Source organism: Arthrobacter sedimenti (assembly GCF_042652025.1).
Taxonomy (GTDB): domain Bacteria; phylum Actinomycetota; class Actinomycetes; order Actinomycetales; family Micrococcaceae; genus Arthrobacter; species Arthrobacter sedimenti.
This window is the reverse complement of record NZ_JBHSDQ010000005.1, coordinates 111,794-166,304: the sequence shown is the minus strand read 5'-3', so window position 1 is coordinate 166,304 and position 54,511 is coordinate 111,794. Positions and strand designations below refer to the sequence as shown.

Here is a 54,511-nt window from a genome sequence, read left to right as displayed (position 1 = left end):
TGCGGCCGTCACCGCCCGCCTCACCGGGGCGGCCCTGATCCTCGCCCTTCCCGCGGTGTCCGCACTGAAGGGCCGCTGGCACCAGTTGGTGGACAACTGGCTCACCATTGTGCTGTTCGGGCTCGTCGGCGTGGCTGCCTGCCAGTTGTTCTACTTCAATGCGGTAGCCCGCCTGTCTGTTGGCGTCGCGCTCCTGCTGGAGTATCTGGCCCCAGTCATCATCGTCCTCTGGCTCTGGGCCGCCAGCCGCCGCCGTCCGCGGGTGCTGACCGCCGGCGGGACGCTGCTGTCCCTGGCCGGACTGGTGCTGGTCCTGGACCTTACCGGCGCCGTGAAGGTGGACCTGGTCGGCGTCCTCTGGGGCATGGCTGCCGCAGTATGCCTGGCCATCTACTTCTTCATCACGGCCAGGGAAAACGACACCCTGCCGCCCATCGTGTTGGCGTCCGGGGGACTCATGGTGGGTGCCGCGGTCATGTGGCTTGCCGCCGCCACCGGCCTGCTGCCCATGGCCTTCACCACCGCGGACACCAATCTGGGACCCTGGACCACGCCGTGGTGGGTGTCGCTTGCGGGGCTGGTGGTGCTGGCCACCGTCCTGGCCTACACCTCGGGCATCATGGCGGCCAGGGCGCTCGGCTCCAAGGTGGCATCCTTCGTGTCCCTCACCGAGGTCCTTTTTGCTGTGCTGTGGGCGTGGCTGCTGCTCGGTGAACTTCCCGGATCTGTCCAGCTCCTGGGCGGTGTCCTGATCGTGGGCGGGGTCATCCTGGTCCGTCTCGACGAGCTGCGTGCCGTGGCGTCCGAAGCCGCCAAGGGCGCGCAGGTGCCGGCCTCACCGCTGGAACACGCGAACGACGTCGAACCCGTCCCCTAGCAGTGCGGATCCTGCAGAGCCCATCGCCCAAAAAAGGGCAGGGACACCGTTTGGTGTCCCTGCCCTCCCGCCAGCGGCGGTAAGCCTAGTGCGAGGCCTGGCTCTGCTCTTCAGCGTTGCGCTTGGCCTGTGAGCCGGCTTCCTTCAGCGCCTCGGCAACCTTGGTGAGCATGGCGGTGTGGGTACCGGACCACTCGTTGCGGAACTTGGTTGCGTCCGGGCCTTCCCAGTTGGTGCTGCTCAGAACCTTGGTGAGAGTGGACTTCTGCGTCTCGATCTCGGACGCTCCTGCCTGAAGCTTGCTGCCGAGCTGGCGAAGCTGCTCAACGTCTGCACCCCAAATAGCCATCAGTTTCTCCTTGTTAGGTCGTGGATCCGAACCAGATCGGCATCCCCAGCGGCCCCCCGGCTCATCCGGAAGATCCATTGCCTAAAACCTATCCCGGCCTCCAAACAGTGGCGATGGGCAGCCCTGCCCATGCCGGGCTCCCCATGGACGCCGGGTGGAGACCATGAAAAAGGGGTCGATCCCAGGCGTTGGAAGAGCCTAGCATGGCGGTATGTGCCGGAATATCCGAACCCTCCACAACTTCGAGCCGCACGCCACGTCCGAGGAAGTGCACGCGGCCGCCCTTCAGTACGTCCGCAAGATCAGCGGCAGCACCAAGCCGTCGAAGGCCAACCAGGAAGCCTTCGATGAGGCGGTCCACGAGATTGCGCACATCACGCAGCACCTGCTGGATTCCCTGGTGACGCAGGCGCCGCCCAAGGACCGGGAGGAAGAGGCCGCCAAGGCCAAAGCCCGCGCCGCGGTGCGGTACGGCGCGGCCTGACCTGTCCTGAACCGGGATTGGCTACTTGCCGAAGCTGCGCAGGCGCAGCGAGTTGGCCACCACCAGGACCGAACTGGCGGCCATGGCGGCACCGGCGATCATCGGGTTGAGCAGCCCCAGTGCGGCCACCGGGATCCCCACCGCGTTGTAGAAGAACGCCCAGAAAAGGTTGGTCTTGATGGTGCCCAGGGTCTTCCGTGACAGTTCGATTGCCTGCGCCACCTGGGCGAGGTCATTGCCCATCACGGTCAGGTCCGCCGCTTCGATGGCTACGTCCGTTCCGGATCCCATGGCAATCCCCAAGTCCGCCTGCGCCAGCGCCGCGGCGTCGTTGACGCCATCTCCGGCCATGGCCACCGTGGCACCCGCGGCCTGGAGCTTCCGCACTGCCTCGACCTTCCCTTCCGGCAGGACGCCGGCGTAGACATCGCCGGGAGCAATGCCGACGGCGTCAGCCACCCGGGCGGCGACCGCGGCGTTGTCGCCGGTCAGCAGGATGGGCCGCAGGCCCAGCGTCTTCAGCCGGGTGACGGCGGCGGCGGAGCCCTCCTTGACGGTGTCCCGCAGGCTGATGATCCCGGCCGGTGCGCCGTCCACCGCCACGCAGATGGCCGTGGCGCCCCCTTCTTCAGCGGCCGCCAGCAGGGCCCGCTGGCCAGCATCCAGGACAACACCGTTCTGCCCCAGCCAGCCGCTGCGCCCTGCCATCACCTGCCTGCCCTCAACGGTTCCCGACACTCCGCCGCCCGGGGCGGAACTGAAGTTCTGCACTGACGGCAAGGTGCCGCCGTCGCTCGCTGCACGCCCGGAACCTGCCGCGGCCGCGATGGCGCGGGCCACGGGGTGCTCGGACGCGGCCTCCACTGCCCCGGCGAGCCGGAGGACGTCCTGTTCAACGAAGCCGGGGAGCGCGGAAATGGCGTCGACGGCCAGGATGCCGGTGGTCACCGTCCCCGTCTTGTCCAGCAGGATGGTGTCCACGGTGCGGGTGTCCTCCAAAACCTGCGGGCCCTTGATCAGGATCCCCAGCTGCGCGCCCCGGCCGGTGCCCGTGAGCAGGCCCACCGGGGTGGCCAGTCCCAGGGCGCACGGGCAGGCAATCACCATGACGGCGACGGCGGCCGTGAACGCCTGGCGCAAATGGCCGCCATCAGCGTCGGGGCCGGCCACCAGGAGCCAGAGCACGAAGGTCAGGACGGCAAGGCCCAGAACCACCGGCACGAAAACGGCGCTGATGCGGTCCGCGAGCCGTGCGATCGGCGCCTTGCCGGTCTGGGCCTGCGCCACCAGCCGGGCCATCTGGGCAAGGGTGGTCTCAGCGCCCACCCGGGTTGCCCGCACCAGGAGGCGGCCGGAGGTGTTGATGGTGGCACCTGTGACGCGGCTGTCCGGCCCCACCTCGACCGGGACGGACTCGCCGGTCACCAGCGAAGCGTCGACGGCGGATGCACCGTCAACCACCACGCCGTCGGTGGCGATCTTTTCGCCCGGGCGGACCACCAGGATGTCGCCCACCTGCAGCCGGTCCGCAGCGATCTTCTGTTCGCTGCCGTTGCGCAGGACGGTGGCGTCCTTGGCCCCCAGGTTCAACAGGGCCTGAAGGGCGTCCCCGGCCTTTTGCTTGGCATTCGCTTCCAGGAAACGGCCCAGGAGCAGGAAGGTGGTGACCACGGAGGCCACCTCGAAGTACAGGCCACCGGACATGCCCTCCATCCCCGGGTGTTCCGTCATCCGCGGGTCCGTCAGCAGCTGCCAGGCCGAGAACAGGTAGGCCGCAGCCACCCCCAGCGACACCAGCGTGTCCATGGTGGAGGCCAGATGCCGGGCATTGATCGCCGCCGCCCGGTGGAAGGGCCAGGCAGCCCACGTGACCACCGGCAAGGCCAGTACCGCGGCCACCCAGCCCCAGTTGGGGAACTGGAACGCGGGGACCATGCTGACCAGGAACACCGGGACGGTCAGGACTGCCGCCAGGATGAGTCGGGGGCGGAGCCGGGCGGCGACGCCGGTCACTTGCTCTGCATGCTCGCTCGTCCCTCCCCGGCGGTTCCCTCGACTCGCCAGCTCGTCCAGGGAACCCTCCCGCCGTGGGCCCTGCTTGGATGCATGCTGCCGCAAGTCCCCGCCGTCGCCGCTCGCGGGCACCGCACCTTCGGCGCTGCCTTGAGTTTCCGCATCGACGGCTGGGTAATGCTGCGGCCGGAGTGTGGCCTTGTAGCCTGCGGCGTTGACCGTATTCACCAGCTGTTCGTCGGTAATGCCCTCCGGGGCCGTGACGTAGGCCGACTCCAGGGGCAGGTTCACTGTTGCCGCAACGCCCTCAAGCTTGCCGAGCTTCTTTTCCACCCGGTTGACGCAGGAAGCACAGGTCATTCCCTGGATGTCCAGTTCGACGATCCGGGTTCCCGGCGGGCGCAGCAGTTCTTGGTGGCTCATGTCAGCTTTCAGGTGTTGGGAGGGTGTTTAGGCTTCGTTGGCGACCACCAGGTAGCCGGCCTCGGCCACGGCTTCCCCGATGTCAGTGGGTGAGAGTTCCTTGTTTGCACTGATGGTCACGGTGGAGATGCCGCCGGCGTTGAGGTCCACCTGCACGTCCTCTACGCCTTCGATGGCTTCGAGTTCCTCGCTGACAGCCGATACGCAGTGCCCGCAGGTCATGCCGGAGACGCTGATGGTTGTGGTGGTGGGGGAGGTGGTGCTCATGGCTTGCTCCTTTTGTAGGTTCCGGCGGTGGCCGGAGGTGGATTGTGGATGGTGTCAGCGAAGCAGCCGGCCGATTGCGTCGGCGGCTTCCTTGACCTTGGCGTCGATGGCTTCAGCGCGGGCATCCGGGTCCGGCTCGGAGGCTGCACCCACCACGCAGTGGCCAATATGTTCCTCGACCAGTCCGAGGCTGACTGCGTGCAGGGCCTTGGTGACGGCGGCAACCTGGGTGAGGATGTCGATGCAGTACTTGTCCTCGTCGACCATCCGGGCGATGCCCCTCACCTGGCCCTCGATCCGCTTGAGGCGCCGCAGGTAGGCATCCTTGTTGCCCGTGTACCCGTGCTGCGGGGCAATGTCCGCCTCTGCGGGAACCTGGTCAGCTGCCGCGGCCGCAACGGCTTCTTCGATAGCGCTCATGCAGTCAACGTATACCCCGGCGGGGTATAAATGCAAGTACCCCCAGGGGGTATATCTGGCCTGTAAGCCCACGCAGGCGGCCGGAGCTGCGGCGGGGCACAAAAAAGCTCCGGAGTGCGTTATTGGGGGATACGCACTCCGGAGCAGCTTTTGGGCAATTCCGTCTTCCACCTAGGTGGACCGTCCTTGCTTGTATTAGCTTACGGGCTGGTACCGGCACTGCGCCAGCATCCCGAATAACTACTTTCGCTTTACTTTAACCGGCCCTTCAATGGTGCGGATTTTCCCAAGGCTAAAAGGCTAGGGCCGGTCTTCGTGGGCCGGCCGGCGGTAGGGGACCACCAGCACCGGGCGGCTTTGGTGGTGGCTGAGCCAGGCGCCAACCGAGCCGCCAAGGGCCTCCGAGAGCCGGTGCGAAAAACCGCGTTCCGAGGTACCCACGATGATGATGGGGGCGTCGAGTTCGGCTGCTACCTGTCCCAGGGCGCGGGCCGGATCCCCTGTGAGGGTGCGGAAGGACCAGTCCACGGAGGCGCCGTCGGACGCCAATTTGTCTACTACGGCCTGAACCTGGGCCTTCAGCTCCGTTGTCAGGGCGGGCATGTCGTCATTGGCGTCCGGTTCCCGGGACGGCCGGTGGGCGGAGCGGGCCGGATCCCATTCCACCAGGTAGCTGGCTTCATCCACGTAGGCGCAGACCAAAGGTGCGGCCAGCCGAGCGGCCAGGGTGGCGGCGGTTTGAAGCACTTCCGGGTGCTGTTTAGGCATGATTCCTACCAGCAGCGGGGTGCCGTTGAAGTGTTCCCCTGTCATGCGGCCCATTGTCCGCCCGGTGAAGGGGTGCGAACAGGTACGTTCGGCCTGGAAGATTTTGAAGGTCCTCGAGTGCCTGGCGCGGAGCGCTAGGAAACGGCAGGGTATGCAGTGACCACAACGTTTTTGCCCCAAGGGTCCTCGGTGTAGCAGCTGATGAGGACCAGCCGGTTGGGCACCATGTCCCACACGGGGCTGTCCTTGAGACCGGATTTCACGAACGTCGTGATGCTCTCCACCCGGTAGCTGATGGTTCCGGCAGCGGTTTCGACATCGAAGCGGTCGCCAACGGCTGCCGCTGAACTGAGGTGGTTGAAGGGGGCATCCGCGCCTTCCCAGCTGTGGCCGATGACGTAGGTGGTGTTGTTCGAACCACTGCCCGGAATGCCGAACGGCGTCAGCCAGTAACCATCCTTGGTGGCAGGGGGTTCAATTGTCCGGCTGGACTGGGCTTCCCCATCCAGGTCCAGGGGGTGGACGGGGACGTCGAACGCTGCGGATGGATACCTGATGCGGAGGGGTTGTGCAGCTGCCGGAAGGGCCGGTCCTGCCGCAGCTATTGTCGGCTCCACGCCGGAGGTTTGGGCGGCTGCGGTTGGATCCGCTGCGGCGACTGCGGCAGGAACGCCCGTCCCGGCGATGGGAGCTCCGCCGGCCGAGGCAGGTGCCGGCGAAGTGTGGGTGGGGGACGCTGCGCCACCGGCAATGATCACAGCGGCCGCAGGACCATTCCCCACGGACAGCGGCGGTGCCGGGTGGAAAAGCGGAGCACCAACGGTGAACGACAGGAAAGTGAGGACACCGCAGAAGAGGATGGCGAGGTCGCCCCGGTTCGATGTCCGCCAGTCGCGCCGCCAAGTGTGGCGCCTGGGTGCCGCGTGCCGGCTCCGGTCTTGTCGCATGGCACTCCTCGGTGGTTAGCGGGATTGGCTGGATTGGAAGGAAGGCGTCCCGCCGGGCACTGGCGGGACGCCTTCCTTGTCAGGGGGCCACGGGTTTGTGGCGGATTGCGGTTACCCGGCGTCGTTCAACGGACGCGACCGGCGGCGGGCTGCCACGGCTGCGCCTGCCGCAGCAAGGGCTCCCACCCCTGCCAGCCAGCCCTGTCCGCCGTCGGAAGCTCCCACCGCGGTCTGGGCGTTGTAGCCCTGGTTGGTGCCCACACTGACGGGCGCGGGCGCGGCCTTCGGTGCCGCGGCAACGTGCTTGGCAGGCGCGGGCTGTACAGGGACCTGGGCCACCACAACCGGTGACTTCACCTCAGGCGCCTGCACGGTTGGGGGTTGTGCCGCGGGCGGTTCCACCGCGGGTGGGTCGACGACGGCGGGTGGCTGCACTACGGGCTGGTCAACGACGGTTGGCTTCTCGGTGGGCGGCGGCGTCACGGGAGGATCGACGGTGGGCGGCGGCGTCACGGGAGGATCGATGGTGGGCGGCGGCGTCACGGGAGGATCGACGACGACGGGCGGCTGCTCGGCAGGCGGTGTTGCCGGAGTTGTGGCAGGAGGATCCACCACAACGGGCGGGTCAATCACTTCGCCGGGCGGCAGTGTCGCACCGCACTCGTTGACGTATCGAAGCTTTCCCTCGTTGGTCCAGTTCTTTCCCTCCGGCAGTTTGGTGGTTGGAGGAATGATGTCATCAGGGTGCTGGTCGTGGCCGCCGGTCCCGTTGGCGTTGAATGACATCTGCGTGAGGGTCTTTCCGTCCCAGTGGCAGGCCACCACCTGGTCAGGGGCGGCTATGGCAGGCGCTGTGAGGCTGAGGAGGCCGAGCCCCACCACCCCCAGTGTGGCTAAGGTGCGTTTCATCTTTTTCCCCATCTGTTTGAGAAACGGGCCATGGCGGGGACGGGCCAGCGGTTGCGCCGTATGCCCCAGCAGCACGGTCAGCTTGCTTTGAGGTTTCAGGCTAGGAGGACCTGCAGGAGGCAGTCGCCAGTAGGGGGTACTCGTCTTTTCCAGCCCCTTGGTGGCCAAGTTACCTGCGGGTACCCGAAACGCTGCCGGGCCCCACCTGTTTCGATGCCGGCACCTTGTCTGCCCCTCCGACTGTGCCTAACGTTTTAAGCGTCAGGGAGGGGAAATCGTGGAGATCTTCATGTGGTGGCTGGACCTGGATCTCGCCAGCAAGGAGTGGCTGCGGCAAAACCTTCGGGCGGACGAACTGCCGCTTCCGGTGCTTCAGGGCATCGCCGAGGCGGGAGGTCCCCACCCGGGCAACCCGGCCGCCGTGCTGAACCCGGCGGACTGGGATTTCATCGAGACGCAGTCGGAGTTCGTGGACTGACCCCCACCTGCCCGGGAGGGGGAGTTGCGGGGCTGAAAACCGTTGCGTTGCTGCCCTTCCGGTGGTTGCATGGTCCGCATGGCAACGGCGGCGGAATCATTTGTCCTGGCAATCGGAACTAAAAAAGGCCTCTGGCTGGCCACGAGCAAGGACCGGCGGGACTGGTCCTTCTCCGGCCCGCATTTCCTTATGTCGGAGATTCCCAGCATCGGGATCGATACCAGGAAGGGCCGCACCCGGATCCTGGTGGGCGTGCGCAGCCCGCACTGGGGTCCCACGGTTGCCCATTCTGATGACCTCGGCGCCACCTGGACGGAGCCGGAGCAGGGTGCCATCAAGTTCCCGGAAGATACCGGCGCAGCACTTGAGCGTGTGTGGCAGATTTTCCCGGACGCCGAGTCCCGCCCGGGTGTTGTGTGGGCCGGCGCTGAACCCATCTCGCTCTGGAAGTCCACGGACGGCGGGGAGCACTTCGAGTTGAATCGAGGCCTGTGGGACCACCCGCACCGCAGTGAATGGGGGGCCGGCTACGGCGGGGCGGCAGCGCATTCCATCGTGGTGAACCCCTCGGGTGAGACCGTCCACGTCGCCATGAGCACCGGCGGCGTTTACCGCTCGGCCGACGGCGGCACCTCCTGGGAAGCCCGCAACAAGGGGATCTCGGCCTACTTCATGCCGGACCCCAATCCGGAATTCGGCCAGTGCGTGCACAAGATCGCCGCGGATGCCGCCGTCGAAGGCCGGCTCTACGCGCAGAACCACCACGGCGTGTATCGGACGGACGACAACGCGGACAGCTGGAACTCCATCGCCGAGGGGCTGCCTGCGGACTTCGGCTTCGTCATGCTGACCCATCCCCGCCGCGACGGCACCGCCTGGGTGGTACCGCTGAAGGCCGACGGCGAACGCATCCCTCCTGACGGGAGGCTCGCCGTCCACCGCACCGACGACGCCGGGAACACCTGGAAGCGCGTCAGCGGCGGGCTTCCGGAGCACGAATACAACAGCGTCCTCCGGGACGCGGCGTCGGTGGACACCGCCGAACCTGCCGGGGTGTACTTCGGCACGCGGGGCGGAACCGTCTACGCGAGTGCTGACGAGGGCGAGACGTTTATGGAGGTGGCCGCCCACCTGCCGGACGTCCTGTGCGTCCGCGCGGCAGCGGTGGCCGGTGCCTGAAATCTCGGTGCTGCTCCCGAGCGTCCTGCAGCCCCTGGCCGGGGGGCAGTCCGTCCTGACTACGCCCGCTGACGGACCGGTGACGGTGGCAAGCCTGCTCGATGCGGTGGCCTCTGACTATGCGGTGCTGGGCCGGCGGTTGCGCGATGAGACCGGCGCGCTCCGAAGGTTCGTCAACATCTATGTCGACGGCGATGAGGTACGGCGGCTGCGGGGACTGGATACCGAGGTGATGCCCGGCCAGGAGGTCCTGGTGATCCAGTCCGTCGCCGGCGGCTGACCGGCCACCCCCGCACGAACACGCGCTTTGGCTGGCGCGCTTCCTCGGCCACGGAAGTTCGAGCCAAAATCGTTGACAATTTCGTGGGCGATCCGTAGCGTCGGTCTCGTGCAGTACTGAACGGCTGCATCCATTCCTAGCGATGATGCGACAGGAAGGTACAGGGTGGCTGCGAGCCTGAGCCTCAAGGACGTCAACCTGCACTTCGGCGGGGTCAAAGTGCTGCAGGATGTCAGCTTCGACGTCGAGCCCGGCGTCATCCTGGGCCTGGTCGGGCCCAACGGCGCGGGCAAGACGTCCCTGTTTAACTGCATCAGCGGCCACTACAAGCCAAGCTCCGGCTCGATTTCGGTTGATGGAACGGAGGTTTCGGGCAGCGCTCCGTCCCGGCTGGCCCGCTTGGGCCTGGCCCGTACCTTTCAGCATCCAGCCCTGCAGTTGAACGCAACAGTCCTGCAGAACGTGCTCCTCGGCGCCCACACCCGGCTGCCCGGCGGCCCTATGTCCTGGGCGCTCCGGTTGCCCCGCACCGTCCGGGCCGAGCGGGAAGTCCGCGCCGAAGCACTGGAACTCCTTGGCAGGGGAGGTTTGGGCTGGGCGGCGGAGCTGCCGGCCGATGAACTCTCGCACGGCCTGCACAAAGGCATCGAGTTGTGGCGGGCGCTCCTTTCACGGCCCGCACTCCTCCTGCTCGACGAGCCTGCAGCTGGACTGTCCCACGGCGAAGTGGAACAGCTCATCGCAACAGTTAGGCGCCTGCGCTCGGAGCAGGACATCACCATCATCATCGTGGAACACCACATGGGACTGATCTCCGCGCTCACGGACCAGGTTGTAGTGCTGGACCACGGGCGCAAGCTGATGTCGGGCACCGCAGCCGACGCGCAGTCCGATCCACGGGTAATTGAGGCTTACATCGGGAAGGACGCCGCCGATGACGCTGCTTGAACTCAAGGACGTCACCGCATCCTACGGGCCGGTGCAGGTGCTGGACGGGGTCTCACTCAGCGTTCCGGAGGGCGGCTCGGTGGGGATTCTCGGTGCGAACGGTGCCGGCAAGACCACTACCCTGCGGTCCATCAGCGGCACGGTCAGGACCGGAGGGACCATCAGGTTCGACGGCCGTGACATCCGGGGCCTCCGGTCGGACCAGGTGGCGGCCCTGGGCATTGCCCATGTACCGGAAGGCCGCGGCACGCTGGGGCAGCTGAGCGTCCGGGAGAACCTGCTGGTGGGTGCCTATCTCCGCAGGGACCGGAAGGCCATCGAAACGGATATCGACTACTGCCTCGATCTGTTTCCGCAATTGCAGGACCGGGTGGGCTCCCGGGCAGCGGCCCTGTCCGGCGGTGAGCAGCAAATGCTGGCCGTGGGCAGGGCCTTCATGGCCAAGCCCAAGCTGCTGCTGTTGGACGAGGCATCGCTGGGACTGGCGCCGGGCACGGCGAAGACGGTATACCAGGCCATCCGCCGGCTGCGGCTCGAGTCCGGCATCGCCATGCTGGTGGTGGAGCAGAACGCAAACCTCGCGTTCTCACTGGTCGACACCGCGACCGTCCTGGAAACAGGCCGCAACGTCCTTACCGGCACGTCGGCCAAGCTCAAGGGCATGGACGAGATCCGCCGCGCCTACCTGGGGGGTTGAACGGGCATGGGAACCTTTATCCAACTCGTGGTCGACGGCCTTGCCACCGGTTCCATCTACGCGGCCCTGGCCCTGGCAATCGTGCTGGTCAACCAGGCCACGGGCCTGATCAACTTTGCCCAGGGCGGCCTGGCCGTGCTCTCCGCCTATATTGCCTACGTCTTCGTTCAACTCGGCCTGCCCCTGATCCTCGCCATCCTCATCGCCGTGGTGCTTTCCTTCGTCCTCGGCGCGCTGGTGGAGCGTTTCCTGGTCCGCCGCTTCGAACGGGGCGACCCCGACACCGCAGTGGTGGTCACGATCGGACTGCTCACCCTCGTCACCGGCATCTCCGCGGTGCTGTGGGGCTACAACAACCTTGCGTTTCCGTCACTCTTCCCCCTGACCAGCGTCGAGATACTGGGGGCGGTGGTAAGCGTCAGGTCACTTGCCACCGCGGTGACCATCGTCGTCATCATGGTGATCCTGCAACTGCTCTTCCTCCGTACCAAGCTGGGACTGGCCCTCCGCGCCGTCGCCGACAACCCGGCGTCGGCCGCTTTCTCCGGCCTCCCCGTGGGCCGGCTGCTCATGGTGGGCTGGGGGCTCGCGGCGACCCTCGGCGCCATCGCCGGAGTCCTGGTGGCACCCCAGCTGACCCTGACGCCGGGCATGCTGGACACCGCCCTGGTCTACGCGCTCGCGGCCGTTATCCTGGGCGGCCTGAACAGCCCCATCGGCTGTGTGGTGGCCGCGGCGGCGATCGGTGTCCTGGAGAACCTGGTGGCCGTCTACATCCCCCTCATCGGCCACGACCTCAAGATCGCCGTGCCCTTCGCACTGATCTTCGTTATCCTCATCGTTCGCCCACAGGGCCTGTTCGGCAGAAAGGTCGTGGTGAGGGTCTGATGAGCACCGCTGCCGCCACCTTACGCCCACGGCGGGTACGTCTTGCCCTCGCCGCCCTCGCGGCGGTTCTGCTGGTCGTCGCCCCACTGATCCTGCCGGCGTTCGCCAACCAGACACTGGTCCGCATCGGGGTCTATGCAGTGGCGGTGCTGGGCCTGAACATCGTGATGGGATACACCGGCCAGGTCAACCTCGGGCAGATCTTCTTCGTAGGCCTGGGCGCCTACGTCACCGCGTACGGCGTCAACCATGGCTGGAACATCCTGCTGGTCTTCGCAGCGGCCTGCGCCATCGCCGGCGTGGTGGGGCTGCTGGTGGCGCTCGCGGCCGCACGCCTCGGCGGCCTGGCCATCGCAATGGTGACCATCGCCCTGCCCATCGTCGGCGTCCCCCTGGCCAAACGACTCTCCGAGTTCACGGGCGGCTCCCAGGGCATCTCCGCACGGTTCACCGATGCCCCGGACTGGTCCGGGCTGGCCAACGACCAATGGCAGTTCTACATCGTGCTGATTGTGACGGCCGGAGCATTCCTGCTGGCCCGGAGCCTGGTCCGCGGCAAGTACGGGCGGGCCTTCGCAGCGGTCCGCGAAAATGAGGCTGTTGCTGCCTCGATGGGCATCTCGCCCTACCGAACCAAGGTCCTGGCCTTCACCATCGCATCCATTTTCGGCGGCGCCAGCGGCTTCCTCTACCTGGCAGCAGTGCAATACACCTCTCCGGAAACCCTCAGTTTCGGGCACTCCATCAGCCTCCTGGCCGCCATGGTCATCGGTGGGGCCGGCAGCATCGCCGGTTCGCTTCTGGGCGGGGCCTACTACGTCTTCGTTCCGCAACTGACCAACGCCATCGATCCCAACCTCACCACCGTAAGCCAGGGCGCGATCCTCCTCGCAGTGCTGTTCCTGCTGCCCGGCGGCCTGGTCAGCCTGCCCCGGGCGGTGCGCAGGCTCACCCGCCGTGCCGCCCCGCGCCGTTCCACCGCCCAAACTGCACCCGGGACTTCCCCGCAAACCGCTCCCGCCCATCGTCCGGTACCGGATGCTGCGCCGGAGGGACACGAACAAACAGAGAGGCAAGATGGACCATGAAGATGAGAAAGAAGCCGCGCGCGGTACTTGGCGTCGTTGCCGTGGCGGCCGCCGTCGCGCTCTCCCTGTCCGGTTGCAGGGGCGACAGCGGCGGGCAGGGCGGAGGATCCGCGTCCTCCCCGGGGATCACTGACTCGGCGATCACGCTTGGGATCACCACTCCGCTCAGCGGTGCAACCGCCGGGCCGGGCAAGTGCACCGTTGCCGGCGTCTCGGCCTACTTCGGTGCCGTCAACGCCGCAGGGGGCGTGAAGTTCGGCGACGGCAAGACGCGCACTGTGAACATCAAGTCCTATGACGACGCCTACGACCCGCAAAAGTCCCTGGCGAATTTCCAGCAAATGGTGTCCGACAACGTGTTTGCTGCCACCGCCGGCCTGGGAACGCCCACCAACCGGGCGTTCCGCGACGCCGCCATCAGCCAGAAGGTCCCGCAGGTGCTGGTGATGACCGGCGACCCGCTGTTCAGCGACCGGAAGCAGAGCCCTTGGCAATTGGGCTTTGTGCCCATTTACCAGAATGAGGGCGCGGCCTTCGGAAAGCTCCTGGCGAAGTCGGGTGCGCAGCATAAAGTTGCCATCCTGTCGCAGAATGACGACTACGGCAAGGGGTACGTGGCGGGCTTCAAGGACGCGATCAAGGGGGCGTCCAACATTTCGGTGGTGGGGGAGCAGACCTACGAGGCCACCGACACCTCGGTGGATGCGCAGCTCACCCAACTCGCTTCCTCCGGGGCGGACGTCTTCTTCAACGCCATGTCCATCACGCCGCTCACCATCGCGGCACTCCAGAAGGCACAGCAGATCGGCTGGAAGCCCAGCTGGTTCCTGCCGTCCAACACGTCCAGCCCAACGGCGATCCTTGAGCCGGGCGGGGGCGCCGCCTACCCGGGTGTCTACTCCGTGTCGTTTGCCAAAGCCCCCCAGAGCCCGGCATTCGCCAAGGACCCCGACGTCGTGAAATTCCTTGACGAACTGAAGAAGTACGGGAACTACCCGGACATGCCTGCGTTCCCGCACTGCATGTGGAGCTACATGGTGGGGGCCACGCTTGAGCAGGCGTTCAAGAACATGAAGGAGCCCACGCGGGACAGCTTTATGACGGCGCTGCGGGACATCAAGGACCTGAAGGCGCCGCTGATGCTGGAAGGGACTTCGGTAGACACCACGGTGGACGGCCAACCGGCGGTGTCCTCGGTGGTGGTGCAGAAGTACAACGGCAAGGGCTATGCAACTGCCGAGAACTTTGGCTGATCAGGGCAGATCAAGGCCGATCAGGCCCGGGACGCGCTGGGCAGCGGCTTGGCGCGTTCCGGGGATTCCAGGCTGTCGATGAGCTCAAGCCCGCGCCGGGCCCACGCGATTTCCCCGTGGGCCCGGTCCACCAGGCCCTCGTAGGTGAACCGCTTGAAGGCGATGGTCCGTTCGTGGTCGGCCGGGTCCGTCACGGCCAGGCGGCGCACCAGCATTGGGTTGTCCACCTGGGCGATGCGCTGGAGTTCACCCTCCCATTGGGCAAGCTCGGCCTCCCACTGTTCCTGGTGCCGGCGGAAGAACGCCCGGGCCGTCTCCGGTGATGCCGCCTCAAGGTAGGCGGCCCGCAGGTGCGCGGGGTCGCGGACCCGGGCGTACTCCAGCGGGGTCTGCATCCAGTCGAGGAAGGCCTGGTTCCCGGCTTCCGTCACGTGGTAGACCCGTCGGGTGGCGCGCTGGCCCCTGGGCTGCTCCTCGCCCTCGATGAGCTTCTCTGCTTCCATCTTGCGCAGCTCAGGGTAGATCTGGGAGTCGGGGGCGTGCCATACGTGGCCCACGGACATGGAGAACTGCTTCTGCAGTTCATAGCCGGACAGCGGGCCCACGCGCAGCAGGGCCAGCAGCGCGTACCGAAGGCTCATGCGGTGCTCCTCCAAGGGCTCAAGGAAAGTGCGGGGGCGGCTGCGCCCCCGCACTTCAGGGTCCCCAGCCTAGGCCGACTGGTAGTTCGTCCGCCACCCGCCGTGATAGGTGGCGCGCGCAACGGTGGAGTAGGGGACGGGGCTGACCACGGCCCGGACTTCAGTCTGGACATGGGGTTCGACGGCGGCCTTGGCAGTTCCACCGTTCGGCTCGCCCCAGACGACCTTGAGTTCCGTGCCTTCGGGGACGTTGGGATCGATTGTTGCCAGTGAGAGCGCACGCCGTTCGTTGGCGCTGTAGCCGGTGAACATGGAGTAGCCCACCACCGTGCCGTCTGCGTCCACCACAGAGTCATAGTTGGCCGAGCCGTAGTTGGCCAGGGGCAGGTCGAAGAACTTGTAGCTGGGCCCCTCCACGTTGAACAGCGACGCGAAGATCGAGGTCACGTCCTCCGCGTCCCAGGCCAGGGTGACCTTCCTGCGCTGCGTGGCGGGATCGATCCGCTCGAGTGCGTCCCGGCCGATGAAGTCGTGGTCGAACTTCACGAACGAGCCGTAGCCCAGCTCCCAAGGGGTCAGGTAGTAGTCCTCGATGTTCCCGGACACGAACGACCCCGCCAGGGTTCCCGTGGCCTCGTAGCCGTCCGCGGGCAGCCATTCGCGGTAGCCGCGCTCCGCTTCGCCGGTATAGATGGCCGGGAGCGGTGACGGAATCCAGCCGGACTCCAGGGTGTTGGACGGGTACGCCCGGGAACCCACGGGCACCAGCCCGAACTCGGCGCCCGCCTCAACAATTGCATCCCGGATGCGGTCGTGGTCCGCGTACGGGCCCCAGACTTCAAGGCCGGGGGCGCCGGCCATGCCGTGCCTCAGGGTGCGGACGGTGGTCCCGGCGATGGTCATGGTGGACATGTTGAAGAACTTGAGTTGCTCCAGAGCTCCGCCGTTAAGTTTTTCGATGACCTGCCAGGCGTTGGGTCCCTGGATCTGGAAGCGGTAGTACCGGCGGGTCACGGGGTGGCCGTACGGCCGCGACGGGGACCGCCGGTCCACGGTGATGTCCAGGTCCCGGTAGCCGCCTGTCTCGCCGTGGTAGAGCAGCCAGTTTGCGGCGGGGGAACGGCCGACATACACGTATTCGTCGTCCGCCTCATGGAAGAGGATGCCGTCGCCGATGACGTGGCCGGACTCGGTGGTGGGCACGTACTGCTTGGCCTTGTTCACCGGGAATGTGGCGGTGGAGTTGATGGCGGTGGCGGTGATCAGCTTGATCGCATCCGGGCCCTTCAGGAACAGGTTGTCCATGTGGTGGGACTGGTCGTAGAGGACGGCTGTCTGCCGCCAGGCGGTCTGCTCCTTGATCCAGTTCTGGAAGTCCGCCGGCACTACCGGGTAGATGTAGGAGCCGATCTGGGAGTTGCGGAGGAGGTCGACGGCCCCATTTGATGCGTCGAGGACTTCCTGCAGATTTTTCGGTGCCACGTTGAACCTCTTGTTCTGTATCGGATTGTTGGTGGGTATCAGAAGACGATGGTCTGGTTTCCGTGCCGGATGACGCGGTCCTCGGCATGCCACTGCACGGCGCGGGAGAGCACTGCGCGTTCCACGTAGGCGCCCCGCGCTTGCAGGTCCAAGGCTGAGTGCCCGTGCGTCACGCGGGCCACATCCTGCTCGATAATGGGTCCCTCATCCAGGTCCTTGGTCACGTAGTGCGAGGTGGCGCCGATCAGCTTGACTCCCCGCTCCTTCGCCTTGCGGTAGGGCGCGGCGCCCACGAACGCGGGAAGGAAGGAGTGGTGGATGTTGATCAGCGGCACTTTCACTGCCTCCAGGAACCCCGGGGACAGGATCTGCATGTACCGGGCCAGCACCACGAAATCCACGTTCCCTTCCAGCAGCTTCAGGATCTGCGCCTCGGCCCCGGACTTGTCCGGACCGGCAGAGGGGACATGGAAGAACGGGACGCCGAAGAAGCGTACGTCCTCGGCAGTGTTTGTGTGGTTGGAGATCACCATGGGAATGGTTACCGGCAGTTCACCCCTCCGGTGCCGCCAAAGCAGTTCCAGCAGGCAGTGGTCGGAAGTGGAGACCAGGATGGCCATGCGCTTGGGGATGGATCGGTCCGTCAGCGTCCAGGACAGCCCCAGCGGCGTGAGGGTCCTGCCGAGGTCCGCCTCGATGTCGGGCATCGCCGCGGCCAGGTCCGGCCGGTTGAAGACCACGCGCTGGAAGAAGTCGCCCGATGACGGATCACTGGAGTACTGGTCCAGGGAGACGATGTTTCCCTGGTTCCGGGTCACCAGGGCGGCCACCGCAGCCACGATCCCCGGCTGGTCCGGCCCGTGGACAATCAGGCAGGACTGGTCCTTGCGCGATTCTGTGTGCAGGGCCATTGGTTGCCGTCCCTAGCCCGCTTCGGCCATGAAGTGCCGGACCCAGTCCGCCGTCGCCAGCAGGCCGCCGAAGGTGTAGAAGTGCAGTCCCACCTGGGGGTGCAGGTGCTGGTCCTGCCCGGGTGCGTCCCCGGCCAGGACGGCGGCCAGATCGTTGACGAACCTGTCCGGCCCGGCGTCTCCCATCAGGTTGGTCAGTGAGAAGCCGTATTTCTTGACGATCATCGCGTTGGCTCCCACTCCGAACCGGCGCGCAAAGCCGAGGAGGCGCTTGATCCCCGCCGGTCCGGGTGTTCCCACCCGGATGGGCGCCTTGATGCCCCTGGCCCGGACCTCCTTGATCCACCCGGCAACCGGCGCGGTGTCGAAGGCAAACTGCGTAATGATGAAGGCGTCGATGTTCTGGGCGGCGAGGGCCGCTGTTTTGTCTTCCAGCGCCCGCCAAAGTGTCTCATTGGGGATGTCGGGATGGCCCTCGGGGTAGCCGCCGATTCCCACCTCCCGGACGCCGAACTCCTGCAGGATCCCGGTGTTGACCAGCGCCAGCGAGTCCGCGTACGGGCCCTCAGGTTCGGCAGGGTCGCCGCCCACCACGAACACGTGCTCGGCGGCACCCGCCTCCTGGAGGCGCTGGAGGAATTTTTCGAGTTCACCCCTTGATGCCAGCCGGCGCGCTGAAATGTGCGGCACCGGGATGAATCCCAGGTCCCGGACCGCCTTTGCCGCGGCCACCCGCATCTCCAGGTCCTCGTTGCCAAGGAAGGTGACGTTGATGCGGGAGTGAGGCGGAATTTTGTCTTTTGCTGCGACGAGGGCGGGGATGTCCTTGCCGGTCATTTCCAGCGAGAAATCCTTGATGAGTTCCAGTGAGGCTGCCCGGTTGGGGGCGGGCACGATTCGAGTCGCCATCAGGTCATCCTTTCGGCGGGTGCAGCGGTGCACCCGCCTCCGACATTACCTATGTCCATAGGTAATGTCGATAGTTATCTAGAAAACCTTGGCCCTTCTGCCGACCGCGCGCCTAGCCTTCCGCCGCCTCAGGTTCCAGGTGGGCAATGGCGCGGGTGTCCTGGAAAGCCCGGACCCCCTCGATGCCCTGCTCCCTGCCCATGCCGGACTGCTTCATGCCGCCGAACGGGGCCCGCAGGTCCAGCCGCGTGGCGCCGTGGTCATTCACCCAGACATAGCCGCAGACCAGTTTCCCGCCGACCCGCTCGGCGGCGGCGGGATCAGCGGTCCAGACGGAGCCGCACAGCCCGGCCCATGTTCCGTTTGCCGCCTGCACTGCCTCTTCCTCGGTGTCGAAGGGGATCAGGGGAATGACGGGCCCGAACTGTTCCTGGGTGACGACGCGCAGCGAGGGGTCCGGATCGATGACCAGTGCGGGGCGCAGGAAGTTCCCGCCCTGGAGGTCCGGGTCCGTGGGAAGGGTCCCGAATTCCCTCACATCAGCACCCGATTCCTTGGCTTCCTCGATAAGTTCGGCCACGAATGCCTTCTGTACCGGTGAGTGCAGCGGACCCATGGTGGTCCCCTCATCGAGACCGTAGCCGATTACCGCTTTTTCAAGCCGCTGCGCCAGCCCGGCCACCACTTCGTCCAGGCGCGATCGGTGGATGTAGATCCTTTTTGCGTTCATGCAGATCTGGCCGGTGGTGTCGAAGATGGCAGCGTAGAGCCGGTCCAGGTGCATGTCATCAAGCACTGCGTCCGCGAGGATCACGGCCGCATCGTTTCCGCCGAGTTCAAGCGTCACCCGGGTCAGCGACTTCGCGGCCATCTCCATGATGCGCTTGCCGCCGCCCACGCTTCCCGTGAAGCAAACCTTGGCGATATCGGGGCTGTTGATCAGCGAAGCCATGTCCGCGTCTTTGCCGGTGACCACGTTCAACACCCCCGGCGGCAGCTTCGCGGCAATCCTTTGGACCACCCGGGTTGTTGCCAGCGGCGCCGTGGGCGGCGGCTTAACAATTGCCGTGTTTCCTGCCAGCAGCGCGTGCGGCAGCGAGGCCGCCAGGATGGCTATGGGCCAGTTGAACGGCACGATGACCGTCACCACGCCGAGCGGCTGGAAGGCGATCGATGTGGATACGGGGATTCCCGGGGCAGGCGGCAGCACCGTGGTGGCATTCACTTCCGGGGCCAGCTCCAATGCCAGGTTCCACCGGATCTCGAACACCAGGGAGTCAACCCACGCTTCCATGCGGATCTTGCCGTTCTCCTGCGACAGGATGGCAGCGTCCTCGTCGCGGAAGTCCGCGATGCCTTCCAGTGCCTGCCGCATTTGGTCGGCGCGCTCCTGCGGGCTCAGTGCGGCCCATCCCGGATAGGCGGCTTTTGCCGCGGCGATGGCGTCCTCGACGTCGGCCGCGCTGGCTGCTGCGGCATGACCCACGACGACTCCAGGCTTGCCCGGATCGGCAATTTCCATGGTGGCGGCGGCCTGGCGCTCGGTGCCTCCGATGAAGAGGCCGGTGGTCACCGGAGCGGAAGTATCCACTGTGTTGGTCATGATCTTGCACCTCTCTGTGCGCTACTGCGGGGATCCCTTAATTTTCTCACTGACGGACGTTCGGCGTTCCGTGCGTGTGGAACGTCTCGATGGTCTTCATGCCCCAGGCCTGGCCCTTCCTGCGTTCCTCCTGGCTCCACTCCACCACCGGCGAATCCGGGTCCAGCAGCAGGCGTGCCCCGGCATTGGCCAGTTCAATACGGTTGCCGCCGGGTTCCCAGACGTAGAGGAAGAATGTCTGGTTGATGGCGTGCTTGTGCGGCCCTGATTCGATGTGGATGCCGTTTTCAAGGAAGATGTCCGCGGCCTTCAGGATGTCCTCGCGGGTATCGGGGGCGAATGCTACGTGGTGCAGCCTGTTGCCGTGCTTCAGCCAGTCGTCGGAGTACACGATGTCGTAGGACTTGTTGTTGAAGTGGAACCACCAGGCGGCGTATCCGCCGTCGTCGAGCCGGATGCGCTCGCTCTCCCGCCCCCGCAGGACGTCGGCCACAAATTCCCCGTTTGCCCCCACGTCCTTGGCCAGGAAATTGATGTGGTCCAGCCGGCGCGCGTTGACCCCGCGGCCCGGGAAGGCCGAAGCCTGGTTCTTCAGCGCGGGCTTGTCGTCCGTTGCCACGTACCGTTCGGTCTCGTAGTAGATGCCCATGTCGTGCCCGTCCGGATCCCGGAAGGCATAGGTGCGGCCTGTTCCCACCCCGCCGTCCTCCCAGCCGATGCCCAGGCCCGCGGCTTCAATGGCGGCGACCCTGCGTTCCAGCGCCTCCTGGCTGGTGGTCCGGAAGCTGGAGCGCCCGACGCCGGCGTCCGCTGACTCCGTGAGCTTCAGGGTGTAGAGCTGGTATTCGTCCCAGGTCCGCAGGTAAGCGCACCTCCTGCCTGCGCTGCTGGACTCGGCCACCACCCGCATGGCGAGGAGATCCCGGAAGAACCAGAGGCTTTCCTCGAAGACAGGGGTCAGCAGTTCCACGTTCCCCAGGTGGGCGACGTCGAACGAGGTATACCCGGTCATGGAACTGTCCTCTCTCTTGTTCCTGTTTAGCGACGGGGGCGCGGGAAGACGCGTCCGTCGAAGATCTTCCGTGCCGTCCGGAGTGCCGTGGACCTGGTCACCGTGTAACCCTCCGCGGTAGGGTGCATGGCCACTTCCACGTCAAAGTGACCTGTGGGGTGTTCCACCCGGAACGCTTCTCCCGGCGGGGGAAGCGTGGCAAGGTCGTGGCCCACGGATCCTTCTGCCATGATCCCTGCGGCCACGGTGAGTGCGCCCAGCACACCGATGGAGGTGTGCACCCGGACCGGAAGGAAACTGCGGGTGGCGATGGAACCGCCGGCCCGCGGCGGCGCCAGCAGCACCAGTTTGGGTACGGTGGCCCCGCTGACGTCACCCATGCCCATCAATTCCGCCGCTGCCAGGCGGAGCCCGGCAAGACGGGCCGCCAGGCCTTCGTCTGCCTCAAGGTCTGCGGGGTCCTCGTAGCCGGTGGTGCCCAGGTCGGCAGCCCGCATCAGGACGGTTGGCATTCCGTTGTCAACGCAGGTGATGTCAACGCCGTCAACGCGGTCACACACTTGGCCTGAGGGAAAGAGGGCCCCGGTCGATGACCCCGCCGTGCCCTCGAAGTTGAGCCTGATGGGCGCCGCCCTGCCCGGAACGCCGTCGATTGCCACTGCACCGCCTGCCTCCGGGCCGCCGTCGTAATCCACCACGCCGCCTGGGGTGGCGAACCGCGCCGTGGCCAGGCTTCCGGTGTTCACCATCCGGATCCGCACATCCGTCTGCGTTTCGGAGGCCCCCACGAGTCCCCGTTCGACGGCGAAAGGCCCCACCGCCGCAAGGATGTTTCCGCAGTTCTGGCGGTCAGTCACAAATGCCGTGTCCACCCCCACCTGGAGGAAAAGATAGTCCACATCCGCTGCGGCCTCGGCCGATGGGGAGATGACAGCCACCTTGCTGGTCAGGGGGTGTGCGCCGCCAAGCCCGTCAACTTGCCGGGGGTCGGGTGTGCCCATGATCCGCAGCAGCAGGTCGTCGCGTTCACCCGGGTCCGCAGGCAGGTCCGAGGCCAGGAAGAACGCTCCCTTGGATGTTCCTCCCCGCATGAGGAGGCAGGGGATCCCCACTGATCCGGGCATTTCCAGTCTCGCGATCCTCGGCGGGCAGGGTGCCGGGCGGCCCATGGTCGGTCCGTTCCGGCGGACACTGCCAGAAAATCACGCTCTGGAACTTTGGTCAATACATCCCATACAATTTTGTTAGCAATCGCGCGCCGGCCCCGATCAGGGATGCGTTTCGGCAGTACCCACTGAACCGAAGGAGAAAGCCATGGCCCCGAAGTCCCTGCAGGAAGTGCTTGATGCGGCAGGCAACACCGTTGATCTCCTGCGCAATTCCCAACTCGGGACCTACATCTATCCGGTGGTGCCGGCGGAGTTCACCAACTGGCGCCGTGAGCAGCGTGCCTGGCGGGAGACGGCAGTCCTCTACGACCAGTCCCACCACATGGTCAACTTCTTTATGACGGGGCCCGATGCCTTGAAGCTTCTCTCGGACACGGGCATTAACAGCTTCGCGAACTTCCCGGTCAACACTGCCAAGCAGTTTGTGCCCACCGCCTCCAACGGCGGTGTGATCGGTGACGGGATCCTGTTCCACCTTGCGGAGCAGGAGTTTGTCTATGTGGGCCGCGCCCCAGCGGCTAACTGGCTCCAGTTCCACGCCGAAACCGGCGGGTACGACGTCGAATGCACCTACGATGACCGGTCGCCGTCGCGCCCCTACGGCCAGGAGGTCATCCGGAAGTTCTTCCGCTTCCAGATCCAGGGCCCCAGCGCATGGCAGATCATTGAAAAGCTCAACGGTGGAACGCTTGAGCAGGTGAAGTTCTTCCACATGGGCCACCTGGACATCGCCGGGGAAAAGGTGCGCACCCTCCGCCACGGCATGGCCGGGGCCCCGGGACTGGAAATCTGGGGACCCTACGAACAGCACGGCAAGATCCGTGATGCCGTCCTCCAGGCGGGGGCTGAATTCGGCATCGAGCCCTGCGGGTCCCGGGCCTACTCCTCGAACACCTTGGAATCGGGCTGGATCCCGTCGCCGCTGCCGGCGATCTACAGCAGTGACGCCGAACGGGCCTACCGTGAGTGGCTGCCGGCAACAAGCTATGAAGCGGTCAATGCGCTCGCGGGCTCATTCGTCTCCAACAACATCGAAGACTATTACCTCACGCCCTGGGAGCTCGGCTACGGATCATTCGTGAAGTTCGACCATGACTTCATTGGCCGCGACGCCCTCCAACAGATTGACCCGGCCAGGCAGCGGAAAAAGGTGACGCTTGCCTGGAACGATGAGGATCTCGCCAGGATCTGGGCGTCCTTCCTGGACCGCGACACCCCGGGCTACCAGTTCTTCGACATCCCCAACGCCAACTACGGCTCGTCCAACTACGATTCGGTGGTGGATGCCGACGGCACCGGCGTGGGACTCTCGCTTTTCACCGGCGTCACCGCCAACGAACGGCGCGGCCTTTCGCTGGCAACGGTCGACCCGATCGTCGAGCTCGGAACAGAAGTCCGGGTCATCTGGGGAGAACCGGACGGCGGATCCCGCAAGACAACGGTGGAGCCGCACGAACAGCTCAGCGTGCGTGCTGTGGTCAGTCCCGCACCATATGCGGTCACTGCCCGGAATGAGTACCACGGGGGTTGGCGAACCGCGGCCGCCGGTGCACGGTAGGGAAAGGGAGCAGGGCGGCACCTGGATTGCCGTCCTGGGCCTCGGGGAAGCCGGCAGCATCTACGCGGAGGACCTCGCCGGCCGGGGACTGCGGGTCACCGCAACGGATCCCGCTGTCGGGGGTGCCCCGCCGGGCGTGGTGCGGGCCGGCTCCATCCGCGAAGCGGTGGCCGGCGCGGACCTGGTACTCAGCCTGGTGGGCGGACAGGCTGCCGGGCCCGTCCTCCACGAGGCGCTGCCCGCCATGGAGCCCGGCGCCGTCTTTGCCGACCTCAACACTTCGGGGCCTGACCAAAAGCGGCGGCTCGCCGAACAGGCGGCCCGGCGGAATGTCCTGTTCGCCGACGTCGCCATTCTCGCGCCTGTGCCCCGCAACCGGATCGATGCGCCCCTGCTGATAAGCGGCACTGGGGCGGCTGCGCTGGTGCCCCTCTTCGCCGGGTGGGGCATCCCGGCCTCCGCTGCGGGAAGTGAAGCGGGGGCGGCAGCGGGGCTGAAACTGCTCCGCAGCGTGTTCATGAAAGGGCTGGCGGCAACCATCCTGGAGGCGGTCACGGCCGCCGAAGCAGCAGGCGCCAGGGACTGGATGACCGGCCAGATTGCGGGGGAGCTGGGTCCGTCCGGCCCGGCGCTTGTGGCCCGGATGCTTGAAGGTACGCGCGTGCACGCTGTGCGCAGGGAAGCGGAGATGTCAGAGGCGCGGGCCTACCTTGAGTCGCTGGGAACCCCGCACCCGGTGACCGATGCCGCCATCTCGTGGCTGCAGTCGCTGGCGCATCCACACGGGGGACGGGTTGCGGACAGTCCTTCCTGACTACGTCCGCCGCCCACCGCCCGAAAGTCCTAGGCCACCCGCCAGACGCTGCACTCGTCCGTATTGATCGCCTTGCGGAGGCCGGTGAGCCGGTCCAGGATCCAGACGACGCCGATCCCCGGAGCAGTTTCCTGCACGCTGCCGCGGCGGATCACCACGTCGTCGTAGGAAGGCCCCACCGAGAGGCGGGCTTCGATTTCGTCACCGCGGTGGAGCTGGTCCAGTGCGCGGATTCTGGTTACATGCGGGGTCGCTTTCTTCAACATCGGGGCCTCCTGGCTGGAGCTGGTGCCGGCTCTTGCCTGCATTCACCAGTGTGGCGGCGCAATGTTGCGTACCGGTTTCCCCGCTGTTAGGAGCCGGTTAGTTCTTCACTCCGCCACTGTTTCCAGCTCATAGGCTGCGCCCCGGCTGCGGTAGGCGGCCAGGAAAGTGGAGATCCGGCGGACTGCTTCTTCGATCTCCCGCACCGACGGCAGGATGACGAAGCGGAAGTGATCGGGTGTGGGCCAGTTGAAGGCCGAACCGTGGGAGACCAGGATCTTCTGGTCCTTCAGCAAATCCAGGACAAACTGTTCGTCGCTGTCGATGGGGTAGAGCTCCGGGTCCAGCCGGGGGAACAGGTACATGGCGCCTGAGGCCGGAACGCAGGTTACGCCGGGGATGGCCGTGAGGAGCTTGTGGGCAAGGTCCCGCTGTTCGCGGAGCCGCCCGCCCGGCTGCACCAGGGCGCTAATGCTCTGGTATCCGCCCAGGCAGGTCTGGATGGCGTGCTGGGCCGGGACGTTGGCGCACAGGCGCAGTGAGGCCAGCAGTTCGAGGCCCTCACGGTAGGCGGCGGTGGCGGCCAGCGGCCCGGTGATGGCCACCCATCCGGCCCGGTAGCCGGGCATCCGGTAGGCCTTGGACAGGCCGCTGAAGGTCAGGCAGCACACGTCCTCGGCCACTGCCGCGGTGTGGATGTGCTTGGCGTCTTCGTACAGCACCTTCTCGTAGATCTCGTCGGAGAACAGGACCAGGTTGTGCTTCCGTGCCAGGGCCGCGAACTGCTCCAGGATGTGGCGGGGGTAGACGGCGCCGGTGGGGTTGTTCGGGTTGATGATCACGATGCCCTTGGTTCGGCTGGTGATCTTTGCTTCCACGTCGGCCATGTCCGGCCACCAGTTCTCCGCCTCATCGCAGAGGTAGTGCACGGGCTTGCCGCCGGTCAGGGTCACCGCGGCGGTCCAGAGGGGGTAGTCCGGGGCCGGGACCAGGATCTGGTCGCCGTTTTCCATGAACGCCTGCAGGCACATGGAGATCAGTTCGCTGACGCCGTTGCCGACCACAATGTCCTCGACGCCGATGTTCATCAGCCCACGGGTCTGGTAGTACTGCGAAATCGCTGTCCGGGCGGTGAAGATGCCCTTCGAGTCGCTGTAGCCCTGGGCGCCGCGCAGGTGGTGGATCATGTCCACCACCACCGACTCCGGCGCCTCCAGCCCGAACGGCGCGGTGTCCCCGAGGTTCATCTTCAGGATCCGGTGCCCCTCGGCCTCCATGTTCTTGGCGGCCTGGAGGATGGGTCCGCGGAGTTCGTAACGGACGTTCTGGAGTTTGCTGGAGTGCTGCATGGCGTGCATGGTTGATTTTTTCACAAAGAACGACGCCGGGCGGCCGGGTTACGGTGCCAGCCGGTCACCTTTGCGGTGCACGCGGAACCAGCGGCAGCCGTAGCGCCCCAGCTCCACCGTGAAGCCGCCGTCGGGCTCCAGGGCAACATTGCCGCCGTCGAACAGGTCCAAAAGCATGGCGCCCCGGAAATCCGGAGAACCGTCACCCATCTTTCCGCTGACCTTCACGGGGTCTTCGCTGAAGTTGTGCAGCAGCACCAGCGTCCCGCCCTCGGAACTGCACGTGTGGGCGAAGACCGCGGGCTGGTCCTGGTCGATGACCGCGAACCTGCCCCAGCCCAGTTCCGCTGCTTCGCGGTACCGCGCGATCAGCGTGGCCATGAAGTTGAACAGTGACTCCGGGTCCCGCTTGGCCGCCGCGGCGTTGACCCGGTCCGGCCCATACTCCCCGCGCACCAGGGGTGCCACCAGGTCCGCCGCCCGGGCACCGGAGAAGCCGCCGTTCTCCTCGTCGTTCCACTGCATGGGGGTGCGCACGGCGGTGCGGCCCTCCTGCCGGAGGTCCTCGCCCATGCCGAGCTCCTCGCCGTAGAACAGCACCGGAGTGCCGGGGAGGGAGAACATCAGTGAGTACACCATCCGCATGCGTTCCTGGTCCCCGTCCAGCATCGGCGGCAGCCTGCGCCGAAGTCCCCGCCCGTAGATCTGCATGTTCTTCTCCGGTCCGAACGCCGCAAAGACCTCCCGGCGCTCGCCGTCGGTGAGCCTGTCCAGTGTGAGCTCGTCATGGTTCCGCACGAACATGGCCCATTGGTTGTCCGGGTTTATCGGTGGGCGGCCCTTGAGCGTCTCAGCCAGGGGCCTTGCATCCTGCCGTGCCAGGGACAGGTAGAGGTGCTGCATCGACATGAAATCGAACTGCATGTTCAGCTCGTTGCCCTCCGGCCCGCCGAAGTACTCCAGCTGCTCCTGGTAGGACAGGTTCACCTCGCCCAGCAGCACCGCGCTGCCATTGCGCCGGTTCAGGAAACTCCGCAGGGCTTTGAGGTAGCCGTGCGGGTTGATCCTGGCTGACTGGTCCTTGGGCTCGCCCCTGGTCTCCAGGAAGAACGGCACGGCATCCAGCCGGAACCCGTCCAGGCCCAGCTCGAGCCACAGGCCCATCGCCTTGGCGATCTGGTCCCGGACCTTGGGATTGGTGACGTTCAGGTCCGGCTGGTATTTGGCGAACATGTGCAGGTACCACTCGCCGGTGGCATCATCCCTGGTCCACAGCGAGTTTTCCTCCCCGGGGAACACCACCTCGGCGGAGGTGTCCGGGGGAGTGTCCTTCCGCCACACGTAAAAATCGCGGTATGGGTTGTCGGTCGATTTCCTGGCCTCGACGAACCACGGATGCTGGTTGGAGGTGTGGTTCACCACGAAGTCCGCGATCACCCGCATCCCCCGGTCCTTTGCCGCGCGGATGAACTCCACCAGGTCGCCCAACGTGCCGAGCCGGGGGTCCACATTGAAGAAATCCGTCACGTCGTAGCCGTCGTCACGATCGGGTGACGGGTAGAACGGCATCAGCCAGATGCAGGTCACGCCCAGGGCGGCCAGGTAGTCCACCCGCTGGGTGAGGCCGGCGAAGTCCCCGGTGCCGTCGCCGTCGTCGTCATAGAACGTCTCCACGTCAAGGCAGTAGATGACGGCGTTCTTCCACCACAGGTCCGAGGTTTCGGCGATCCTCATGCGGACGCGTCCGACGCCGGACTGGCGGCTGCCGCGGCCAGCTCCGGTTCAGCGGGGGTTCTTCCGCCAGGGCTTCCTGAAGGGGTGCGCAGCTGGGGGAGCACCTCCGCGGCGAAGGCCTCGATGAAGGCTGCCTGTTCCTGCCCCACGAAGTGCAGGAACAGCTCGTAGAAGCCAAGGTCCGCGTATCCGTCCACGCATTCCTCCAGGCGGCGCTGCCTGATGTCCTTGGCTGGCCACGTGTCCCCGCTGATGTGTTCGTTCATGTTCCCGCCGCTGATATGGTCTGAACACATGGCCGCGTCGAAGCCCGCGCGCTCCGCGTGCTGGACGTCCTTGAGCAGCTGGCCGGGGCTGACCTTTTGTGCGAACCGTGGAAGCCGACGGTAACCATCATTAAGCTGTACCGTCCGGCAGGCGCCGTGTCGAGAGGCAGGACAGGCGGCCGGCGGGCCATTCTGTGGACGCTGGTGGCGGAGCGCTCCTTATCCGATAAGTATGAAACTTGTAGTACTGCCTTCCTGCGGTAGTGCATGGCGTAACCGGAAGGAAGTACCCCAAGTGGGCGGTGTGCTCATCGGACTGGCGGTGATCGGCGTCGTCATTGCCGTCGGGTACATCGCCGCGCGCTGCGGGCTGGGGGACGAGCCCACCATTTCCGCATTGACGCGTACCGCCTTCTTCATCACCAATCCGGTGCTGCTCTTCACGGTGGTGCTGAAATCAGACCTGTCGGTTGTCTTTTCCGCCTATGTTCCGCTTGCCATGATCACCGCAGCGGTCACCGCCCTGCTCTACGTTGCCGCCAGCCGCATCTGGTTCCGAAGGCCGGCGGCCGAAACCGCCGTCGGTGCCATGGCCGGGTCCTACGTCAACGCCAACAACATCGGCATCCCCATCACGCTCTATGCCCTGGGGGACGCCACCCCGGTCGCCCCAGTCCTGCTGGTGCAACTGCTCCTGTTCGCCCCGCTGGTCCTGACCCTGCTGGACCTTTCCGAGGCGGGCCGGTTCTCTCCCCGCCTGATGCTGACGCAGCCTTTTCGCAACCCCATGATCATCGCCTCGCTCCTGGGCGTGGTCCTGGCCGCGCTCCACGTGAAGCTGCCGGACCCGGTGATGGCCCCACTGACGCTCCTGGGCGGGGCTGCCGTGCCGGTGGTGCTGCTGGCGTTTGGCATGTCGCTGCGCGGAACCAGGATGCTGCGCAGCGGCGGCCACACGGCGGAAATCCTTACTGCCACGGCACTCAAGTCCGCGGTGATGCCGGCGGTGGCGTTCGTCGTCGGACGCTTCCTGTTCAACCTGGACCACCGCATGCTCCTGGGCGTGGTGCTCATGGCGGCGCTTCCCTCTGCCCAGAACGTCTTCCTGTTCGCCAGCAAGTACGGGCGCGGGGTGACCGTGGCACGGGAAACGATCCTGCTCTCCACCGCGGCTGCCGCACCGGTGCTGGTGCTGATCGTTTGGCTGCTGGCCGCCTGAAACCGGGCGCGCCGCCCTACCCGCGGGGCGCCGGCCGGGCAAGAATGGGCACATGGAACTTCCCGTGATGCCGCCCGTCCCGCCCATGCTCGCCAAGGCCGTCAGCGGCATCGACGGCATTCCAGGCAGCGGGAACCTCAGCTATGAGCCCAAGTGGGACGGCTTCCGGTCCATCATCTTCCGTGACGGCGATGACCTGGAGATCGGCAGTCGCAACGAAAAACCCATGACCCGCTACTTCCCGGAACTCGTTGCCGCGCTCAAGGAAAACCTGCCGCCGCGCTGCGTGGTGGACGGCGAGATCATCCTGGTGGGGGCGTCCGGGGACCGGCTGGATTTCGACACGCTGCAGCAGCGCATCCACCCTGCCGCCAGCCGGGTGAAGATGCTGGCGGAACAGACCCCGGCAAGCTTCGTGGCCTTCGACCTCCTGGCCCTTGACGATGACGACTACACCGGCAGGCCTTTCAGCGAGCGTCGTGCCGCGCTGGAGAAGGCGCTCGCGGCCAGCAAGGCACCCGTCCACCTGACGGCCGCCACCACGGACAAGGACACCGCCGCTCAGTGGTTCGAGCAGTTCGAGGGTGCCGGGCTGGACGGCATCGTGGCCAAGCGGCTGGACGGCCGGTACGAGCCTGACAAGCGGGTGATGTTCAAGGTCAAGCACGAGCGCACCGCTGACTGCGTGGTGGCCGGCTACCGGCTGCACAAGAGCGGGCCGGACGCCATCGGTTCCCTGCTGCTGGGCCTGTACAAGGACGACGGCGGCCTGGCCAGCGTGGGCGTGATCGGCGCCTTCCCCATGAAGAAGCGGCAGGAATTGTTCGAACAGCTTCAGCCGTTGGTCACCGACTTCGAAGGCCACCCGTGGGCCTGGGGCAAGCAGGAAGAAGGCGAGCGGACCCCGCGGAACGCCGAAGGCAGCAGGTGGAGCGCCGGGAAGGACCTGTCCTTCGTGCCGCTCCGGCCCGAACTGGTGGTGGAGGTCCGCTACGACCACATGGAGGGCGAACGCTTCCGCCACACGGCCCAGTTCAACCGCTGGCGCCCGGACCGGGACCCGGAATCCTGCACCTATGGGCAGCTCGAGGAGCCGGTGAACTTCGACTTGGCCTCGGTGCTGGAGACCGGACGGGGGTAGCGGCGAGCCGACAGGCTGCCCCAGTTGCGGCTCCAGCCCAGCTTTAACGGGGGAGAGCCCGCCATTTGGGGGAATGGCGGGCTCTCCGGTCTGAAAACCGGGCCAGTTCGTACCCGGCGGGGCTCCTACTTCAGGCCGAGCTGCTTGGTGGGGGTCCGGAAGGACTCCTTGGCGGTCAGCGCCGACACCGCGGCGACGGCGCAGATGATGGCGGTGAAGATCGAGATCTGCACCCAGCCGCCGGGCTTGATGCCGCCCATGGCGGCCACGATCGCCGGGGCGAACCCTGCCATCAGGAAGCCCAGCTGGGTGCCGATGGCCAGGCCGGAGAAGCGGACCTTCGTGCTGAACATTTCCGCGTAGAAGGACGGCCACACCGCGTTGGCGGCTGCGTAGCCGCCGGAGAAGTAGCCGATGGCGGCCAGGAACATCAGCGGGACGCTGCCGGACTCCAGGCTGAGCAGGAACACGGGGGTCAGGATCGCGCTGGCAAGTGCACCGTAGATGAAGACCGGCTTGCGGCCGATCTTGTCCGCGAGCATTCCGAAGAGCGGCTGGGTGCCCAGGGCCACGATGTTGGCAGCCACCACCAGCCAGAGGGTGGTGGTGCCGTCAACGCCGGCCACCGTCTTGGCGTAGCTGATGGCCAGGGTGCCGAACACGGTGGAGACGGCGGCGATGAATGCGCAGCAGATCACGCGGAGGACGTCGCGCCAGTGGCCCTTGAGCAGGTCGGCAACCGGGAGCTTGGCGATCTGCGCGGTCTTGCGGGCCTCTTCGAACGCGGGCGGCTCGTGGAGGGTGCGGCGGATGAGGAACGCCACCACAACCACGGCGGCGCTGAGCCAGAACGGGATGCGCCACCCGATGCCGAACTTGATTTCATCCGGCAGGGCCAGGACGGGAATGAACACCAGGGCCGCGAGGATCTGCCCGCCCTGGGTTCCGGTGAGGGTCCAGGAGGTGAAGAAGGAACGGCGGTTGTCCGGGGCGTGCTCCAGGGTCATGGAGGAAGCGCCGGCCTGCTCGCCGGCGGCGGAGAGGCCCTGGCACAGCCGGGCCAGCACCAGCAGGGCCGGAGCCCACCAGCCAACGGTGCGGAAGTCCGGGAGGCAGCCAATGACGAAGGTGGACGCACCCATGAGCACCAGGGTGAACATCAGGACCTTCTGGCGGCCTACCCGGTCACCGAAGTGGCCCAGGATGATGGCGCCGACGGGGCGTGCCACGTAGGCGAACCCGAAGGTGGCGAAGGACATGATGGCGGCGTTGGCATCGGCACTGGGGAAGAAGACCGTGGGGAAAATCAGGGCGGCGGCGGAGCCAAAGATAAAGAAGTCGTAGTACTCGACGGCGCTGCCGAGGAAGCTGGCGAGGGCGGCCTTCCGGGGCGTCCCGGCCTGCGTGAGGGCACCTGCCCCTGCGGACGGAAGTGTCTTGCTCATGGTGTTCCTTTGGTGTGACGACATTGTCGCGGATGGATCTGGGGGGTCGCAGCCGCCGCTGCCTTGGTGCGGGCGGGGCGCGATGCGGCTGGAGTCCGGAAAAGACCCGGCATAAATAGCCACATGGTGGGAGCTACTTGTGCGATACAGAAACTATGACTGTGAGGGCTGTCACCTGTCAAGAAAAATAATCACTATCTAGAAGTAGCTCTCACATTGTGGCAACATTGAGCTATGAGTGTGAACCAAACCACAGCGGCCAATGAAGAATCCGCTGTCGCAGCCCCCATCGCGGAACCCGTGAACGCCATGCCTCCGGAGGGGAAGGTCGGCGCGCGTCCTGCCGACCGCACGGACATGGTGGGCAAGGCCCTTGGCCTGCTTGTCCTGCTGGGTGACGAACCGCGCGGCGCCACCGCCGCGGACATATCCCGCCGGGCGGAACTTCCCTTCAGCACCACCTACCGCCTGCTCGGCTCCCTGACCCGTGACGGCTTCGTCGACTATGAGCCGGATGGACGCCGCTACCACCTGGGCCTGCGGATCTTCCAGCTGGGCCAGCGGGTCTCCAACCACCACGGCTTCGCCGGGACGGCCATGCCCATCCTCCGCCGGGTCACCGAGCGGACCGGCGAGGCCACCATCCTTAGCGTCCGCGACGGCCTGCACCACCTGACCGTCAGCAAGGTGGACGGGCCGCAGACCTTCCGCGTCACCAGCGACCCCGGCCACCTCGGCTCACTCTCCACCACCGCGGTGGGCAAGGCCCTGGTGGCATTTGCGGAGGACGCGGAACGCGAAAAGCTGCTGGCCGAGCTCCCGCTGGAGGCGCTCACCGGGAAGTCCATCACCGACCGCGACGCCTTCAGGGCTGAAATCGAGCAAGTTCGCCGGCAGGGCTACGCCGTCATGGACGAGGAAAACGAAGCCGGAATGCGCGCAGTGGCCGTACCGCTGCTCAACGACCAGGGGCACGCCTTCGCCTCGTTGGCAACTGCCGTGCCCGTCTTCCGCCTGGGCTTGGACGAGCTGATCGCCCACGTGCCCCTGCTGCAGGAAGCCGCTGCCGAGTTGGCCGCGCGGCTGCCGCAGAGGTAGCAGGACCCGAGATACGGGCCTGCCCCAAAATCACCCGTGTTCGCATCTAGAACATAAGTGCGATAAGTGAACATTTGATGTACCGTAATCCCTATCACCCGCAGCGCGGCAAAGTTCCGCCGCTGCCAGGTGCTGTACCAAAGGAGCTGCACGCATGAGCAATCGAACTGAGTCCTACCTGGTGGGACTGGTCGGTGATGGCGTGATGCCGTCGCTCACGCCACCCATGCACGAGCGGGAAGGTGACGTGCAGGGCCTGCGCTACCTGTACCGCCCCATCGACCTGCTGGAACTGGGGCTGACCGCCGAATCAGTGGGCAGCATCCTGAACTGTGCCCGCACCCTGGGCTTCAATGGCCTGAACATTACCCATCCCTGCAAGCAGCTGGTCCTGCAGCACCTGGACGAAATAAGCCCCGACGCCCGCCGGCTGGGCGCCGTCAACACGGTGGTTATCCGCGACGGCCGCTTCATCGGCCACAACACGGATTTTTCCGGCTTCGCTGCAGCCCTGGCGTCCGGCCTGCCCGGTGCGAAACTGGACCGCGTGGTGCAGCTGGGTGCCGGCGGCGCAGGATCCGCCGTCGCCTACGCCCTGCTCACCGCCGGCGTGCGCACGCTGGACCTCGTGGACATGGACCCCGCCCGGGCCGCCGCCAGGGCTGCCGAGCTGCAGGGCTTTTTCCCGGACAGCACCATCACGGCACGCACGACGGCGGAGCTGCCGCAGCTGATGCGCCTGGCCGACGGCCTGGTGCACTGCACCCCCGTAGGCATGGCGGCGCATCCCGGCGTCCCGCTGGACCTGGACCTGCTGGAGTTCCGGCACTGGGTGGCGGACATTGTCTACCGCCCCATCGACACCGAACTGGTCCGCGGCGCCCGCGCCAAGGGCTGCGAGGTGCTGGACGGCGGCCGGATGGCCGTGGGCCAGGCCGCCGACGCCTTCCGGATCTTCACCGGGCTCGAGGCAGACCCGGCGCGCATGCGCAGCCACTTCCTGGAGCTCGTGGCCGCCGAGGAGGTGGCCGCCTGATGCGCACCGGAATCGCCACGGTTTGCCTCTCCGGCACCCTGAAGGAAAAGATGCAGGCCTGCGCCATCGCCGGCTTCGACGGCATCGAGATCTTCGAACAGGACTTGGTCACCTCCCCGCTCAGCCCCGAGGACGTGCGGAAGACGGCAGCCGACCTGGGGCTTGGCCTGGACCTGTACCAGCCGTTCCGGGACTTCGACGGCGTCACGCCGGACCTGCTGAAGGCCAACCTGCGCCGCGCAGAGGCCAAGTTCAAGCTTATGGCCCGCCTTGGCATGGACACCATCCTGGTGTGCTCCAACGTTGCCACCGCCACAATTGACGATGACGCTGTCCGGGCCGAACAGCTGGCACAGCTTGCCAGTCTGGCCGGGGACCACGGCGTCAAGGTGGCCTATGAAGCCCTGGCGTGGGGCAAATACGTCAACGACTACGAGCACGCCTACCGGCTGGTGGAGATGGTGGACCACCCCAACCTGGGAACCTGCCTGGACTCCTTCCACATCCTGAGCCGGGACTGGGACACTGCGCCCATCGAGGACATCAACGCGGACAAGATCTTCTTCGTCCAGGTGGCGGACGCCCCAAAGCTCTCCATGGACGTCCTGTCATGGAGCCGCCACTACCGGGTGTTCCCCGGTGAGGGCCAGTTCGAGCTGGCCAAGTTCATGGGCCACGTGGTCCGCGCCGGCTACACCGGACCCGTGTCGCTGGAGGTCTTCAACGACGTCTTCCGCCAGTCGGACGTCGAGCGCACCGCGGTGGATGCCATGCGGTCCCTGATCTGGCTGGAGGAGCAAAGCGCAAAATGGCTGAGCACCTCCGCCGCAGACGCGCCGGGCAACGGCGGCGCCCTCCGTCGTCGTTATCCCATGGAGCTCGCCACCCTGCCCAAGGTGAACGAGCCCGCAGGCTTCAACTTCGCCGAGGTGAAGGCGGACGACACCGCGCAGCTGGAGAAGCTCCTGGGCCAGCTGGGCTTCGCGTTCGAGGGCAGGCACCGGACCAAGGATGTCCAGCTGTGGACCATGGGCCAGGCCCGGGTGATCATCAACGAACAGGCCGCGCAGCACGCCGAGCCGGCCATTGCCGCGCTGGGGTTCGACGTCGATTCCCCCGTGATTGCGTCCGCCCGGGCCCAGCAGCTCAAGGCCCCCGTGGTGGCCCGCAAGGTGCAGGCGGACGAGGAAGTATTCCAAGGCATCTCAGCGCCGGACTCCACCGAGATCTTCCTGTGCCAGGGCAGCCCCGACGGCACGGCGGCATGGACGCATGAGTTCGGCGAAGGGCTGGAACACCCCTCCGCGGGCGCCAGCGCGGTCATTGACCACGTTAACCTCGCACAGCCGTGGCAGCACTTCGACGAGGCAGTCCTCTTCTACACCAGTGCCCTGGCCCTGGAACCCCAGCCCTTTGCCGAGGTGCCCAGCCCCAGCGGCCTGGTGCGCTCGCAGGTCATGCAGACCTCCGACGGCGCGGTGCGGCTGGTGCTGAACCTCGCCCCCATCCAGCAGGCACGGAACGAGGCCCGCAAGACCTACCAGGAGCACATCGCCTTCGCTGTGGACGATCTCGTGGCGACTGCCCGCGCCGCGCGGGACCGCGGCCTGGAATTCCTGCAGATCCCCGCCAACTACTACGAGGACCTGGACGCCCGGTTTGATCTTGAGCCGGAATTCCTGGCCACCCTGCAGGAGCTCAACCTGCTCTTCGACCGGGACGCGGACGGGGAATTCCTGCACTTCTACACCGCCACCGTGGGCAGCGTGTTCTTCGAAATGGTGGAACGCCGCGGCAACTACGACGGCTACGGCGCGCCGAACGCCCCGGTGCGGCACGCGGTCCAGTACGACTCGCTGCACCGCAGCACCTGGACCCGCACCCCCTAAACCACAAGCCAAGCAACCCGAACAGATCAGAAAGGAGCCAGCCGTGTCGGAAAACATCACCGAGGAGCTGGAGTCGGAGGAACTCGTGCCCCCGGCCGAACCAAAGGCTGCCCACCAGCTGGACAAGGCCGTCGAGTCGCAGGCGGATCTCAGTGCAGAGATCACCGCCATCGGCGAGGCCTACCAGCGGGCCCTCAAGGACGGTGCCGGGCAGGAAATCCAGCCGCGACTGGACTACCCGCCCTACCGCAGCAGCATTTTGCGCCATCCCACCAAGAGCCTGCAACACGCGGACCCGGAAACCATTGAGCTGTTCTCGCCGGCGTTCGGGCACCAGGACGTGCACGCGTTGGAGTCGGATCTGACCATCCAGCACAACGGGGAGCCGCTGGGTGAGCGGATCATCGTGTCCGGCAAGGTCCTGGACGGCGACGGCCGCCCGGTGGCGGGCCAGCTCGTGGAAATCTGGCAGGCCAACTCGTCCGGCCGCTACATCCACAAGCGGGACCAGCACCCCGCCCCGATCGACCCCAACTTCACGGGCATCGGCCGCTGTATCACCGGCGCGGACGGCTCCTACCGCTTCATCACCATCAAGCCCGGCGCCTACCCGTGGAAGAACCACCTGAATGCCTGGCGGCCGGCGCACATCCACTTCTCGCTGTTCGGCAGCGAGTTCACCCAGCGGATCATCACCCAGATGTACTTCCCGGGTGACCAGCTTTTCCCGCTGGATCCGATCTACCAGACCATCGTGGACCAGGACGCCCGCGACCGCCTCGTGGCCACCTACGACCACAGCCTTACCGAACCGGAGTGGGCCCTGGGGTACAACTGGGACATCGTCCTGACCGGCCCCAAGCGCACTTGGACCGAGAACGAAGCATACGGCGACGCCGGAGATGAGGAGTAGGAACGATGAGCACCAAACTGGTACCCACCCCCGGCCAGACCGTGGGCCCGTTCTACGGCTACGCCCTCCCGTTCGAGAAGGACAACGAGTTGCTGCCTCCCGGTTTTCCGGGCTCCATCCGCCTGCAGGGCACGGTCTATGACGGCGCCGGCCACACCATCCCGGACGCCATCCTGGAGATTTGGCAGCCGGACGCCGACGGCAAGGTTGTCCAGCGCACCGGCTCCCTGGTCCGCGACGGCTACACCTTCACCGGCTGGGGCCGCGGCGCCGTGGGCAACTCCGGCGTCTTCACCTTCACCACCGTCAACCCCGGCCCCACCAAGCCGGGTGCGGCCCCGTTCATCTCCGTGGCACTCTTCGCCCGCGGCCTGACCAACCGGCTGTTCACCCGCATCTACCTGCCGGAGGACACCGAGGCACTGGCCAACGACCCGCTGCTGAGCTCGCTGGAGCCGGAGCGCCGCAAGACGCTCATCGCCCACCGCGACGCCGACGGCGGCCTCACCTGGGACATCCGTCTCCAGGGCCAGGACGAGACGGTTTTCCTGGACTTCCAGTGACGCACGCCGCCGCCCTGGGAGATCTGCGCGCCTTCGCGGAAGAGGCCGACGCCGGCCTGCTCAGTCCCGTGTCAGCCTCGCCGTTGGTGGCGGCGCTGACGGGGGACCGGGCAGTGCTCGGCGCCATCCTCGCCGTCGAGTCCGGCTGGGCCGCCGTGCTGCAGCGGGCAGGCCTGGCGCCCGCCGGTTCGGCCGCCGTCGTCGCTTCCGCCGCTGAGGCGGGGCGCTACGACCTGGCCGGTATCGCACTGCGCGCCCAGGGCGGCGGCAACCCCGTGATTCCCGTGCTCGCCGACCTCCGGAGGAACGTGGCGGCGCTGGACACCGCCGGAGTGGGGGCGACGAAGGCTGTGCACACCTCGCTGACCAGCCAGGACGTGCTGGACACAGCCCTCATGCTGTTGGCCCGCAACACCGTCCACGCCGTGCTGGCGGATTTGAAGGGCACCACGACGGCGCTCGCGCACCTTGCCGGGCATCATGCGGACACGCTCTGCGTGGGCAGGAGCCTGACCCAGCATTCCCTTCCCTTCACCTTTGGGTTGCGGGCTGCTCAGTGGTTCCAGAACGTGGCCGCAGCGGGCCGGCAGCTCGAGGCCCTGCAGTTCCCGGTCCAGTTCGGCGGTGCGGCGGGAACGCTTGCGGCCGGCACTGTACTGACAGACGGCTCCTCCGCCACCCCCTTCAGCCTGGCCGATGCGCTCGCCGCCCAGCTGGGCCTGGCCCCGGCCGCGGTGCCATGGCATACCAACCGGCTCGCCATCACGTCCCTCGGGCACGCTCTCGCCTCCGTGCTGGACGCCTTTGGCAAAATCGCCGCGGATGTTCTGTTCCTCAGCCGCCCGGAGGTTGCCGAGCTCGCCGAACCCCGTGCCGCCGGCCGCGGTGTTTCTTCGGCCATGCCGCAGAAACAGAACCCGGTGCTGTCGGTCCTGGTCCGCAGCGCCGCACTGCAGGCACCGCAGTTGGCAGCGCAGCTGCACGTGGCCGCCGCCAACTTCAACGACGAACGTCCGGACGGGGCCTGGCACGCGGAGTGGCCGGCCCTCCGGCAGTTGCTGGCCCTGGCCCTCGGGGCCGCCGGACACCTCCGCGAACTCGCCGAGGGGCTGCGGGTGTTCCCGGACGCCATGCGCCGCAACCTTGACCTGGCCGGCCCGCTGCTGCTGGCCGAAGGCGTCACCGCCGCCGTGGCCCCACTGCTTGCGGAGCAGGACGGGCGCACCGGCAAGCAGCAACTGCAGCAGGTGGTGGACAGGACCCTCGACGCACCCCCCTCGGAGCAGGCCGCAACTTACCGGAAGCTGTTCCGCGAAGCCGTGCCCGCCGCCGTCGTCCCTGACGCCCGGTTGGAGGAACTCCTGGACCCCGCCAGCTACCTGGGCCAGGCGGCGGAGATCACCCGCCGCATCCTTGCCGCCTACCCCGAATTCGATTCCACCACCACCGACGCGAATGGAGCTTCCCGTGGCTAAGCCAGCCTTGAAGGCAGCGCTGCTGTCCCCCCAACGTCCCCTGGGCGACCACCCCCTGATCGTGGCAGGCCCCTCCCTGGGCACCTCCACGATTCTGTGGAACAGGGTGGCGTCCCTGCTCGGCAATGACTACGACGTGGTGGCCTGGGACCTCCCCGGCCACGGGGTTTCGCCCGCCGCCGGCGAAGGGTTCGACGTCGCCGCGCTGGCTGACGCCGTCGTGGACCTGGTGGACTCCATCGCCCCCGGCGAAAACTTCCACTACGCCGGGGTTTCCCTGGGCGGCGCGGTGGGCCTGCAGCTGGGCATCAAGCACGGTGAACGGCTGAAGAGCCTCTCCGTGCAGAACAGCGGCGCCAAGATCGGCACCCCCGAAGGCTGGCTGGAGCGCGCCGAAACCGTCCGCACCCAGGGCACGCCCGTGATGATCCTGGGGTCCGCCCAGCGCTGGTTCGCACCCGGCTTCATGGACCGGGAACCCGAATTCAGCAGCAGGCTCCTGCACGCCCTGCGCGACGCCGACCGCTTCAGCTACGCCTTCTGCTGCGAAGCGCTGGCCGCCTTCGACGTCCGGGAGGAGCTGGGCAGCATCACCGTCCCCACCCAGGTCATCGCCGGCGCACTGGACGGCGTCGCAACACCCGCCATGGCCGAGGAAGTGGCAGCGGGAATCACCGCAGCGGGCGGCACCGCGACCGCGGTGACCGTGGAGGGCGTCTCGCACCTGGCACCCGCGGAGGCACCGGCCCACGTTGCGGACCTCATGCGCAGCCTGGCCACCTGGGCCGAGTCCCGGCAGGCAGCCAAGTGAGCGGCGCTGACTACGACGGGGCGCAGCGCCACGGCGTGGTCCAGCCCGGCGCCACCAGCCAGGAGATCTACGACGGCGGCATGGCGGTCCGGCGCGAAGTGCTGGGCGACGCCCACGTGGACCGGGCCAACGCCAACAAGGACGAATTCACCGACGACTTCCAGGACATGATCACCCGCATCGCCTGGGGCGGCATCTGGACCAGGCCAGGCCTGACCCGCCAGATGCGCTCGGCGGTGACCATCACCGCCATGGTGGCGCACGGGCACTGGGAAGAACTGGCCATGCACATCCGCGCCGCCCTCCGGAACGGCCTCAGCAGGGACGAAATCAAGGAAATCCTGCTGCAGACCGCCATCTACTGCGGAGTACCTTCCGCCAACACCGCCTTCAAGACCGCCCAGCAGGTCTTTCGAGAAATGGATACCACCCCGTGAACCAGGCTTTTGTGTACGACGCTGTGCGCACCCCTTTTGGCAAGTTCGGCTCCGGCCTTGCCGCCGTCCGTCCGGATGATCTTGCCGCGCACGTGATCAAGGAGTCCGTCAAGCGTGCCCCGGGCCTTGATGTTGAGCGGATTGATGAGGTGGTGTTCGGGAACGCGAACGGCGCTGGTGAGGAGAACCGGAACATCGCCCGGATGGGCACGCTGCTGGCCGGCCTGCCGGTCTCGATCCCGGGCACCACGGTGAACCGGTTGTGCGGGTCCTCCCTGGATGCGGCGATCATTGCTTCCCGGCAGATCAACGCCGGTGATGCGGACCTGATGCTCGTCGGTGGCGCGGAGTCGATGTCCCGCGCCCCGTGGGTGCTGCCCAAGACGGAGAAGCCGTACCCGGCCGGGGACATGACGCTGGCGTCCACGACGCTGGGCTGGCGCCTGGTGAACAAGGCGATGCCTAAGGAGTGGACCATCTCCCTGGGCGAGGCCACCGAACGCCTGCGCGAAAAGTATGGCGTGACCCGGGAGGCGCAGGATGAGTTCGCCGCCGCCTCGCACAACCTGTCCGCCGCCGCCTGGGACGAGGGCTTCTACGACAACCTGGTGACCCCGGTGCCGGGCACCGACCTGGTCCGGGACGAGGGGATCCGCGCCGGGTCTTCGGCAGAGAAGCTCGCCGGGCTGAAGACCGTGTTCCGGGCTGAGAACGGCACGGTCACCGCCGGCAACGCGTCGCCCTTGTCCGACGGCGCCTCCGCGGCTTGGATCGGGTCCGAGGCCGCCGCGGGGCTGCTGGGGCTGGACCCGCTGGCCCGGATCGCCGGGCGCGGGGCGCACGCGAACGATCCGCAGTACTTCGGCTACGCCCCGGTCGAGGCGGCGAACAAGGCCCTCGAAAAGGCGGGCATCGGCTGGGAGCAGGTGGGCGCCGTCGAACTTAACGAAGCGTTCGCCGCGCAGTCCCTGGCCTGCATCAACGCCTGGGGCATCGACCACTCGATCGTGAACCGGCACGGCGGGGCCATCGCCATGGGACACCCCCTGGGTGCTTCCGGGACCCGGATCCTGGGCACCCTGGCCCGGTCCCTGCAGGCCTCCGGCGAACGCTGGGGCGTCGCTGCCATCTGCATCGGCGTGGGCCAGGGCCTGGCCGTCGTCCTCGAAAACGTCACTGCTTCGAACGGAAAGGCATAAGCCATGCTGAACTTCGTAGATTCGGTCCAGGATGCCGTGGCCGGCATCAAGGACGGCTCCACCGTGATGATCGGCGGGTTCGGCAACGCCGGCCAGCCGTTCGAACTGATCGACGCGCTGCTGGACTGCGGCGCCACGGACCTGACCGTGGTGAACAACAACGCGGGCCAGGGCGACCAGGGCCTGGCGCTGCTGATCAAGGAGGGCCGGGTGAAGAAGATGATCTGCTCCTTCCCGCGGCAGTCCGATTCCTGGCACTTCGACGCCAAGTACAAGGCCGGCGAGATCGAACTCGAACTCGTGCCGCAGGGCAACCTGGCCGAACGGATCCGCGCCGCCGGGGCCGGGATCGGCGGGTTCTTCACCCCCACCGGGTACGGCACCATGCTTGCCGAGGGCAAGGAAACCCGGATCATCGACGGCCGCGGCCAGGTCTTTGAAACGCCCATCCACGCCGATGTCGCCCTCATCAAGGCGCTGAAGGCGGACGGCAAGGGCAACCTCGTCTACCGCAAGACCGCCCGGAACTTCGGCCCCATCATGGCAGCCGCGGCGAAGCACACCATCGTCCAGGTCTCTGAGATCGTCCCGGTGGGCGGCCTGGACCCGGAAAACGTGGTCACGCCCGGCATCTACGTCAACACAGTGGTCCGCGTCCCCGCGGGCGCCGGCACGAGCGAGAAGGTGGCCTGACATGAGCACCGCAACAACCCTCCAGACCTCCACCACCCCGCTGGGCCGCGATGACCTGGCCCGGCTGGTGGCCAGGGACATCGCGCCCGGGTCCTTCGTGAACCTGGGGATCGGGCAGCCCACCCTGGTGTCCAACTACCTCACCGAGGAACAGAACATCACCCTCCACACGGAGAACGGGATGCTCGGCATGGGCCCGGAGGCCAAGGGCGACCAGATCGACGGCGACCTCATCAACGCCGGCAAGATCCCCGTCACCGAACTGCCCGGTGCGTCCTACTTCCACCACGCCGATTCCTTCGCGATCATGCGCGGCGGGCACCTGGACATCTGCGTGCTCGGCGCCTTCCAGGTCTCCGCCACCGGTGACCTGGCGAACTGGCACACCGGCGCGCCCGGGGCCATTCCCGCCGTCGGCGGTGCCATGGACCTGGCCACCGGCGCCAAGGACGTCTTCGTCATGATGACCCTCCTGACCCGCGAAGGTGCCTCCAAGATCGTGGAGTCCTGCACCTACCCGATCACCGGCGTCGGCTGCGTCACCCGTGTCTACACGGACAAGGGCGTGTTCCTCACCGGACCCGACGGCGTCTCCGTCCGCGAAACCTTCGGCTGCACCCTCGAAGAACTCCAGGAACTGGTACCCGTCCCGCTCAAAGCGGCGCCCGCCGTCGGAAGCGCCACCTAGGATTGGTAACCATGACCGACGCCGTCCGCACGGAAACCCAGCCCCCGCAGGCCAGCGACCAGTACGTCCAGTCGCTGGCACGGGGCCTGGCCGTGATCCGTGCCTTCGACGCCGACCGCCCCGTCATGACCCTCACGGAGGTCGCGTCCCGCACCGGGTTGACCCGCGCCACCGCGCGCAGGTTCCTGCACACGCTCATGGAACTCGGCTACGTGCGGACCGACGGCAAGACCTTCGCGCTGACGGCAAAGGTGCTCCAGCTGGGCTACGCGTACCTCTCCGGGCTGTCCCTGCCGCAACTGGCCCAGCCGCACCTCGAGGAACTGTCCCTGAAGCTGGGCGAATCCACCTCCGCTGCGGTGCTGGACGGCACGGACATCGCCTACATTGCCAGGGTCACCACCCGCCGGATCATGACCATCGGCATCACGGTGGGGACCCGGTTCCCCGCGTACGCCACGTCCATGGGCCGGGTTCTGCTCGCGCACCTGCCCCCGGCGGAGCTCAAGGCATACCTGGCGGCCGCGGACATCAAGCCGCTTACTCCGCGCGCCCTGGCAACAGTTCCCGAGCTGCTCGCCGTCCTGGAAACCGTCCGCGCCCAGGGCTGGTGCCTGCTCAACCAGGAACTGGAACTGGGCCTCATGTCCGTCGCGGCGCCCGTGTATGACGGGGCCAAGGTGGTGGCCGCCGTCAACGTCAGCCTGCAGGCCCAGTCTGTGGAGGCCAAGCCGGACCCGGACGCCTATCTGGCATCGGTCGCACAGGAAATTGTGGCCACCGCCAAGCTCATTTCCGCAGACCTCACCGCCCGCGGGTAGGAACGCCGCCGCGCAGCCTCCCCTGCTCTCAGTGGGCAGGGACTGCCCCTGCGCAGCGAACCCCCGTCCCAGTGTGCAGCCCGGTACGACGCGCCCTTGTCCCGCCGCCACGCCGGGGGCAGACTCGGACCCATGGTCACCGAAGTGGATGTCAGGCAGGCTGCCCTCGCGCTGCCGGGCGTGACGGAACGGTCCAGCTGGGGACAGCCCGCATGGTTTGCGCGAGCTGCTTCCGGCTAGCTGGTCCGGGTTTGGGCGAACAACCGGCGGAGTGTGAAGAAGCAGCCCAGGCCACTGAACAGCAGGGCAACGAGGAAGTCCCCGCCGTACCCGTCGACCAGTTCCCGGTTCGTCGAGAGGTTGAAGAGGAGCAGGTCCCAGGTCTGGGCATCTGCCAGCATCAGCAGGGGAGAGCCCCCGCCAAGGTACTTCGCCGCGTCCACCAGCATGCCGCCCCAGAACGACAGCAGCACCGTCACCGCCGTTATTGCCACAACCACCCATGCGCCCCGCCGGCTGATGATGCCGCCGGCTCCCGTGACGTACAGGCGCGCTGCCAGCGCCGCGGCGATAAAGGCAACGATGGAGGCCATCCAGCCCATGTTCCACAGCACCAGCCAGGCGGCGATGCCTACCGGAACCGCCGCCAGAGCGTAGACGGCGCCGCGCACCACGTCCTCCCGCGGAGCTGTCGGCGCGGGCACCGGGAGCTGGAACTGGCCTGCGGGCGGCAGCCATGGTTCCGATGACCGCTGGCCGTACTGCGGTACCGGAGTTCCGTGACCGCCCTCCGGTCCGGATGGTGTTGCCTCGAATTCTGCGCGCTCTGACATGGGTCCCCCAATATTCTGTTGTCTGTGAATCCCGCTCATTCTCACACAACAGCGCCTTGAGCTGCCCAGACGCGCGGGGTGCAAAGGCAAGAGGCCGACGGCGGTGCTTCCCGCCGTCGGCCTCTTCCTGTTTGCTGCGTGATTGTGAAGGCCCCTACCGCACGTGGTTGCCCAGCTCCCGGAGCGGGGTCTTGGCGGTCTCGCGCGCCCACCAGGCGCCCGCCACGGCGAGGACCGAGGAACCTGCCACGATCCAGGCCGCCGGTCCCCAGTTGGCCTTGTCCGCTCCCACCAGGGCGGTGCCCAGCAGTGGGGTGAAACCGGCGCACAGGATGCCGATTTGGAGCCCGATCGCCATGCCCGAGTAGCGGACCTTGACGTTGAAGAGCTCGGAGAACCAGGCCGGGTAGATGGCATTGGACATGGCGTAGGTGCCGGCCGTGATCAGCGTGCTGGTCAGGAAGATCATGGGGATGTTCCCGGTGGAGATCACCCAGAAGTAGACAAAGATCATGGCGCCCGAGCCGAGCACGCCGCCGATGAAGATGGGCCGCCGGCCAAGGCTGTCGGACCACCGTGCCATCAGGGGCTGGCTGCCGATCGCCAGGACGTTGCCCAGGATGCTCACCCAGAGCATGGTGGAGGCGGGGACACCCACCGAGACCGCGTACGCGAGGCCAAAGGACTGCATGAACGTGTTGGTGACGGTCTCGAAGGACATCAGCGCCACCTGGAAGAACTGCGCCGGGTGGGTCTGGAACATCTTGGCGAAGGGCAGCTTCACCAGTTCGCCGTGGTCATGCTTTTCCTCGAAGACCTCCGGCTCCTCCAGGGAGCGGCGCACTAGGTACGCGACGATGAGGACCACCAGGGAGAGCCAGAAGGGAATGCGCCAGCCCCATGCAAGGCGGTCTGCCTCGCTCATTGCCGCCACGGGCAGGAACGCAAGGGACGCGAGCACGATGCCGGCCGAGATGCCGCTCATGGCGAAGCTGGCAAAGAAGCCGCGGCGGCCTTCCGGGGCTTCTTCCGTGGACAATGCCGATGCCCCGGCGGTCTCGGCGCCGGCGGACAGGCCCTGCAACAGGCGCAGCACCACCAGCAGTGCGGGGGCCCAGTAGCCTGCCAGGCTGAAGTCCGGCAGGGCGCCGATCAGGAACGTGGCACTGCCCATCAGGACCAGCGTGAGAACCAGGGTGTTCTTGCGGCCGATCTTGTCACCCAGGTGCCCGAACACCACTGCGCCGAACGGCCTCGCGACGTAGGCGACACCGAAGGTGGCGAAGGACGCGATAAGCGCCACTGTGGGGTCGCCCGCAGGGAAGAAGATCTTCGAGAAGACGAGGGAGGCGGCAGTGGCGTAGATGAAGAAGTCGTAGTACTCCAGCGCGCCGCCGAGGAAGGCTGCCAACGCTGCCTTCTTTGCGCGCTTGAGGCGGCGCTGCTCCTCGGGCGTCGCCTGGGCCTGGGCTCCTGCTGCGATGTTGGTCATTGTGGGGTTCCTTCCACGCTGAAGGTGGGGATCTTTTCTCATTTGTACGCATAACGAACAAGTGTGCGAAATGCGCCTAAAAAGAGGATACTAGCCGGTGACGCCAATCACAACGCCCATCTCTGCGAAAGGTGGAGCACTGCATGGAACCGCACTCTCTCACTTCCCGCCTGGTCCTGATCGGGTCAGCGGCTTCCCAGGCCATGTCACCCGCACTTTGGAACCCTGTCCTGGCCCGCCTGGGCAACGGCTGGAGGTACGAGGCATGGGATGTGCCGCCGGACGGCGACCTTGCGCAGGTCCGTAAAGACCTCCTGGGTCCGGATATGGTGGCCGCCAACGTGACCATGCCGCATAAGCATTGGGCGGCGGAAACCGCTGATGCTGCCGACGAGTCCGTGAGGCTGAGCGGTGCCTGCAACCTGCTGGTGCGGGCAGGTGAAAGGCTGGAGGCCCACAACACCGACATCACTGCTGCCCGGAAACTGCTTGGGCCCACCTACCAGCGCCATGCCCTCCTGCTCGGGGCAGGGGGAGCGGCCCGCGCAGCCCTCATTTCCATCCGGGACAACGTGGGAGCCGTGTCCATTGCGGACCGCGATCCCCATGCTTCCGCCGAGCTGCTGGAGCTGGCGCGCGAACTGGGCCTCGACGCGCACGCCATCATGTGGGAGCAGGCCAGGGATGCCGCAGCTGATGCCTCCCTTATCGTCAACGCCACGCCCATCGGGAAACGGGCCTCCGACCCGGCGGCCTGGGGTGGTGCTGCACTGGCGCCCGACGCCGTCCTGTACGACTTCGTTTACGCCCGCCACACCACCGCCAGCGTGGCCTGCGCGGAGGCGATGGGCATCCGGTGCATCGACGGGTGGGACCACCTTCGGGAGCAGGCGGTGGCCATGGTGCCCCTCCTGGGGCTGGACGGAGAGGCAGGCGCACTGCTGCAGGAGACTCTCATCGGCCTTCGTGATGTGCACTAGGGCGCGGGCTTTGGGCCGGGCTTCCTCCCCGCAGGTGCCCGATATGATCGGACAGGTGCGAAAAGCCCGGCAATTCCGTGCCGGTACGCCCGGTTGGTTCGGAGGGGAACAGCAACGTGGAGGAGCAGGCAGGCTACTTCGTTAAGTCGGTTGAGAAGGCTTTTGACGTCCTGCTTGCCTTTACCCCTGACCAGCCCCGGCTCACCGTCTCGCAGGTTGCAGCCCGGACGGACATGACGCGGGCTTCGGCCCGGCGCTTCCTGCTCACCCTCGCCGACCTTGGCTACCTCCGGGCCGTCGGGCCGGCCTTCGAGCTGACCGCGCGGTCCCTGGACGTGGGCAGGTCCTATCTGGCCGCGCTGACCTTGCCCAAGGTGGCCGAGCCGCACCTGAGGGACCTGGCTGCGGAGCTGAACGAGACAACCTCCCTGTGCATCCTCGATGGCGGTGACGTGGTCTACGTTGCCTGCGTTCCCTCTCCGCGCCTGTTGAGCGTGTCCATCACGGTGGGCACCCGCTTCCCTGCCTGGGCCACCTCCATGGGCCGCGTCCTCCTTGCCGGGCTGCCTGCACCGCAGCTGGAGGAATACCTCCACTCGGTCCGGCTCCAGCGCTTTACGGACCGCTCTATCGGCAGCGTGGATGACCTCCGCGCTGAAGTGGAGGCGGCAAGGGCCAGGGGGTGGTGCATGGTGTCGCAGGAACTGGAGGAAGGCCTCCGGGGTGTGGCAGTCCCGGTCCTGCGCGGACATGAGGTTGTGGCCGCGGCCAACGTTTCGCTGCAGACCCATCGGGCCGCGGCCCAGGACATTGAAGCGGCCGTCCTGCCGCAGCTGATGGAGACCGCGCGCCGCATTGCCCTTGATTACGGCGGTCCCGCCGTTCAGTCCAGGTAGCGCAGTCCGGCCGCTTCGAGCGGTCCCCGCATGTTGTAAATGTCCAGTCCAAGTTCCCCGCCGGCAAACCGCTCACGCTTGGCTTTCTCGTTGTCTTCCCGCGCCCGTGCTGCTGCCGCCACATCGGCCGCCCGGGCAGCCGGCACCACCACAACGCCGTCGACGTCGGCAAGCACCACATCCCCCGGGTTGACCAGGGCGTTGGCGCAGACCACCGGGACATTGACGGAGCCCAGCGTGGCTTTGACCGTTCCCCTGGAGTTGATGGCGCGGCTGAAGACCGGGAAGTCCATGGCCTGCAGGGCGGCAACATCCCGGCAGCCGCCGTCGACGACCAGGCCCGCCGCGCCCTGTGCCCGCAGCGACGTTGCCAGCAGTTCTCCGAAGAAGCCGTCCTCGCATTCGGTGGTGCAACCGGCCACCACCACGTCTCCGGGCTTGACCTGCTCGGCGGCGACATGCAGCATCCAGTTGTCTCCGGGCTGGAGCAGGACGGTGACGGCGGTGCCGCACATGGTGGCGCCGGGGTAGACGGGGCGGATGTAGGGACGCATGAGTCCGAGCCGGCCCATGGCCTCGTGGACGGTGCTGACACCGAACGCGGAGAGGGCTTTGACGCTGTCTTCAGTCGCCCGGGTGATGTTGGTGTGGACGACGCCGAGTTCCTGCATGGTGGTTCCCTTCGGAGGCGGAGTCAGCGGCCTTGCTGCTTGAGCAGGGCGTCGAGGCGTGGATAGACGGCGCGGGCATTGTGCGCCTGGATGGCGCCGAGTTCGGCTTCATCCAGGCCGGCGGCGTCGATGTACCGTGCGGTGTCATCGAAGTGATGGCCGGTCCAGGGGTCGATGTCCCGGACGGCCCCGATCATCTCGGACGCGAAGAGGATGTTTTGTGTGGGGATGACCTCCAGGAGCAGGTCGATGCCTGGTTGGTGGTAGACGCAGGTGTCGAAGAAGACGTTATCCAGCAGGTGCTCTTCGAGGGGCGGCTTGTGCAGGGCCATGGCCAGGCCGCGGAAACGTCCCCAGTGGTAGGGCACCGCCCCGCCGCCGTGCGGGATGACGAGTTTCAGGGTGGGGAAGTCTTTGAAGAGGTCGCCCTGGATGAGCTGCATGAACGCGGTAGTGTCGGCGTTGAGGTAATGCGCCCCGGTGGTGTGGAAAGCGGGATTGGTGCTGGTGCTGACGTGGACCATCGCGGGGATGTCGTACTCCACCATCTTTTCGTAGATCGGGTACCAGTACCGGTCCGTCAGCGGCGGAGCGGTCCAGTGGCCCCCTGACGGGTCGGGGTTCAGGTTCAGGGCCACGGCGCCGTATTCCTCCACGCAGCGGGCCAGTTCGGGGATGCAGGTGGCGGGGTCCACGCCGGGGGACTGGGGAAGCATCGCGGCCGGGATGAACCGCTCCGGGTAGAGCCGGCTGACCCGGTAGCAGAGCTCGTTGCAGATGGCCGCCCACTCCGCCGATGTTTCGAGGGAGCCCACATGGTGGGCCATGAAGGACGCCCGGGGTGAAAAGACGGTGAGATCGATGCCACGTTCATCCATCAAGCGCAGCTGGTTCGCTTCGATGCTTTCCCGCAGCTCGTCGTCGGAAATCTTCAGGTCTGCGCGGGACGGTGCCACGGACGGGTCGTCCAGGGCGGCGACCTGCCGGTCCCGCCATTGCCCGAGCGCGGGCGGGGCGGTGGTGTAGTGGCCGTGGATGTCAATGATCATCGCGCACGCTCCTGGCAGGGGCGCCCGCCGAACGACGCCGCACTAATGGAAAAACCGCACAACCCAGATTTTGTCAGCAATATAGCTAACAATCAATGACTACGTTGGGTCCCGAGCGCAACAGCTGGAGTACGCTGGGGTCGGAAATTGTCAGCAAAATTGGCAATCGGCGGGATAGGGAGAAGGTTGGCTGTGGACACAACCGTGGATGGAGCAGGCCGGACTCCCACCGCCGTTGAACTCGCAGGGCTGCTGCGCACCGCCATTGTCAGCGGGGAACTGGTGCCCAACCAGCGCCTTGTGGAAGGCGACCTCGCCGCCGAGTACGGGGCGAGCCGGGGAAACATCAGGGTTGCCCTCTCGGAACTGAGCGTTGAAGGCCTCGTGGAGCGTATCCAGAACCGGGGAGCGCGGGTGCGTGCGGTCTCGGTGGAGGAAGCGGTGGAGATTACCGAGGTGCGCGCCGCCCTCGAGGCGCTTTGCGCGCGCAAGGCTGCCGAACGGGTCACCGATGACGACGTCGCTGAGCTGCAGGACCTGGCCGCCCGCATGAAGGACGCCGTGGACCGGGGCGACCGCGAGTCCTACTCTGAAGGCAACCAGGCGATGCACGAAAAGATCATCGCCATGAGCGCGCAGCAGACCGCTGCAGCAACCATCCAGCGGCTCCGGGGACAGGCGGTCCGGTTCCAGTTCCGCCTTGCCCGCCAGTCGGGCCGCCCGGCCGTTTCCCTGCCTGAGCACCTCGCCATCATTGATGCCGTCTGTGCCCGGGATCCGGATGCGGCGGCAGAAGCCATGCGGCTCCATCTGGAAAGCGTGGCAGACGCCATCCGCGCCAGCACCAAATAGCCCGGTCCCTCAGCTGCACGGCACGCGTTCGCCGGGGAGGCAGCCTGACAGGCGAATCGTTACCACCAACCCTCCGGCCCCTACTCCCGCCGCGGCGCGGAGCGCTTTAGACTCTAGCCAACTGCGTGCAGCAGAGCCGCTGCACTGCTCGTCAGGAGGAGGAGTCGGCGGGTGAAACTGGGGATTCCGCGGGAACGCCGGGAGGGCGAGCGGCGCGTGGCCGCCACCCCGGACACTGTCAAACAGCTGGCAGGGATGGGGCTGGAAGTCCTGGTCGAAGCCGGGGCAGGGGACGGTGCCGGGCACGCTGACCCCGGATACCAAAAAGCCGGCGCCACGGTTGTCCCGCAACTGGACCTGGCCGCCCTGGACATCCTGGCCCACGTCCGCCCCCTTGACCCGCACACCGCCGCATCCCTCAAAAGGGGAGCCGTCACCGTAGGGCTCGCGTCGCCGTCGTCCGAACTCCCGGCCGTCCAGGCGCTCGCAGGCAACGGCGTGACTTCTTTCGCGCTGGAACTGGTGCCCCGAATATCCCGTGCACAGTCCATGGACGCGCTGACGTCGCAGGCGCTGGTGGCCGGGTACCGCTGCGTGCTGGAGGCCGCCATTCGGCTGCCCCGGTTCTTCCCGCTGTACATGACCGCCGCCGGAACTGTTCCGCCGGCCCGCGTCCTGGTGCTCGGCGCCGGCGTGGCAGGGCTGCAGGCCATCGGCACCGCCAAGCGCCTGGGCGCGCGCGTCTTCGCCAACGACATCCGCCCAGCCTCCGCCGACGAAGTGGCGTCCATGGGCGGCACGTTCATCCGGCTGGACCTTGAGACGGCGGAGGCGGCAGGCGGCTATGCCCGGCAGTTGAGTTCCGACGCCGGCACCCGGCAGCGGCAGCTGCTGGCACCCCACGTGGCGCAGTCGGACGTCTTGATTACGACGGCGGCAGTCCCCGGGCGGGCGGCACCCCTTTTGGTGACGCGGGAGATGGTGCAGGGCATGCGCCCGGGATCGGTCGTCGTGGACCTCGCCGCGGAGTCCGGCGGCAACGTGGAAGGTTCAGTGCCGGGCCAGGATATCCCGGTCCCCACCGCCGATGGCGCCGGGCACATCAGCCTGGTGGGGCTGAAGGACCCGGCCTCAGCCATGGCGTCGGACGCCTCCCGCCTCTACGCAAAGAACGTGGCCAACCTGCTGGCCCTGCTGGTCCGCGACGGCGCCCTCACGCTGGATTTCGGCGATGAAGTGGTGGCAGGTGCCTGCCTGACCCACGGCGGGGAGGTGCGGCACCAGCCCACGGCCGAATTGCTGGCGGCGAGGGCACATGCCCCAACGGCCGGCGCCGCTGCCGCCGCCGGGCAGGAAGGAGCGCTCTGATGGACGGAATCGCCCTGCTGACCATTACGGTGCTGGCGGTGTTCGTCGGCTTCGAGGTGGTGTCCAAGGTTTCCAGCACCCTGCACACCCCGCTGATGTCCGGCGCGAATGCCATCCACGGCATCATCCTGGTGGGGGCCGTCATCGTGGCCGGCCAGGCAGCCGATCCGTGGGTGCTCGCGGTGGCGCTGCTCGCCGTCGTCCTTGCCACCGCCAACCTGGTGGGCGGCTTCGTTGTGACGGACCGGATGCTGCACATGTTCCACGGCAAGAAGGACGCGGTCACCAAGGCAGGCAGCAAATGAGCTTCCTCGATCCGGTCTGGACCTCCCTGCTCTACCTCGCCGCGGCGGTCTGCTTCATCCTGGCGCTGCGCGGGCTCAGCTCACCGCGCACCGCCCGCCGTGGAAACCTGGTGGGCGCACTCGGCGCGCTGATCGCCGTCGTCACCGTCTTCCTGTCCGCCCGGCTGGAGAACATCCCCTGGATCCTGGCTGCCATCGCCGTTGGTTCCGCAGTGGCCGCACCGGTGGCCCGCCGGGTGAAAATGACGCAGATGCCGCAGCTGGTGGCCCTGTTCAACGGAGTGGGCGGCGGCGCGGCCGCCCTGGTGGCACTCCTGGAACTGGGCAACGCGGAGGAACCGTGGGTGCGGGTGGCCATCGTGTTCACGCTCCTGGTCGGTGCGGTGTCCTTTGCCGGCTCCGGCGTTACCTTCGCCAAGCTGCAGGAACTGATGACCACCCGGCCGGTGGTGTTCCGCGGGCTGCCGGTGGTCATGGCCGTGGTCCTGCTCGCCGCCGTGGCCGCGGCGGCGGCTGTGGTGCTTACCGCTTCATTGCCGCTTGCGGTCGTGCTGCTGGTCCTGGGCCTTGCCGCCGGCATGCTGCTGGTGCTGCCCGTGGGCGGCGCGGACGTGCCCATTGTCATCTCTCTGCTGAACGCCTTCACCGGCCTGGCCGTGGCAGCGTCAGGGCTGGTGCTGGGCAATGTCCTCCTGGTGGTGGCGGGCACCCTGGTGGGCGCCTCGGGCACCATCCTCACCCGCGCCATGGCGGCGGCCATGGGCCGGAGCGTGGCAGGCATCCTGTTCGGCGCCTTCCGGGGAGGTTCGACGGCGGGATCCACCGCCGTGAGCGAGCGTCCGGTCCGCTCGTCCTCACCGGAGGACGTGGCGGTCCTGCTGGGGTACGCCCAGCGCGTGATCATCGTCCCCGGCTACGGCCTGGCGGTGGCACAGGGCCAGCATACGGCCGCCGAACTGGCCCAGGCCCTGGAAGCGCGGGGCATCGAAGTGGACTTTGCCATCCACCCCGTGGCCGGGCGCATGCCGGGCCACATGAACGTGCTCCTGGCCGAGGCCAATGTGCCGTATGAGTCACTCAAGGAGATGGGCGAGATCAATCCGGAGTTCAAGACCACCGATGTGGCACTGGTGGTGGGCGCCAACGACGTGGTGAATCCGGCCGCCAAGACCTCCTCGGGCTCGCCGATCTACGGAATGCCCATCCTGGAAGTGGCGGAGGCCCGGCAGGTGGTGTTCCTGAAACGCTCCATGCGCCCGGGCTTCGCCGGCATAGAGAACGACCTGCTGTATGAGCCGCAGACGTCCCTGCTGTTCGGGGACGCCAAGGACTCCCTGGCGCAGGTGTTGGGCGCGGTCAAGGCGCTGTAGCCCGCCGCGCTGCGCCGGACCACCCCCGCAGCGGGATACCCTTCTTTCAGAAGCTTGCTTTCCATCCGCCATTAGAGGACGCCATGACTGAGACCAGCTCCACTTCGCCCAAACGGGCCGCCATCATCGTCAATCCCGCCAAGCCGGTGGATATCGACGTGCGCGGCTTGGTGGCCAAGCACTGCGTGGAGAACGGGTGGGGCGAGCCCATCTGGCTGGAAACCACCAAGGAGGACCCCGGCGTGGGCCAGGCCAAGGAAGCGCTGGCGCAGGGCGCGGACATCGTGATCGCTGCCGGCGGTGACGGGACAGTGCGCTGCGTGGCCGAGGTGCTGTCCGGTGGCGATACCCCCATGGGCCTCCTGCCCCTGGGCACCGGGAACCTGCTGGCCCGCAACCTGGGCATGGACGTCACCGATTACGACGGCGCCATGGCCGGGGCATTGATCGGTACCGAGCGGAAGATCGACGTGGTCCGCGCCCGCCGCAGCGACCCGGACAAGGACCAGCTGTTCCTGGTCATGGCCGGGATGGGCTATGACGCCACCATCATGGCGGACACGAATGAGGACCTGAAGGACAAGGTGGGCTGGCTGGCCTACGTGGACGCAGGGATCAGGAACCTGCCAGGCAAGCCCGTCAAGGCCACCGTGGTAATCGACGGCAAGCAAGTGGTGCATCGGGGCGTCCGCAGCGTGATGGTGGGCAACTGCGGCAAGGTCCAGGGTGGCCTGGAGATCTTCCCCGAGGCCAAGATCGACGACGGCCTGCTGGACATTGCCGTCCTGGCACCGCACCACGGCAAGCTCGGCTGGCTGTCCGTGCTGGCCGGCATTATCGGCAAGGGCAGGAACAAGGACACCGCGGTGGAGTACTTCCAGGGCAAGAGCGTGGAAATCACGCTGGAGCACAAGGACGATTACCAGCTGGACGGCGACCACGAGGGCCAGGGCAAGCACGTGCTCATGACCATGGAGCCCGGTGCCCTGACCCTGCGGATGTAGGGGTTCAGCCCAGCAGCCGGCCCCAGCGCCGCTCGAGCAGCGGCGCGCCTGCCAGCTTAAGGGCGTGCCAGAGCGTGACGGCCACGGAATCGAGAACCGGAACACCGGTCGCGTCCTCGATTTCCGCGGTGATGTTGGCCCCGTACAGGTTGGTGCACAGGTACACCAGGGCGTCGGGGGCCGCGGCAGCGAGTTCCAGCGAGCCGGGGCGCATCTCGTCATCCGTGACGCGGGCAAAGGACTCGTTGTCACTCAAGCCCAGGGCCCGGTGGTCCACGGTCTT

General features: G+C 66.9%; 57 protein-coding genes (2 of these 57 cut by a window edge). 33 read left to right on the top strand and 24 right to left on the bottom strand.

The window, feature by feature from the left end; all coding sequences use genetic code 11:
- A protein-coding gene (locus ACFO0G_RS13485; protein WP_376978329.1) for an EamA family transporter crosses the window boundary here: on the top strand, positions 1–877 show its 3' portion. 98 nt of this gene lie to the left of the window's left edge; 877 of the gene's 975 nt are visible here — the last part of the coding sequence; its start codon lies off the left edge, out of view; its stop codon occupies positions 875–877.
- Between the two features lie 85 nt (positions 878–962).
- Here ACFO0G_RS13485 and ACFO0G_RS13480 read toward each other — a convergent pair whose 3' ends face one another.
- A complete protein-coding gene (locus ACFO0G_RS13480; RefSeq protein ID WP_110545130.1) occupies positions 963–1,226 on the bottom strand; it encodes a WXG100 family type VII secretion target in 264 nt (87 codons plus the stop codon).
- Positions 1,227–1,437: 211 nt separating this feature from the next.
- Here ACFO0G_RS13480 and ACFO0G_RS13475 point away from each other — a divergent pair, with 211 nt between their 5' ends.
- A complete protein-coding gene (locus tag ACFO0G_RS13475; RefSeq protein ID WP_286400511.1) occupies positions 1,438–1,710 on the top strand; it encodes a DUF2277 domain-containing protein in 273 nt (90 codons plus the stop codon).
- Positions 1,711–1,731: 21 nt separating this feature from the next.
- Here the strand turns inward: ACFO0G_RS13475 and ACFO0G_RS13470 are convergent, their stop codons facing one another.
- From ACFO0G_RS13470 to ACFO0G_RS13445, 6 genes are all read right to left on the bottom strand, one after another.
- A complete protein-coding gene (locus ACFO0G_RS13470) occupies positions 1,732–4,146 on the bottom strand; it encodes a heavy metal translocating P-type ATPase (RefSeq protein ID WP_376978195.1) in 2,415 nt (804 codons plus the stop codon).
- Between the two features lie 27 nt (positions 4,147–4,173).
- A complete protein-coding gene (locus tag ACFO0G_RS13465) occupies positions 4,174–4,413 on the bottom strand; it encodes a heavy-metal-associated domain-containing protein (protein ID WP_286400508.1) in 240 nt (79 codons plus the stop codon).
- Between the two features lie 54 nt (positions 4,414–4,467).
- Positions 4,468–4,833 carry a metal-sensitive transcriptional regulator gene (locus ACFO0G_RS13460; RefSeq protein ID WP_376978192.1) on the bottom strand — a complete coding sequence of 122 codons (366 nt, stop codon included), beginning with the start codon at positions 4,831–4,833 and terminating at the stop codon, positions 4,468–4,470.
- 300 nt (positions 4,834–5,133) lie between these two features.
- On the bottom strand, positions 5,134–5,646 hold the full coding sequence (locus ACFO0G_RS13455; RefSeq protein WP_286400504.1) for a universal stress protein: 513 nt from the start codon (positions 5,644–5,646) through the stop codon (positions 5,134–5,136).
- Positions 5,647–5,735: 89 nt separating this feature from the next.
- The gene (locus ACFO0G_RS13450; protein WP_376978190.1) at positions 5,736–6,548 is read right to left on the bottom strand and encodes a class F sortase; all 813 of its coding nucleotides are present in this window, start codon (positions 6,546–6,548) and stop codon (positions 5,736–5,738) included.
- A 111-nt stretch (positions 6,549–6,659) separates the two neighbouring features.
- Entirely contained in the window at positions 6,660–7,457 is a 798-nt protein-coding gene (locus ACFO0G_RS13445; protein WP_376978188.1) for a hypothetical protein, read from the bottom strand.
- A 277-nt stretch (positions 7,458–7,734) separates the two neighbouring features.
- Here ACFO0G_RS13445 and ACFO0G_RS13440 point away from each other — a divergent pair, with 277 nt between their 5' ends.
- From ACFO0G_RS13440 to ACFO0G_RS13405, 8 genes are all read left to right on the top strand, one after another.
- Entirely contained in the window at positions 7,735–7,935 is a 201-nt protein-coding gene (locus ACFO0G_RS13440; RefSeq protein WP_286400498.1) for a hypothetical protein, read from the top strand.
- 69 nt (positions 7,936–8,004) lie between these two features.
- Complete coding sequence (locus tag ACFO0G_RS13435; RefSeq protein ID WP_376978186.1) at positions 8,005–9,114, top strand: WD40/YVTN/BNR-like repeat-containing protein; 1,110 nt, start codon at positions 8,005–8,007, stop codon at positions 9,112–9,114.
- Positions 9,107–9,394, top strand: coding sequence for a MoaD/ThiS family protein (locus ACFO0G_RS13430; protein ID WP_286400495.1), 288 nt, complete (start codon positions 9,107–9,109; stop codon positions 9,392–9,394). The genes ACFO0G_RS13435 and ACFO0G_RS13430 overlap by 8 nt, the downstream gene beginning before the upstream one ends.
- Before the next feature lie 165 nt (positions 9,395–9,559).
- Positions 9,560–10,342 carry an ABC transporter ATP-binding protein gene (locus ACFO0G_RS13425; protein WP_376978184.1) on the top strand — a complete coding sequence of 261 codons (783 nt, stop codon included), beginning with the start codon at positions 9,560–9,562 and terminating at the stop codon, positions 10,340–10,342.
- Positions 10,329–11,039 carry an ABC transporter ATP-binding protein gene (locus tag ACFO0G_RS13420; protein ID WP_376978182.1) on the top strand — a complete coding sequence of 237 codons (711 nt, stop codon included), beginning with the start codon at positions 10,329–10,331 and terminating at the stop codon, positions 11,037–11,039. Before ACFO0G_RS13425 ends, ACFO0G_RS13420 begins: the two co-directional genes overlap by 14 nt.
- A 6-nt stretch (positions 11,040–11,045) precedes the next feature.
- Positions 11,046–11,927: a branched-chain amino acid ABC transporter permease gene (locus tag ACFO0G_RS13415; protein WP_286400488.1), complete on the top strand. Its 882-nt coding sequence runs from the start codon at positions 11,046–11,048 to the stop codon at positions 11,925–11,927.
- Positions 11,927–13,015, top strand: coding sequence for a branched-chain amino acid ABC transporter permease (locus tag ACFO0G_RS13410; RefSeq protein ID WP_286400486.1), 1,089 nt, complete (start codon positions 11,927–11,929; stop codon positions 13,013–13,015). Before ACFO0G_RS13415 ends, ACFO0G_RS13410 begins: the two co-directional genes overlap by 1 nt.
- Complete coding sequence (locus ACFO0G_RS13405) at positions 13,012–14,268, top strand: ABC transporter substrate-binding protein (RefSeq protein WP_376978179.1); 1,257 nt, start codon at positions 13,012–13,014, stop codon at positions 14,266–14,268. Before ACFO0G_RS13410 ends, ACFO0G_RS13405 begins: the two co-directional genes overlap by 4 nt.
- A gap of 20 nt (positions 14,269–14,288) precedes the next feature.
- Here the strand turns inward: ACFO0G_RS13405 and ACFO0G_RS13400 are convergent, their stop codons facing one another.
- The 7 genes from ACFO0G_RS13400 to ACFO0G_RS13370 form a co-directional block, all read right to left on the bottom strand.
- Positions 14,289–14,909: a PadR family transcriptional regulator gene (locus ACFO0G_RS13400; RefSeq protein ID WP_286400482.1), complete on the bottom strand. Its 621-nt coding sequence runs from the start codon at positions 14,907–14,909 to the stop codon at positions 14,289–14,291.
- Positions 14,910–14,978: 69 nt separating this feature from the next.
- Entirely contained in the window at positions 14,979–16,391 is a 1,413-nt protein-coding gene (ligM, locus tag ACFO0G_RS13395) for a vanillate/3-O-methylgallate O-demethylase (RefSeq protein ID WP_286400480.1), read from the bottom strand.
- Positions 16,392–16,429: 38 nt separating this feature from the next.
- On the bottom strand, positions 16,430–17,302 hold the full coding sequence (gene purU / locus ACFO0G_RS13390; protein WP_376978176.1) for a formyltetrahydrofolate deformylase: 873 nt from the start codon (positions 17,300–17,302) through the stop codon (positions 16,430–16,432).
- Positions 17,303–17,314: 12 nt separating this feature from the next.
- On the bottom strand, positions 17,315–18,211 hold the full coding sequence (locus ACFO0G_RS13385; protein WP_286400477.1) for a methylenetetrahydrofolate reductase: 897 nt from the start codon (positions 18,209–18,211) through the stop codon (positions 17,315–17,317).
- 112 nt (positions 18,212–18,323) lie between these two features.
- Positions 18,324–19,814: an aldehyde dehydrogenase family protein gene (locus ACFO0G_RS13380; RefSeq protein ID WP_286400475.1), complete on the bottom strand. Its 1,491-nt coding sequence runs from the start codon at positions 19,812–19,814 to the stop codon at positions 18,324–18,326.
- A 46-nt stretch (positions 19,815–19,860) separates the two neighbouring features.
- Positions 19,861–20,826 (bottom strand): VOC family protein, encoded by a 966-nt coding sequence (locus tag ACFO0G_RS13375; protein ID WP_376978173.1) that lies wholly within the window; start codon positions 20,824–20,826, stop codon positions 19,861–19,863.
- Positions 20,827–20,852: 26 nt separating this feature from the next.
- Positions 20,853–21,950: a 4-oxalomesaconate tautomerase gene (locus ACFO0G_RS13370; RefSeq protein ID WP_286400471.1), complete on the bottom strand. Its 1,098-nt coding sequence runs from the start codon at positions 21,948–21,950 to the stop codon at positions 20,853–20,855.
- Positions 21,951–22,140: 190 nt separating this feature from the next.
- Here ACFO0G_RS13370 and ligM (ACFO0G_RS13365) point away from each other — a divergent pair, with 190 nt between their 5' ends.
- Both ligM (ACFO0G_RS13365) and ACFO0G_RS13360 read left to right on the top strand, forming a co-directional pair.
- Positions 22,141–23,553: a vanillate/3-O-methylgallate O-demethylase gene (ligM, locus tag ACFO0G_RS13365; protein WP_376978170.1), complete on the top strand. Its 1,413-nt coding sequence runs from the start codon at positions 22,141–22,143 to the stop codon at positions 23,551–23,553.
- The gene (locus ACFO0G_RS13360) at positions 23,507–24,367 is read left to right on the top strand and encodes an NAD(P)-binding domain-containing protein (protein WP_376978168.1); all 861 of its coding nucleotides are present in this window, start codon (positions 23,507–23,509) and stop codon (positions 24,365–24,367) included. The genes ligM (ACFO0G_RS13365) and ACFO0G_RS13360 overlap by 47 nt, the downstream gene beginning before the upstream one ends.
- 29 nt (positions 24,368–24,396) lie before the next feature.
- On the opposite strand, the gene ACFO0G_RS13355 is transcribed toward ACFO0G_RS13360, so the two are convergent.
- The 4 genes from ACFO0G_RS13355 to ACFO0G_RS13340 all read right to left on the bottom strand — a co-directional run bounded on the left by ACFO0G_RS13355 (position 24,397) and on the right by ACFO0G_RS13340 (position 27,980).
- A complete protein-coding gene (locus ACFO0G_RS13355) occupies positions 24,397–24,633 on the bottom strand; it encodes a hypothetical protein (protein WP_236800316.1) in 237 nt (78 codons plus the stop codon).
- A gap of 105 nt (positions 24,634–24,738) precedes the next feature.
- On the bottom strand, positions 24,739–25,989 hold the full coding sequence (locus tag ACFO0G_RS13350; RefSeq protein WP_376978166.1) for a pyridoxal phosphate-dependent aminotransferase: 1,251 nt from the start codon (positions 25,987–25,989) through the stop codon (positions 24,739–24,741).
- A gap of 39 nt (positions 25,990–26,028) precedes the next feature.
- Positions 26,029–27,714 (bottom strand): alpha-amylase family protein, encoded by a 1,686-nt coding sequence (locus tag ACFO0G_RS13345; protein ID WP_376978164.1) that lies wholly within the window; start codon positions 27,712–27,714, stop codon positions 26,029–26,031.
- Positions 27,711–27,980, bottom strand: coding sequence for a hypothetical protein (locus ACFO0G_RS13340; protein WP_376978162.1), 270 nt, complete (start codon positions 27,978–27,980; stop codon positions 27,711–27,713). Before ACFO0G_RS13340 ends, ACFO0G_RS13345 begins: the two co-directional genes overlap by 4 nt.
- Positions 27,981–28,275: 295 nt before the next feature.
- On the opposite strand from ACFO0G_RS13340, the gene ACFO0G_RS13335 reads away from it, so the two are divergent.
- Positions 28,276–29,199, top strand: a complete 924-nt coding sequence (locus tag ACFO0G_RS13335; protein WP_286400460.1) for an AEC family transporter — start codon at positions 28,276–28,278, stop codon at positions 29,197–29,199.
- Between the two features lie 52 nt (positions 29,200–29,251).
- Positions 29,252–30,340 carry an ATP-dependent DNA ligase gene (locus tag ACFO0G_RS13330; protein ID WP_376978160.1) on the top strand — a complete coding sequence of 363 codons (1,089 nt, stop codon included), beginning with the start codon at positions 29,252–29,254 and terminating at the stop codon, positions 30,338–30,340.
- 125 nt (positions 30,341–30,465) lie between these two features.
- On the opposite strand, the gene ACFO0G_RS13325 is transcribed toward ACFO0G_RS13330, so the two are convergent.
- Positions 30,466–31,785 carry an MFS transporter gene (locus tag ACFO0G_RS13325; RefSeq protein WP_286400456.1) on the bottom strand — a complete coding sequence of 440 codons (1,320 nt, stop codon included), beginning with the start codon at positions 31,783–31,785 and terminating at the stop codon, positions 30,466–30,468.
- A gap of 234 nt (positions 31,786–32,019) precedes the next feature.
- Between ACFO0G_RS13325 and ACFO0G_RS13320 the strand changes: the two genes are divergently transcribed.
- The 12 genes from ACFO0G_RS13320 to ACFO0G_RS13265 all read left to right on the top strand — a co-directional run bounded on the left by ACFO0G_RS13320 (position 32,020) and on the right by ACFO0G_RS13265 (position 43,408).
- Positions 32,020–32,883, top strand: coding sequence for an IclR family transcriptional regulator (locus ACFO0G_RS13320; protein WP_376978157.1), 864 nt, complete (start codon positions 32,020–32,022; stop codon positions 32,881–32,883).
- A gap of 154 nt (positions 32,884–33,037) precedes the next feature.
- Positions 33,038–33,919, top strand: coding sequence for a shikimate dehydrogenase (locus tag ACFO0G_RS13315; RefSeq protein WP_376978155.1), 882 nt, complete (start codon positions 33,038–33,040; stop codon positions 33,917–33,919).
- Positions 33,919–35,808, top strand: a complete 1,890-nt coding sequence (locus ACFO0G_RS13310; protein WP_286400451.1) for a bifunctional sugar phosphate isomerase/epimerase/4-hydroxyphenylpyruvate dioxygenase family protein — start codon at positions 33,919–33,921, stop codon at positions 35,806–35,808. Before ACFO0G_RS13315 ends, ACFO0G_RS13310 begins: the two co-directional genes overlap by 1 nt.
- A 43-nt stretch (positions 35,809–35,851) precedes the next feature.
- Entirely contained in the window at positions 35,852–36,721 is an 870-nt protein-coding gene (gene pcaH / locus ACFO0G_RS13305; RefSeq protein ID WP_286400449.1) for a protocatechuate 3,4-dioxygenase subunit beta, read from the top strand.
- Between the two features lie 5 nt (positions 36,722–36,726).
- Positions 36,727–37,284 (top strand): protocatechuate 3,4-dioxygenase subunit alpha, encoded by a 558-nt coding sequence (pcaG, locus tag ACFO0G_RS13300; RefSeq protein ID WP_286400448.1) that lies wholly within the window; start codon positions 36,727–36,729, stop codon positions 37,282–37,284.
- Positions 37,281–38,759 (top strand): lyase family protein, encoded by a 1,479-nt coding sequence (locus ACFO0G_RS13295; protein ID WP_376978152.1) that lies wholly within the window; start codon positions 37,281–37,283, stop codon positions 38,757–38,759. Before pcaG ends, ACFO0G_RS13295 begins: the two co-directional genes overlap by 4 nt.
- The gene (locus ACFO0G_RS13290; protein WP_286400446.1) at positions 38,752–39,570 is read left to right on the top strand and encodes an alpha/beta fold hydrolase; all 819 of its coding nucleotides are present in this window, start codon (positions 38,752–38,754) and stop codon (positions 39,568–39,570) included. The genes ACFO0G_RS13295 and ACFO0G_RS13290 overlap by 8 nt, the downstream gene beginning before the upstream one ends.
- Complete coding sequence (gene pcaC / locus ACFO0G_RS13285; protein ID WP_286400444.1) at positions 39,567–40,007, top strand: 4-carboxymuconolactone decarboxylase; 441 nt, start codon at positions 39,567–39,569, stop codon at positions 40,005–40,007. Before ACFO0G_RS13290 ends, pcaC begins: the two co-directional genes overlap by 4 nt.
- Positions 40,004–41,206 carry a thiolase family protein gene (locus ACFO0G_RS13280; RefSeq protein ID WP_286400442.1) on the top strand — a complete coding sequence of 401 codons (1,203 nt, stop codon included), beginning with the start codon at positions 40,004–40,006 and terminating at the stop codon, positions 41,204–41,206. Before pcaC ends, ACFO0G_RS13280 begins: the two co-directional genes overlap by 4 nt.
- Before the next feature lie 3 nt (positions 41,207–41,209).
- Positions 41,210–41,899, top strand: a complete 690-nt coding sequence (locus tag ACFO0G_RS13275; protein ID WP_286400440.1) for a 3-oxoacid CoA-transferase subunit A — start codon at positions 41,210–41,212, stop codon at positions 41,897–41,899.
- 1 nt (position 41,900) lies between these two features.
- Positions 41,901–42,587, top strand: a complete 687-nt coding sequence (locus ACFO0G_RS13270) for a 3-oxoacid CoA-transferase subunit B (RefSeq protein WP_286400439.1) — start codon at positions 41,901–41,903, stop codon at positions 42,585–42,587.
- An 11-nt stretch (positions 42,588–42,598) separates the two neighbouring features.
- Positions 42,599–43,408 carry an IclR family transcriptional regulator domain-containing protein gene (locus ACFO0G_RS13265; RefSeq protein WP_376978148.1) on the top strand — a complete coding sequence of 270 codons (810 nt, stop codon included), beginning with the start codon at positions 42,599–42,601 and terminating at the stop codon, positions 43,406–43,408.
- Positions 43,409–43,644: 236 nt separating this feature from the next.
- Here ACFO0G_RS13265 and ACFO0G_RS13260 read toward each other — a convergent pair whose 3' ends face one another.
- Together ACFO0G_RS13260 and ACFO0G_RS13255 are read right to left on the bottom strand one after the other, a co-directional pair.
- Positions 43,645–44,241, bottom strand: a complete 597-nt coding sequence (locus ACFO0G_RS13260; protein WP_286400437.1) for a hypothetical protein — start codon at positions 44,239–44,241, stop codon at positions 43,645–43,647.
- A gap of 154 nt (positions 44,242–44,395) precedes the next feature.
- On the bottom strand, positions 44,396–45,733 hold the full coding sequence (locus ACFO0G_RS13255) for an MFS transporter (protein ID WP_286400435.1): 1,338 nt from the start codon (positions 45,731–45,733) through the stop codon (positions 44,396–44,398).
- Positions 45,734–45,876: 143 nt separating this feature from the next.
- Here ACFO0G_RS13255 and ACFO0G_RS13250 point away from each other — a divergent pair, with 143 nt between their 5' ends.
- Together ACFO0G_RS13250 and ACFO0G_RS13245 are read left to right on the top strand one after the other, a co-directional pair.
- The gene (locus tag ACFO0G_RS13250) at positions 45,877–46,713 is read left to right on the top strand and encodes a shikimate dehydrogenase family protein (protein WP_376978145.1); all 837 of its coding nucleotides are present in this window, start codon (positions 45,877–45,879) and stop codon (positions 46,711–46,713) included.
- Between the two features lie 116 nt (positions 46,714–46,829).
- On the top strand, positions 46,830–47,609 hold the full coding sequence (locus tag ACFO0G_RS13245; RefSeq protein WP_376978143.1) for an IclR family transcriptional regulator domain-containing protein: 780 nt from the start codon (positions 46,830–46,832) through the stop codon (positions 47,607–47,609).
- On the opposite strand, the gene ligK is transcribed toward ACFO0G_RS13245, so the two are convergent.
- Together ligK and ACFO0G_RS13235 are read right to left on the bottom strand one after the other, a co-directional pair.
- Positions 47,597–48,280 carry a 4-carboxy-4-hydroxy-2-oxoadipate aldolase/oxaloacetate decarboxylase gene (ligK, locus tag ACFO0G_RS13240; RefSeq protein WP_376978141.1) on the bottom strand — a complete coding sequence of 228 codons (684 nt, stop codon included), beginning with the start codon at positions 48,278–48,280 and terminating at the stop codon, positions 47,597–47,599. The genes ACFO0G_RS13245 and ligK overlap by 13 nt on opposite strands.
- Before the next feature lie 23 nt (positions 48,281–48,303).
- Positions 48,304–49,329: an amidohydrolase family protein gene (locus ACFO0G_RS13235; RefSeq protein WP_376978139.1), complete on the bottom strand. Its 1,026-nt coding sequence runs from the start codon at positions 49,327–49,329 to the stop codon at positions 48,304–48,306.
- A 192-nt stretch (positions 49,330–49,521) separates the two neighbouring features.
- Here ACFO0G_RS13235 and ACFO0G_RS13230 point away from each other — a divergent pair, with 192 nt between their 5' ends.
- The 5 genes from ACFO0G_RS13230 (at position 49,522) to ACFO0G_RS13210 (ending at position 54,228) form a co-directional block, all read left to right on the top strand.
- Positions 49,522–50,181: a GntR family transcriptional regulator gene (locus tag ACFO0G_RS13230; protein WP_286400427.1), complete on the top strand. Its 660-nt coding sequence runs from the start codon at positions 49,522–49,524 to the stop codon at positions 50,179–50,181.
- 171 nt (positions 50,182–50,352) lie between these two features.
- Entirely contained in the window at positions 50,353–51,549 is a 1,197-nt protein-coding gene (locus ACFO0G_RS13225; protein ID WP_376978136.1) for a Re/Si-specific NAD(P)(+) transhydrogenase subunit alpha, read from the top strand.
- Entirely contained in the window at positions 51,549–51,854 is a 306-nt protein-coding gene (locus ACFO0G_RS13220; protein WP_376978134.1) for an NAD(P) transhydrogenase subunit alpha part 2, read from the top strand. The genes ACFO0G_RS13225 and ACFO0G_RS13220 overlap by 1 nt, the downstream gene beginning before the upstream one ends.
- Entirely contained in the window at positions 51,851–53,224 is a 1,374-nt protein-coding gene (locus ACFO0G_RS13215) for an NAD(P)(+) transhydrogenase (Re/Si-specific) subunit beta (protein ID WP_376978132.1), read from the top strand. Before ACFO0G_RS13220 ends, ACFO0G_RS13215 begins: the two co-directional genes overlap by 4 nt.
- A gap of 83 nt (positions 53,225–53,307) precedes the next feature.
- Positions 53,308–54,228: a diacylglycerol/lipid kinase family protein gene (locus ACFO0G_RS13210; RefSeq protein ID WP_376978130.1), complete on the top strand. Its 921-nt coding sequence runs from the start codon at positions 53,308–53,310 to the stop codon at positions 54,226–54,228.
- Between the two features lie 4 nt (positions 54,229–54,232).
- Here the strand turns inward: ACFO0G_RS13210 and ACFO0G_RS13205 are convergent, their stop codons facing one another.
- Positions 54,233–54,511, bottom strand: the end of a protein-coding gene (locus tag ACFO0G_RS13205; RefSeq protein ID WP_376978128.1) for a maleate cis-trans isomerase family protein. 447 nt of this gene lie beyond the right edge of the window; 279 of the gene's 726 nt are visible here — the last part of the coding sequence; its start codon lies beyond the right edge, outside the window; it ends in the stop codon at positions 54,233–54,235.

Bases quoted from the DNA above. Each gene is read 5' to 3' on its own strand.
- ACFO0G_RS13480 (WP_110545130.1), bottom strand. From the start codon at position 1,226: ATGGCTATTTGGGGTGCAGACGTTGAGCAGCTTCGCCAGCTCGGCAGC.
- ACFO0G_RS13475 (WP_286400511.1), top strand. From the start codon at position 1,438: ATGTGCCGGAATATCCGAACCCTCCACAACTTCGAGCCGCACGCCACG.
- ACFO0G_RS13470 (WP_376978195.1), bottom strand. From the start codon at position 4,146: ATGAGCCACCAAGAACTGCTGCGCCCGCCGGGAACCCGGATCGTCGAA.
- ACFO0G_RS13465 (WP_286400508.1), bottom strand. From the start codon at position 4,413: ATGAGCACCACCTCCCCCACCACCACAACCATCAGCGTCTCCGGCATG.
- ACFO0G_RS13460 (WP_376978192.1), bottom strand. From the start codon at position 4,833: ATGAGCGCTATCGAAGAAGCCGTTGCGGCCGCGGCAGCTGACCAGGTT.
- ACFO0G_RS13455 (WP_286400504.1), bottom strand. From the start codon at position 5,646: ATGACAGGGGAACACTTCAACGGCACCCCGCTGCTGGTAGGAATCATG.
- ACFO0G_RS13450 (WP_376978190.1), bottom strand. From the start codon at position 6,548: ATGCGACAAGACCGGAGCCGGCACGCGGCACCCAGGCGCCACACTTGG.
- ACFO0G_RS13445 (WP_376978188.1), bottom strand. From the start codon at position 7,457: ATGAAACGCACCTTAGCCACACTGGGGGTGGTGGGGCTCGGCCTCCTC.
- ACFO0G_RS13435 (WP_376978186.1), top strand. From the start codon at position 8,005: ATGGTCCGCATGGCAACGGCGGCGGAATCATTTGTCCTGGCAATCGGA.
- ACFO0G_RS13420 (WP_376978182.1), top strand. From the start codon at position 10,329: ATGACGCTGCTTGAACTCAAGGACGTCACCGCATCCTACGGGCCGGTG.
- ACFO0G_RS13415 (WP_286400488.1), top strand. From the start codon at position 11,046: ATGGGAACCTTTATCCAACTCGTGGTCGACGGCCTTGCCACCGGTTCC.
- ACFO0G_RS13410 (WP_286400486.1), top strand. From the start codon at position 11,927: ATGAGCACCGCTGCCGCCACCTTACGCCCACGGCGGGTACGTCTTGCC.
- ACFO0G_RS13405 (WP_376978179.1), top strand. From the start codon at position 13,012: ATGAAGATGAGAAAGAAGCCGCGCGCGGTACTTGGCGTCGTTGCCGTG.
- ACFO0G_RS13400 (WP_286400482.1), bottom strand. From the start codon at position 14,909: ATGAGCCTTCGGTACGCGCTGCTGGCCCTGCTGCGCGTGGGCCCGCTG.
- purU (WP_376978176.1), bottom strand. From the start codon at position 17,302: ATGGCCCTGCACACAGAATCGCGCAAGGACCAGTCCTGCCTGATTGTC.
- ACFO0G_RS13385 (WP_286400477.1), bottom strand. From the start codon at position 18,211: ATGGCGACTCGAATCGTGCCCGCCCCCAACCGGGCAGCCTCACTGGAA.
- ACFO0G_RS13380 (WP_286400475.1), bottom strand. From the start codon at position 19,814: ATGACCAACACAGTGGATACTTCCGCTCCGGTGACCACCGGCCTCTTC.
- ACFO0G_RS13375 (WP_376978173.1), bottom strand. From the start codon at position 20,826: ATGACCGGGTATACCTCGTTCGACGTCGCCCACCTGGGGAACGTGGAA.
- ACFO0G_RS13370 (WP_286400471.1), bottom strand. From the start codon at position 21,950: ATGCCCGGATCAGTGGGGATCCCCTGCCTCCTCATGCGGGGAGGAACA.
- ligM (WP_376978170.1), top strand. From the start codon at position 22,141: ATGGCCCCGAAGTCCCTGCAGGAAGTGCTTGATGCGGCAGGCAACACC.
- ACFO0G_RS13360 (WP_376978168.1), top strand. From the start codon at position 23,507: ATGAGTACCACGGGGGTTGGCGAACCGCGGCCGCCGGTGCACGGTAGG.
- ACFO0G_RS13355 (WP_236800316.1), bottom strand. From the start codon at position 24,633: ATGTTGAAGAAAGCGACCCCGCATGTAACCAGAATCCGCGCACTGGAC.
- ACFO0G_RS13350 (WP_376978166.1), bottom strand. From the start codon at position 25,989: ATGCACGCCATGCAGCACTCCAGCAAACTCCAGAACGTCCGTTACGAA.
- ACFO0G_RS13345 (WP_376978164.1), bottom strand. From the start codon at position 27,714: ATGAGGATCGCCGAAACCTCGGACCTGTGGTGGAAGAACGCCGTCATC.
- ACFO0G_RS13340 (WP_376978162.1), bottom strand. From the start codon at position 27,980: ATGAACGAACACATCAGCGGGGACACGTGGCCAGCCAAGGACATCAGG.
- ACFO0G_RS13330 (WP_376978160.1), top strand. From the start codon at position 29,252: ATGGAACTTCCCGTGATGCCGCCCGTCCCGCCCATGCTCGCCAAGGCC.
- ACFO0G_RS13325 (WP_286400456.1), bottom strand. From the start codon at position 31,785: ATGAGCAAGACACTTCCGTCCGCAGGGGCAGGTGCCCTCACGCAGGCC.
- ACFO0G_RS13320 (WP_376978157.1), top strand. From the start codon at position 32,020: ATGAGTGTGAACCAAACCACAGCGGCCAATGAAGAATCCGCTGTCGCA.
- ACFO0G_RS13315 (WP_376978155.1), top strand. From the start codon at position 33,038: ATGAGCAATCGAACTGAGTCCTACCTGGTGGGACTGGTCGGTGATGGC.
- ACFO0G_RS13310 (WP_286400451.1), top strand. From the start codon at position 33,919: ATGCGCACCGGAATCGCCACGGTTTGCCTCTCCGGCACCCTGAAGGAA.
- pcaG (WP_286400448.1), top strand. From the start codon at position 36,727: ATGAGCACCAAACTGGTACCCACCCCCGGCCAGACCGTGGGCCCGTTC.
- ACFO0G_RS13275 (WP_286400440.1), top strand. From the start codon at position 41,210: ATGCTGAACTTCGTAGATTCGGTCCAGGATGCCGTGGCCGGCATCAAG.
- ACFO0G_RS13270 (WP_286400439.1), top strand. From the start codon at position 41,901: ATGAGCACCGCAACAACCCTCCAGACCTCCACCACCCCGCTGGGCCGC.
- ACFO0G_RS13265 (WP_376978148.1), top strand. From the start codon at position 42,599: ATGACCGACGCCGTCCGCACGGAAACCCAGCCCCCGCAGGCCAGCGAC.
- ACFO0G_RS13260 (WP_286400437.1), bottom strand. From the start codon at position 44,241: ATGTCAGAGCGCGCAGAATTCGAGGCAACACCATCCGGACCGGAGGGC.
- ACFO0G_RS13255 (WP_286400435.1), bottom strand. From the start codon at position 45,733: ATGACCAACATCGCAGCAGGAGCCCAGGCCCAGGCGACGCCCGAGGAG.
- ACFO0G_RS13250 (WP_376978145.1), top strand. From the start codon at position 45,877: ATGGAACCGCACTCTCTCACTTCCCGCCTGGTCCTGATCGGGTCAGCG.
- ligK (WP_376978141.1), bottom strand. From the start codon at position 48,280: ATGCAGGAACTCGGCGTCGTCCACACCAACATCACCCGGGCGACTGAA.
- ACFO0G_RS13235 (WP_376978139.1), bottom strand. From the start codon at position 49,329: ATGATCATTGACATCCACGGCCACTACACCACCGCCCCGCCCGCGCTC.
- ACFO0G_RS13220 (WP_376978134.1), top strand. From the start codon at position 51,549: ATGGACGGAATCGCCCTGCTGACCATTACGGTGCTGGCGGTGTTCGTC.
- ACFO0G_RS13215 (WP_376978132.1), top strand. From the start codon at position 51,851: ATGAGCTTCCTCGATCCGGTCTGGACCTCCCTGCTCTACCTCGCCGCG.
- ACFO0G_RS13210 (WP_376978130.1), top strand. From the start codon at position 53,308: ATGACTGAGACCAGCTCCACTTCGCCCAAACGGGCCGCCATCATCGTC.